This window comes from Nostoc sp. (assembly GCF_036917135.1).
Lineage (GTDB): Bacteria > Cyanobacteriota > Cyanobacteriia > Cyanobacteriales > Nostocaceae > Nostoc.
The window spans coordinates 1-57,671 of sequence record NZ_JBALEA010000063.1 but is presented as its reverse complement, the minus strand read 5'-3'; the positions used below and the strand labels follow the sequence as shown (position 1 = coordinate 57,671).

Here is a 57,671-nt window from a genome sequence, read left to right as displayed (position 1 = left end):
GTAGCTATCATCTAGATACTGAGAATCGGTGGGTTGTTGATCGGTTTTGTTCACACCGATAATTATGGGTGTTTTACTGCGACTGAGCAATTCGGCAATATAGCGATCGCCTGCACCACAAGCTACTGCTCCATCTACCACAAACAGTAATACATCTACTGATTCAATGGCAATTTTCGCATTTCGCACCAATACTTCGCCCAATTGATGATGGGGCTTATGAATTCCTGGCGTATCTACAAAAATTAACTGTGCTTCTGGTGTAGTTAAAATGCCACGCAAACGGTTACGTGTCGTTTGCGCTACAGGGGAAGTTATGGCAATTTTTTGTCCTACCAATTGATTCATCAAAGTAGATTTACCGACATTTGGGCGACCGATAATGCCGATAAAACCTGACTTGAACTCAGGAGGAGCCTGGGGGATTGTTACTTCTCCTGAAAAAGAGAAGGTGTAATTATCAATACTAGTCACCTTTGGCTCCACCTTTATATTTTACAGTTGGGATAACTTGGTTTTTTATTAAACACAAAACAAGCATAAAAACACCCTAGCATTTTCGGGCATTGCTTTTGCTTAGGTTTAATCTACTACTGGCTCTACACTTATATTTTACAGCTGGGATCACTTGGTTTTGTTTTTAGACATCAAACGAACGTGAAATTACTTTGGTATTTACAGGGAAGGCTTTTGCTGAAGTTTAACCGACATTCTGTATTTCAAGTTGAATTACAAAGAAACTACAGTAAATAAAAAAAACCAAATTTTCTTGTGGGATGGGTGTCCGCACCCGTCCCATATTCAGGGCGGGCAAGATGCCCACCCCACAAGATGGAGAATTTATCTCTTGTCAGTCCCTAAAGTTCTGACTACGAATTTGTTCACCCCTAACTAATCAGACAGACCATTTGTGACCGAAAACGACTCATGATACAGAGCAACTAAATTTATTTATGGGGATCAAAAATTATTGAATTTTGAATTTTGAATTCGGAGCGTTCGCGGAGCGTCTCGTAGAGAAGCGACGTGACTATTTGGCTTAACTGCGGTAAGCGATGACGGTATAAAATGGGTCTCCTCCAGCTGCACCCAACCACTGTAAGAAATTCGGTAATGTTGACTTATTAGCTATAACTTCTGCGGTTGTAAATCCTGGGACTGAGGCGAAGTACTCTTTGACTAATTCCACTCGAACTGCTTCTGAAGCCTCCCGCCAAGCCTGAATCGCCTTTTCAAAAAACATTCGGTTAGAAAAGCTGATAATTGCCACACCGCCGGGTTTCAGAATGCGGTAAATTTCGGAAAATACTGCTTCTGGATATTGCACATACTGCACAGATACGCAATTGAGAACAGCATCAAAATCTTCATCTGGTAAGGGTAGCTGCGGATTTTCGTTAAGATTTTGGACAAAGTAATGATTTAAGCGGGGATTACGTGCTAATTCCTCAGCGTTGAGTCCGTGTCCCTCCACATGGGAAAATTCTATATCTTCTGGCAGATGAGACACCCAGCTGCTCATCATATCAAAAATACGGCTGTTGGGTTTCAGGCGATCGCGATATAAATCTGTTAGCTGTTGAATAAATCCTTCATCGACATGGGTGACGAAGCGCGGATAGGCATAGAACAGCTTATCGTCTGTGTCGTCTAATTTCAGGCGTTGATTCGGTCTTAACTGCATAAATATCTGTTTTGGAGAACTTTTTCGGAAAATTGCGGCAATTTCAGGTATTTTTCAACAATCACTATGTAACATATTCTAATAACATCAGAACACATAAACGAGTCTAAATAGCAGCATTTAATTTTATCAATTCAATGTTCTATAAACTACACTTCTTGCAGCATATTTGCCGACAAATCCGCCTAGTCGGATTATTACCTTATTTGAGTTTGTTAGCTTGGATACTGCCCTTATTATTATTTACTTCTGGACACGATAGCCTGATGGCACATGATGAAGCCCTTTATGCTTGGCGGGCGCGTCTGATGTTTGATTCTGGTAATTGGATAACTCCTTGGGAAAGAGCGCATCATAAAACCCCTGGCCCTTATTGGTTAATTGCCAGTTTTTACAAGCTGTTTGGTATGAGTGATATGAGTGCGCGTATTCCTAGTATGATTGCGGGCATTTTTAGCTTATGGCTTGTGTATGAAATCGGCAAAATTATGCTATGCAAAAAGTTAGCAAGGCTTGCTGCTGGAATTTTAAGTGTGGAGTTTCTCTGGTTGCAATACTCTCGCTTAAGTACACCTGATGTACCGATGATTCTCTTGGTACTTTTAGCGATTTGGTCTTTAATCAAAACGGAATTACATCCTAAATATCGCTATTTTTGGAGTTTTTTAGCTGGTTTAAGTTTAGGTTTGGGCTTCTTAGTCAGAAGCTTTATGATTTTTTTGCCAATTGTAGCTTTATTGCCTTATTTAATTGGCGAACATCGCCGTCATCATCATCTTAGTAACCCAATTTTATATTTAGGCTTTTTTGTCGGTTTAACACCTACCTGTATTTGGCTGTGGTTAAGCTGGCTGCACTACGGAAATAATAGTTTTGAGGAGTTGCTCAAGTTTGTTGTGCAGCTAGGTTCTGAGGATCAGAATAATAATGGGCTGTTGTTCTATGTATGGAATATTCCTTTAAAATCATTACCTTGGGCTTTTTTCGGACTTTTAGGTTTAGTTTTGACTCTCCATCGTCCTATTCATCGTTACCATTTGATATTAGTTGGTTTTCCACTTGTCCTATTTGTAGAACTTAGTCTTTTTACCACTCGTTTCCCTCACTATAGTCTTTGCCTTTATCCGTTTATAGCTTTGTTTGCATCTGTGGGTTTAAACTGGTTAGGCAATATTTATAATACAGGAATTCCCCCCAAATTCCCTCTTCAAAAGAGTAAAAAAAATATATTAACCCTTTTCGCCAAGAAGAATCTTCCTCGAAATCTCAGTTATGTCTTTGGTGGTTTAGGTGTTCTACTCGTTGTAGCGAGTATTGCTATTATTCGTTGGGGTGGTTCTGACATTCGCAAGTATGCAAGTATTGGCTTGGCTATGGGTTTGGGTTGGTTCATTTTACCTGTGGTGTGGATTAGTCGTTACCACTTTGGCAAAAAGTTTCTCACCGCACGTTATTGGATTGCAGGTTGGTTAATTCCCTGTTGGCTGGCTTTGGCGACGACAGGTAGCATCGGTCTTTTAGGTGACTATAACCCTGTTTTGAAAACTTTTTTACAAGAAAGTGCGATCGCTCCTATTCTCCAATCTCATCCGATCTACTATGTGCAAATAGACCAAAAAACCGAAGTACTACTTGATTTCTATCTTTCTATTCACCCTCAACAGGTAGTCTCTATTTCCTATGTACCCACTTTGAGCTATGCTTTGATCTATACTAACCAGTCCCCTAATTTATCTCGCCCTCACCGCCTTGTTGGTACAGTCGAAGAGTACCAGTTGATTCAAGTTCTTCCCTAAGACAGTTGCAAAGCAACTGTTGCTAAAAAATATTAATCTAGATATAATAGTACGTACACTAAGTAATTTGTGATATGGTTTCTACATCTAATCACTCCCCAGCTTTAGAGTCGTGGCAGCAGAATCTGGCACCATACAATTTGGGCTACAGAATCAAACTAGTCTCACAACTACTCGGACGCAAGTTTACTGAGAGGCTAGAACCCTTTGGACTGACACCATTTCACTGGTTGGTGTTGTGCTGTCTTTGGCAAGAAGATGGTTTACCTACTTCTAGTATTGGGGACAAACTCAAACAAGTGGGAGGGACTTTAACAGGCGTACTAGATCGGATGGAAGAACGTGGCTTGGTGCGTCGAGAACGCGACACCCACGATCGCCGCATTTGGCGCATCTGGCTAACGGATGCAGGTAAGGAATTAGAAGTTGTATTACCGCCAATCGCCGCAGCCGTGCGTGATGAAGCGATGGACGGTATTTGCTTTGCCGATCGGGAAGTGTTTTCCCAAATTTTGAATCGGGCGATCGCTAACCTCTCCTAAAGATGATCCCATAATCACCCGTTTGGGTGAGGCAGTATGAAGATTTGTTTTGAGATAATATTACGCATACTAAGGAAATAAGATTTTTTTCCGGGAATATTACGCATTCTAAATAAACGATTATCAATCAAATCATTGAACGAAAAAGGAAGTTAACAATCATGGGTGCCAATACTTTGAACGGACGCAACGGACACAAAACCCCAGTTTTAGAAAAAGAAGTGATTCCTGATTCAGAGACTCTAGAAGTTCTTACCACAGAGACATCCACAACAGCCGAAGCACCTGTTGTCACTCCTGAGATTGAGAAAGAAGTTCCACCGAAGCGGAAAAAACCGACTGGTTTAATTTTGGCAGCATTAGGCGTGGGTGCGATCGCCGCAGGTACTTTTGGTTTTCACTATTGGCAATATGCCTCCACCCACCAGGAAACAGACAACGCCACCGTTGCGGGAAACATTCACCAAATTAGTACCCGCATTCCCGGAACTATAAGTGAAGTGCTGGTGAATGATAACCAACTGGTGCAACCTGGACAATTATTGGTGAAGTTAGATCCACGAGACTATGAAAGTCAGGTACAACAAGCACAAGCGTCCCTACAAAACGCTCAAGGACAGGCGCAAGCAGCCCTTGCAAATATTGCTTTAAGTTCACAAACCACTACTGGTAAGACAACTCAAGCGCAAGGAGATGTCAGTGGTGCAGTAGCAGCAATTTCCACAGCCCAAGCAGCAGTACAAGAAGCCCAATCTGGGATACCAGCCGCCCATGCGGAAGTTCAGTTAGCCCAAGCGGGGATTCCCGCGGCCCAAGCGCAGGTAGCGCAAGCAAATGCGAATTTGGAAAAAGCTAAAACAGATTACAATCGTTACAACGAATTGTATAAAACAGGTGCAATTCCTCGTCAGCAATTAGATACAGCCAAAGCAACTTATGATGTGGCGACAGCACAAAAAAACGCCGCTATTCAGGGAGTAGAACAAGCCCAAGCCAAATTAGCCTCCGCCAAAGTTGGTGTCGCTAAAGCCCAGTCTCAATTAGCACAGGCGCAAGAAAATGTCACCAACGCCCAAGCTAAATTGGCAGCATCTAAGGGAGGATTGCAACAAGCTACCGCAGGTGGACAAGATACAACAGTAAAACGTAGTCAATACGAAGCGGCAAAAGCAGCGATCGCGCAATCAGAAGCATCCCTCAAAAATGCACAGTTGCAACTATCTTATGTTAATGTTACCGCCCCCAGTGCCGGACGCATCGGTAGAAAAAATGTGGAAATTGGCAACCGAGTCACAGCCGGAACACCATTAATGGCGATCGTGGATAACAACTATTGGGTAATTGCCAACTTCAAAGAAACTCAATTAGAAAAGATGCGTCCCGGAGAGCCAGTAGAAATCAAGCTGGATACCTTTCCTCATCATACCTTTATTGGTCGTGTTGACAGTATTTCGCCAGCTTCCGGCGCTCAGTTTGCCCTATTGCCACCGGATAATGCTACAGGTAACTTTACTAAAGTTGTCCAACGCATCCCAGTAAAAATAGTATTCGATCAAAAGAGCATTCAAGGGTACGAATCGCGGATTACTCCGGGGATGTCTGCGGAAGTTGCAGTGGAAGTAAAGTAATAAGCTAAAACACATCTAACTTGCATATTAAAATTTCCTCAATATCTTGTGGGGTGGGCATCTTGCCCGCCTTGAATATGCAACTTGAATGCCGATTAGCTTACCATGTTCGGTAAATTACTTCTCATTCCCGAAAAATCCCTCCCCACTCTTCGGGCTACGGTGTACACACAAATATTCTAAAGTTGTCCCCCAGGCTTTTGATCCCCCCAACCCCCCTTAAAAAGGGGGGCAAAACTTCTTAAAGTCCCCCAATTTATCGGGGGATTTAGGGGGATCTTCCCAAATTGGCTGCAAACAGATGAAAAACCTCTTTCTAGCTGTGATCTGTTTCTACATCTATAGAGAGGCGTATAGAGATGAAGTGAGATGATATTTATCAAAACAGATTGGTATAAAGCAAGCCATAGATGAAAAAACCGCTACTACCCGCATTAAGATCAAAAAACTACCGTCTGTTTTTTGCTGGACAAGGTATTTCCCTAATTGGGACGTGGATGACACAACTTGCCACGATTTGGCTAGTTTATGACTTGACAAATTCCCCATTAATGCTAGGAATTGTGGGATTTTCGAGTCAAATTCCGAGCTTTTTTTTAGCTCCCTTTGGCGGAGTCTTTGTAGATCGTTTTTCTCGGTATCATACCTTAATTGCAACGCAAGTCTTGGCGATGATTCAATCGTTAGCATTAGCAGCACTCGCGCTAACTGGTGTGATTCAGATATGGCACATCATCGTGTTGAGTTTGTTGCAAGGATTTATTAACGCCTTAGATGCGCCAGCCCGCCAAGCATTTGTGCCAGAATTGGTTGAGCGTAGAGAAGATTTAGCCAATGCGATCGCGATCAATTCCACGATGTTCAACGGTGGGCGATTAATTGGTCCTGCGATCGGGGGTTTATTAATTGCTGGCGTTGGAACTGGCTATTGTTTTTTAATTGATGGTTTGAGCTACATTGCTGTCATCGCCGCTTTATTAGCGATGGAAGTTAAACCTTGGAAAAATTCGGTAACTGTCGGTAATCCCTTGCAAAAAGTCAAAGAGGGATTTGTATATGCCTTTAGCTTCCCACCTATTCGATCCATCTTATTACTATCAGCTTTAGTCAGTCTTATGGGACTGCAAAATACTATTCTTGTACCAGTTATTGCCGAACAAGTTCTCAAAGGTGGTGCAGAAACTCTGGGGTTTTTGATGGCTGCATCTGGAGTTGGAGCCTTAACGGGTGGTATTTACCTAGCTACGCGCCAAACAATTTTAGGGATTGGTAAATTGATTGCCTTGGCTCCAGCCATTTTAGGAATTGGTCTAATTGCCTTTTCTTTGTCTAGATTTTTACCGCTTTCTTTATTCACAATGTTATTTGTTGGCTTGGGAACAATTCTTCAAATTGCTGCTAGCAACACATTTTTACAAACAATTGTTGAAGAAGATAAACGTGGGCGGTTGATGAGCTTATACACAATGTCATTTTTGGGGATGATTCCCATTGGTAATTTATTAGGAGGTTTATTAGCAAGTTATATTGGTGCGACGAACACTTTAATAATTGATGGGATAGTTTGTATTTTAGGGTCGCTCATTTTTAGTAGACAGTTACCTGCTTTAAGGAAAATAATGCGTCCAATTTATGAGCAAAAGGGTATTGTTACGACTTAGGAAGTTTAAGATAGATAACGGCAGTTAAATTTAGACTTATGTTATACCAGTTTGCAGTTGAGTCCAATACAGACCTAACCCCCAACCCCTTCCCTTGTAGGGAAGGGGAATAAAATTCAAAGCCTTTCTCCTTTTAGGAGAGAGGAATGGAAGTGAGGTCAAAACTGTACTGCACCCAAGTGAAAACGTCTATAATGAGCTTTTTTCGACTACTTATATTGTAATTTCGCCGCGCTGAAAGCAAGAGAAGATTTAATAATAGATTTTTTGCTACTTAACTTTGAAACAGGAAAAACACTATGACTAATACAGGTGTAGTTCATCAGCAAGGGCAAAATCCTGCTATACCACCAGAACGTGTACCGCTAAAAATCTGGATTGGTGTATTAGCCAGTATGCTTGGTGCATTTATGGCAGTATTAGATATTCAAATAACTAATGCTTCGCTGCAAGATATTCAAGCAAGTTTAGGAGCAACTCTAGAAGAAGGTTCTTGGATTTCTACGGCGTATCTCGTAGCAGAAATTGTGGTAATTCCTCTAACAGGATGGTTATCACGGGTGTTTTCTCTGCGACGTTATTTGTTAGTGAATACTGCACTATTTATTTTCTTTTCTATCTGCTGTGGTTGGTCGTGGGATCTCAATTCCATGATTTTCTTTCGGGTATTACAAGGTTTTAGCGGAGGAGTATTAATTCCCACTGCTATGACAGTTGTATTAACAACTTTACCTCAATCTAAACAATCAGTTGGACTGGCTGCATTTGGGTTTAGTGCAGTTTTTGCACCTTCAATTGGCCCGACATTAGGAGGTTGGTTAACAGAAAATTTTGGTTGGGAATACAACTTTTATATAAATTTAATTCCAGGGGCATTAATGTTGGCTGGTGTTTGGTACGGAATTAAGCAAGAAAAACCCCAAATTAATTTATTGAAACAAGGTGATTGGTGGGGAATTATTGCGATGGCTATTGGGTTAGGTTCCCTGCAAGTTGTTTTAGAAGAAGGTAGCCGTAAAGATTGGTTTGGTTCAGCGTTGATTGTGCGCTTAAGTGTCATTGCGGCAATTTTTTTGGCGATATTTTTCTATATTGAATTAACTCGTAAACAACCATTTATTAATTTACGGCTGGTGTTTCGGCGCAACTTTGGTTTAGCGAGTATTGTCAATGTATCGCTGGGAGTAGGATTGTATGGTTCAATTTATATTTTACCTCTGTATCTTGCCCAAATTCAACAATACAATGCGTTGCAAATTGGTGAAGTATTAATTTGGGCTGGTATTCCCCAACTGTTTATTATTCCCCTCATACCAAAATTGATGCAACGCATTGATGTGCGGTTAATGGTAGCTGTGGGTGTGACTTTGTTTTCCATCAGTGCATTTATGAACTCTGGAATGACTAATCAAACTGGATTAGAGCAGTTACGCTGGTCGCAATTTGTGCGGGCAATGGGACAACCTTTAATTATGGTGCCGCTTAGTTCTATTGCCACTGCTGGATTGAGTCAAAAAGAAGCAGGTTCGGCAAGTGGTTTATTTAATATGATGCGGAATCTGGGCGGTTCTCTCGGAATTGCATCTTTAGCAACTATATTAAGTAACAGAGAGCAATTTCACTCGAATAGATTGGGTGATGGAGTATCTTTATATAACCCAGAAATTCAACAACGAATTGACCAGATGACACAGTATTTTATCAGTCGGGGAGCCGATTTGAGTACAGCCCAAAATCAAGCGATCGCATCTATATCTAACGTCGTCCGTCGGGAAGCATTTGTAATGGCTTTTAACGATTGTTTCTACTTTATTGGCATTGCATTATTACTCAGTGGAATTGCAATTTTATTCTTAAAAAAGGTGAAGCCAACTGCTGGCGCTGTCGCTCATTAGATTTGTGAGGTGGGTTGTAAAGTACAAGAAAGAAAAACGAACCGCATTCGCGCAGCGTCTCGTCAGAGAAGGACGCAAAGGACACAAAGAAAGAAAGAAAGAAAGAAAGAAAGAAAGAAAGAAGTTAAAAGGGTTTGGGGCAGCCTCACAAAGAAATGGTAGAAGTCGAAGAAGTCCTGCTTAATTACCAGGTAGATTATTTGGATCTACACCTAGAGAACGTAAATACTGCGCTAATTGTTCAGCCCTTTGCCGTTCTTGTTCAGCCCGCGATCGCTCCTGTTGTGCCTGTTCTCCATCTGTCAAATACCGGTTTCCTTGCTCATCGTACCAACATAAAAATTCCTGTTGTATACCAGCAATTACAGCTTGGTGTCGCCCAATACCTAACCCCACCTCTGGCATCAAATAGGGTTCACCTATTTGTAGTTGGTAGTTTCCATCGATCAACTTATACACTTCAAAGGGTTGATGTTGGTCGCGTCGCCAAAACTCAGGGTTATAAATTACGTAGTACAATACACTGAGTTTTCTGTATATATCTATCTTCTCGTCGTATTCACCTCCTGGGGTGTGGGATACCATTTCTAACGTGAATATTGGAACTATCCCATTTTCTTCCCAAACAGCGTAACTTTTGCGTGATTTACCACCCTTTTTCCGTTCTACTCCCACACTTAAAAAAGCATCTGGCACTACAGGTACTCTGGGATTTACTCCTGTGGTGTGATACACTCCCATATCTACTCCGAAGTACCAATCCATACGATTTGCCCAAATGGAGTTGAGCAAAAAAAGTAAAATGTTGGGCAAAAAGTTTTGGTCTTCGTTATCCACAGGTGTATCGTCTGAACAAGGAAGTTCGTCAGTAGTTGGTAACGCATTTTTGAGATCAGGTGAGAGCATAACCGTTGTCTCGCTGGCCTTTGATGCCTTTATTATAAATGGGTGACGAAAAGTTTAACGTTTGGGTGGAGCTTCACCAAACTTAATTAAAAGCGCGATCGCAATACTAACAAGCAAAATTAACGTCATACTCAAGGCTGAACCAAATCCCCAATTTTGGGTTGCTCCAAGAAACTGGTTATAAATTAACCGCGCCGCCGTCATACTAGAAGCACCACCAAGTAATTCTGGATCGACAAAATCCCCCAAACCTGTGATGAATACAAGCATGGAAGCAGCTGCAATTCCCGGAAAAATTTGTGGTACAGTTACTTTGTAAAAAGTTTCTACAGGATTTGCACCTAAATCAGCTGCTGCTTCTAATAACCGCTTGTCTAGCTTTTCCAGAGAAGCATATAAAATCAAAACCATGTAGGGTAATAAGCTGTAACTCATGCCAATAAATACAGCTTGACTCTGATTAAGTAATTCCAAAGTAGGTAAGCCTAAATTGCTGAGTAAACTGTTAAATAAACCAGTCGGACGAAGAATTGTAATCCAAGCATAAGAGCGAAGTAACGAGGAAGTCCACAAAGGTAAGACAAAGCCTAACACCAGCAAATTTCGCCAACGCTGCGGTGCTATCTGAGCAATCCAATAGGCCACAGGGAAGCCCAAAATTAAACAAATGATGGTGGTACCAAAGGCAAAAAATAGCGATCGCCCAATTACTTGTACATAAAGGGGGTCAAATATTCGGATATAGTTTTTGAATCCGTTGGGATTGACCAAATCTCCCGGTCGAATGTCTGCAACTAAACTTAACTCGAAAATTATCAAAGTTGGCAGCACCAACAAAAGTAATAACCAAATCCCAGATGGTGCAAGTAATACCAAGGGTTGGAGCCAATTTACTCGTGGGCGATGCAATTCTTCTATTTTAGAAATATCATTTTTTTCCAAATTAATCACTCCTAACTCCTAACTCCTAACTCCTAACTCCTAACTCCCAAATTATTTTAACTGCTAGTTAATTGAGTCCAATAACGATCGTAAACATCTTCAAAATCTCCTACAGGAGTAACACGCTCACAATTTTTTAAAAGGGACTCTGGCGGAAACAAATTAACGTTGTTTTGGATTCTTTTTGGTAATTGCTCAAATCCGGCGCTATTGGGGGTAGAAATATTTAGGCGTTGACTGATTTGGGCTGCTATTTCTGGTTGCAAAATCATGTTAATCCAAGCATAGGCTCCAGCCTGGTTGGGGGCTGTTTTGGGAATTACAATAGTGTCTGTCCATAATGAAGAACCACTGCGAGGAATCACATATTTGAGTTTAGGGTTTTCTTGAGAGATTTTCACTGCATCTGCTGAATAACACATTGCCAGTATTAAATCTCCTGCCAGAATTTGATTTTGCCAAGCGTCGGTGTCAAAACGTGCGATCGCAGGTTTTAGCACCTTCAACTTTTCATAAGCTTGTTTGATTTCTTGTTCATTTTTTGAGTTGTAAGAATAACCTAACATTCGTAAAGTTGCACCCATCACTTCTCGAACATCATTAAGCAAAGTCATTCGCTGATTAAGTTGGTCTTTATTTTGCCAAAGATAATCCCAGTCTTGTGGTGCATCTTTAACTTTTTCGGAATTGTAAAGTAAACCTGTCGTCCCCCAGTTAAAAGGTATACTGTAGCGGTTATTGCGGTCATAACTAGGATTCTGAAACCTGGGAAATAAATTTTCTAGTCCGATTAAGCGCTCATGATTTATTTCTGCTAACAAATCTTTGTCTACCATCTTCTGCACCATATAATCAGATGGGTTGATGATGCTGTAAGTGCCACCGCCTCCAGCTTGCAATTTAGCCAGCATGACATCATTGGAATCATAGACATCCGCTAGCACTTTCATGCCAGTTTGGGTGCTAAAAGTTTTCAGTAATTGGTTGTCAGTATATTGTGTCCAGGTAAAGACATAAAGTTGTTCACGTTGACCATTCGTATTAGAATTAGCACGTACTTCAGCCAGCCTCCAGCCACAACCAGCTAAAGATAAGCTAGAAAGTGCTGCCACCCCTTTTAAAAATTCGCGTCTGTTAGTCATTAATTTAATAGTCAATCATCTTCTGTGTTGTTGCCGATTGATTCTAGATATGGCTTTAATTGGGCTGTTCATAGCTAGTTTAAACATTAACTTAAGTGTATCTACCTGTGCAACTGTTAATAATTTACAGCTATCAACTAGTTTAAGGCACGATTTTTAATCTATATAATCAAGCTTGAGCTATAAAAATTAACAAAGCGATCGCTCGTAAAATTATCAAGGAAACCCAGTCTTGGGCTAACCCCATAAGCCAATACGCCCTTGGCATTGTGAAAATTTATCTGTTAAGACAGGCAGCGAGAGAGAAAAAGCTTAACCCAAGCGTAATCAAAAAATGAATATATCTGGGAACAATAAATCTGTAAATCGTCAGGGTTTGGCTTTTAATTGCCGGAGGGAAGGAATTATAAAATGTCTAATTGGCAAAACTTTCGCTCTCTGTTGCAGCGAGTTCGATATTATCTGATTTTCTTGGCTGCCATTTGGTTGAGTTTAGGGATTCCGGGTTGCAGTTTCTTGTCACCCAATTCTCAAACAGCTTCATCTCCTCAAACTACCGAGATCAAGACGACTGCACAACGCTTTGACGGTGTGACGATTAATGTCATTACCCAAAAAGGGGTACTCGATGTTGCACTTAATCGGCACATCGGTAACTTTGAATCTCTGACTGGTGCAAAGATCAATATGGTGGCTTTTCCCTTTGGAGACCTCTACCAAAAACTGCAAGAGGACTGGTCGAGCCGCACTCCTAAGTACGATATGGCAGTAATTCTTTCTAAGTGGTTGATTGACTTTATCGATACTCACAATCTAGAAGATTTAACCAATCGTGTTCAGTCAGACTCGGCCTTGCAATGGCAAGATATTGCTCCCATCTTTCGGGATGTGAGTGCAAAGTATAAAGACCGCATTTACACCATACCCTTAGACGGTGATTTTCACATGGTGTACTATCGCAGCGATCTTTTAAAAAACGCTGGATTAACGCCGCCGACAACCTGGGACGATTATCTGGCGATCGCTAAACAGTTTCAGGGCAAAGACTTAAATAATGATGGCGTACCAGACTACGGCTCTTGTATGGCAAAGGGTCCTCGCTTTGGCGCTTACTTGCTATTTTCCTCAATTGCTAGTTCTTTGCTGCAATCTCAGGGAACGGCACAAGGAGTATTTTTTGACTTGGAAACCATGAAACCCCTGGTTCAAAATCCAGCTTTTGCTAAGGCGCTGGATATCTATAAAAAAACGATGGAGTATGGGCCACCCAAGGAAGCAAATTTGGGCATATTTGAAGAAAGACAAATGTTTATCAGTGGTAGATGTGCCTTGACCCTCGAATGGGGAGATATTGGCACATTAGCCATCGATCCTGTCAAGTCTAAAGTAATTGACAAAGTAGGCGCTGTTGTGACTCCGGGCAGCACTGAAGTACTCGATCGTCAAACAGGGAAATTGGTTGCTTGTGATAAGTTTACCTGTCCATACTCCCTGGCTGGGGTTAATCATGCGCCTTCTACTGCCTTCGTGGGTTGGTCAGGTGTTGTTCATGCACAGGCAGCGCCAAGGGTCAAAGATGCCTCATACTCGTTCATTTCCTATATGAGTCAGCCTGCTCAGGCAAATGTTGATGTCACCATTGGTGCGACTGGTGCCAACCCTTACCGAAGTTCTCAATTTCAAAATACTGATGTCTGGGTGAAGGCAGGGATGTCGCCCGATGCTGCTAACAACTATTTAAGTGCCATCGGTGTCAGCCTAAATAGTCCAAACATGGTTTTGGATCTGAGGATTCCCCATAACCAGCAATATCAACTGGAAGTCCTTGATGGTGTTCTCACCAATTTCTTAACAGGTAAACTGACGAAAGAGCAAGCAATGCAGCAGATTGAACAGAGATGGGAGCAGATTACCAATAAAGTGGGACGTAAGTCTCAACGCGCCGCTTACCGCGCCAGCCTTGGGCTAACCCAATGAGGGAGAAATCAATTCAAAATTCAAAATTAAAGAATTTATTTCTGCCTCCTCTTTCCCAATGCCCAATGCCCAATAACCAATTGTTAATTTTACAGATGAAGTGGGCATCTTAGAAATAATTGGGCATGACTGATAATACACTTATTAATCTCAGTAGTTTGGGGCAGTAAAAGGAGCCACACAGTGCGAAATTGGAACCTCAGCACAAAAATTATTGCTTCCTATTCAGTGCTAATCGCAGTGATGGCTGCAACACTAGCATCGGGGATGTATTGGCAGTTGTACTCTAGTCAACGGCAGGCAATTCGTAATCGTCTTTTGGCAATTGTCAGTTTGGCAGTTCCCCAAATCGATAGCGATTATCACGGATTGGTTCTCCAACGCAGCGATCGCACCTCGGCATTTTACAAAATTAATCAAGATAGGCTTGTAGCTATTCAAGCAACTAGTAAAGATATCAAACGTATTTATACGGTACGCCAGCAACCAAATAAAAAATTTGTTTATGTCTTAAACTACGACCCTGCTGATCAAGACAAAACTGTATTGACTGGCATAGATTACATCAAGTCCTTAGATAATTTGGATGCAGCCGTTGCCCGCAATGCACCCTTTGTTGAGCAGGAATTTCAGCAAACTACAAATGGCGAAATCCTTCTTTATGGCTATGCCCCAATTGCCAATCTTCAGGGACGGGTGAATGGATTTTTGGTGGTTGAACTGGATGCAAGTTCTGTGGTGCGCCAAGAATATTCCGTGGCCGCATTTGCTCTGGTAACTTTTTCGGCTGTGTTGTTACTGACGGTACTTTTAGTGCGTTGGCTGTCGCGATCGCTTGTAGTGCTACCTATTTTACAACTCAATAACGCCGCCAAGCAATTAGAAACGGGGAATTGGAATGCAACCCTACCAAGCGATCGCACCGATGAACTTGGAGAACTTTCGGCATCTTTCAATAGTATGGCCAAACAGTTGCAAACCTCCTTTGCTACCTTAGAACAAAAGGTAGAAGAACGGACACTAGAACTAGCAGAAGCCAAAGAAAAAGCCGATACTGCAAACCAAGCCAAGAGCGAGTTTCTGGCTAACATGAGCCATGAACTGCGGACTCCACTTAATGGCATCCTGGGCTATGCCCAAATTCTCCAAGGTGGTGAACCCTTAACAGAACGAGGTAAAAAAGGTATGGATATCATCTATCAGTGTGGCAATCATTTGCTCAATCTGATCAATGATATTCTTGACATCGCCAAAATCGAAGCCCGCAAGTTGGAACTTTACCCTGATGATGCCCATTTCCCGGCACTTCTGGAAGGCATTGCAGAGATGATGCGCGTTCGGGCTAATCAAAAAGGAATTCCCTTTAACTATCAACCTGATTCTGATTTACCCGTGGGAATTACAGTCGATGAAAAACGCCTACGCCAGGTGTTGATTAACTTATTGGGGAATGCCATTAAGTTTACTGAGGAAGGCGGGGTGACGTTTCGCGTTAAAACTGACAAACTGATAACTGGAATCTATCGAATTCGTTTTGAGATCGAAGATACAGGAGTCGGGATATCGCCATCTGGACTCACGAAAATCTTCCAACCCTTTGAACAAGTGGGTGACGTGAAGAAACAAGGAGAAGGTACTGGACTAGGATTAGCAATTAGTCAGCAAATCGTTTCGATGATGGGTAGCACCCTAAATGTGGAAAGCCAACTGGGACAAGGTAGCACCTTCTGGTTTGAGGTCGAACTTCCCGAAGCCAAAGAATGGGCGGCAACTCTGCGAACAACTAAGAAAGGTAAGATTGTCGGATTTGAAGGCAGCCAACGCCAGGTGCTGGCAGTTGATGACCGTTGGGAGAATCGGTCAGTTTTAGTTAGTTTACTAGAACCTTTGGGTTTTGCAGTTATTGCCGTCAGCAATGGTCGAGAAGGATTGGAAAAGGCGAAGGAGATTCATCCCGATCTGATTATTACAGACTTGATGATGCCAGAGATGGATGGTTATGAGATGCTGCGACAGTTGCGACAGATTCCTGAGTTGCAGAATGTTCCAGCGATCGCCTCTTCAGCTAGTGTATTTGAAAGTAACCAAAATGAGAGTATCACAGCTGGAGCCGATGCGTTTTTATCCAAGCCTGTAGAAGCCTCAGCGCTACTGAAGTTGTTGGAAAAATACCTAAATCTGAAATGGATTTATGAGCAAAACTCTATGGCTGTAGAGCCGATGAGTGCCAACTCCGAGGCAATATCTTCATCCACCCCAGATGAGATCGTTCCCCCGACTGAGGAGGTTTTGTCGCAGTTGCACACATTGGCCTTGCAGGGACGCTTGATGGCCATGGAGCAACAGCTAAAAAGTTTGGAAAAAATAGATGAGCAGTACCAACCATTTGTGAAAGCAGTACGTGAGTATGCAGATAATTTCCAGACTGAAAAAATCCGAACATTCATTGAGCAGTATCTTCCCGAACAAAGGGACTAGGGACTGTTTTCAAACTCGGAGATCCCCCCTAACCCCCCTTTTTAAGGGGGGAAAAGAAATTCTAAGAGCAAGCCTTTTTTAAGGGGGGTTGGGGGGATCTCCAAAGACTCAGGTGCTTCAAGAAGGGTTTGAAAACCCAATGCCCAATACAACTCTTGGAGAGGCTGCGCCAACGGCTTCTCTACGAGACGCTACGCGTAGCTTGCTTCCCCGTTTGCGTAGCGTCCCGTAGGGAAGGGGTACGCTCAGTACAAGTCCCCAATCCCCAATCCCCAATCCCCAATTCCCAATCCCCAATCCCCAATCCCCAATCCCCAATCCCCAATCCCCAATCCCCAATTCCCAATCCCCAATCCCCAATCCCCAATCCCCAATCCCCAATTCCCAATCCCCATTTTTGCCATGACAGCATTCTCTGGAAATCCCATTACATATAATCAGTTTGACAATGGCATTATTCTCATTGTCGATGATGTACCAAATAACTTGAAGGTGCTTTCAGATACCTTAGCCAATGCTGGTTTTGAAGTTGCGATCGCCACCAGTGGTGAGGGCGCTTTACAGCAACTAGAACATACTCCTGTATCTTTGATTTTACTAGATGTGATGATGCCAGGTATGGATGGCTTTGAAACCTGTCAGCAGATCAAAGCCAATCCGAAAACCGGAAATATTCCGATTATCTTTGTCACCGCCCTTTCTGAATCGGTAAATAAAGTCAGAGGCTTTGAACTTGGAGCCATTGACTACATCACCAAACCGTTTCAACAAGGTGAAGTTTTAGCACGGGTGCGAACTCACTTAAAGCTTAACCAATTAAGCCAGTCTCTTGAAGCCAGAAATATAGAACTGCAACAACTCACCCAGCAACTAGAACAACGAGTTAATGAACGAACACAGGAATTATTTGGATCGATTGAAACCCTGAAGCAAACTCAACAATTGATGCGCTTAGTATTTGATACTATTCCCCACTGGGTAGGCTGGAAAGATATCAATTCAGTTTATTTGGGCTGTAATCAAAGTTTAGCTGATGTACTAAACTTAAATTCGCCTGATGAGATTGTGGGTAAAACCGACTATGATTTACTGTTCAGCAAAGAAGAATCCGATTTGTTTGTGATGTACGATCGCCACGTCATGGAGTCTGGTGAACCAGAATTTCATATCATTGATCAATTGCAACGGCCAGATGGTCAACAAGTTTGGTTGGATACAAGCAAGATGCCTCTACGCGATGCTAAAGGGAATGTATTCGGCATTTTATTCGTGACAGAAGACATTACCGAACGTCGCCAAGCTGAAGACCAACTCAAACAACAAAAACAAAATCTAGAAAAAGCACTAGCAGAACTTCAAGGCACTCAAGTGCAATTAGTGCAAAGTGAAAAAATGTCGGCGCTGGGAAACCTTGTCGCGGGGGTGGCACATGAAATTAATAACCCTGTCGGCTTCCTGGGCGGCAATATTCAACCCGCTTTGGATTATATCAAAGATATATTTGGCTTAATGGATTTGTATCAACAGGAATATTGTACTCCCAGTAGAATAATTCAAGACGAAATTGAAGCAATTGACCTCGATTACATCCGCGAAGACTTACCTAAGTTAGTGGGTTCTATGCGAGAAGGTGTGAAGCGGATTCGGGATATTAGTACTTCCTTACGAACCTTCTCTCGCGCTGATAGCGATCGCCCCGTTGCTTGTAATATTCATGATGGCATCGACAGCACTATTTTGATTCTCAAACATCGCCTCAAAGCTTCGGAAAATCGCCCAGAAATCCAAGTTATCAAAGAGTATGGTCAGATCCCATTATTAGAATGTTTTGCTGGGCAGTTAAATCAGGTATTTATGAATATTTTGGCAAATGCTATTGATGCTTTGGAAGAGTCAAATATTGGACGCAGTTTTGAAGAGATTAAAGCTAATCCCAATTGCATCACAATTAGTACTAAAATTACCGATGATCAGCAAAAATTAATTATTAAGATTAAAGATAATGGTAAAGGGATGAATGAAGAAGTAAAACAAAAGGTTTTTGGTCATTTATTTACTACCAAAGCCGTTGGTAAAGGTACTGGTTTAGGGTTAGCGATCGCACGTCAAATCGTCGAAGAAACCCACGGCGGAAAATTGAGTTTTAACTCTACCCTGGGTGAATATACTGAATTTTTCATTGAAATTACGGTATAATTTCCGGCTTTTTTTGATAAACAGCTTCAGATATTTGGGAATACTAAATCTGAAAGTCTTCAGGATTTAGCTGTATGGTAAGTATAAAAGTCAGTATTCCCGGATATCAAGTCAGCGAACAACTCTACAATGGTTCCAGAACCCTAGTTTATCGAGGGTATCGAGAGGCTGACTCATTACCTGTAGTAATTAAGCTGCTAAAAAATCCTTATCCCAGCTTCTCTGAACTCTTGTCGTTTCGTAATCAGTACACCATTGCTAAAAATCTCAACTCACCTCTGATTGTCCAAACCTACAGCCTGGAACCTTACCAAAACGGCTATGCGTTAGTGATGGAAGACTTTGGGGGGATTTCTCTCAAAAATTATTTCGCCTCTAACCAGACGCGATATATTGTGTCTCTACAACAGTTTTTAGAAATAGCGATCGCACTCTGCAATACCTTAGATATACTCTACCAGGAGCGGATTATTCATAAAGATATCAAACCCGCCAATATTTTAATTAATCCCCAAACCAAACAAGTTAAATTAATCGACTTTAGTATTGCATCTTTACTGCCACGGGAAACGCAGACATTAATCAATCCCAATGTGTTGGAAGGGACACTCGCTTACATTTCCCCAGAACAAACAGGAAGAATGAATCGAGGGATTGACTACCGGACTGATTTTTATTCAACCGGTGTGACATTCTACGAGTTACTTACAGGAGAGTTACCATTTGCGTCAAACGATCCGATGGAGTTGGTGCATTGTCATATTGCGAAACTTCCACCACTTTTAGGGAACAGGTTCACCCTGAGCGGAGCCGAAGGGGAAGAGATTCCCCAAGTACTTTGTGATATCGTGATGAAATTGATGGCAAAAAATGCTGAATCCAGATATCAGAGTGCTTTGGGATTGAAGTTTGATTTAGAAAATTGTTTACATCAGCTACAAGTTTCTGGTATAATCAAGGGTTTTGAGATTGGGAAACGGGATGTTTGCGATCGCTTCATCATCCCTGACAAACTATATGGACGAGAAACCGAAGTTCAAACATTACTTGATGCATTTGAGCGAGTCAGCTTTGGTGCAACAGAAATGATGCTGGTAGCTGGTTTTTCAGGAATTGGGAAAACTGCGGTTGTCAACGAAGTTCATAAACCGATTGTTCGCCAACGTGGTTATTTTATCAAAGGCAAATATGACCAATTTCAACGGAATATTCCCTTTAGTGCCTTTGTGCAAGCATTCCAAGATTTAATGGGGCAGTTGTTAACCGAGAGTGATGCACAGATTCAGCAATGGAGAAACCAAATATTAGATGCGGTTGGAGACAATGGACAGGTAATTATTGAAGTCATCCCCGAATTATCAAGAATTATTGGTGAACAACCACCCGCCATAGAATTATCAGGAACGGCGGCACAAAATAGATTTAATTTATTATTTCAAAAATTTACCCAAGTTTTTAGCAGTGCTGAACATCCATTAGTGATGTTTTTAGATGATTTGCAATGGGCGGATTCAGCCTCACTGAAATTAATGCAGCTATTAATGGCTGATACAAATCATCTTTTATTAATTGGTGCGTATCGTGATAACGAGGTAAACCCAGGACATCCCTTGATGTTGACTTTGAGTGAAATCCCAAAAACACTCTTCACGATTAATACGATTACTTTAGCACCACTCAATCAAGAAAAAGTTAATCAATTAGTTGCTGATACACTTAAATGTACAGAAAGTTTGGCATGGACTCTTTCTGAATTAGTCTCTCAAAAAACCCAAGGTAATCCGTTTTTTGCAACCCAGTTTCTCAAATCATTATATCAAGATAGGCTAATTGAATTTAATTTTGAGTCAGATTTTTGGCAATGTGACATTGTACAAGTGATAACTTTTGCGGTTACAGATGATGTTGTGGCTTTTATGGGTTTGCAACTGCAAAAACTGCCACAATCAACTCAACATATATTACAGCTAGCTGCTTGTATTGGCAACTCTTTTGATTTAGAAATTTTAGCAATTGTTTCAGAACAGTCGGAGGTAGAAACGGCTGCGAATTTGTGGAAAGCGCTGCAAGAAGGGTTAATTTTACCAATTAGTGATGTTTATAAGTTTTATCAAGGAGAAGAACGCGAACAATTGGCGCTGTCAAAGGAGAATACCAGTAAAAAATTAGCCAAATATAGATTTTTACATGACAGAGTACAGCAAGCAGCTTATTCCCTAATTGCCGATGAACAGAAAACAGTAACTCATCTCAAAATTGGACAGTTACTCCTGCAAAATACCTCTGAGATAGAGCTGGAAAAAAAACTGTTTGATATTGCCCCGCATTTGAATTTAGGAATTGAGTTAATTAGTCAAGCAAGCGATCGCCAAGCATTAGCTCAACTAAATTTACAAGCTGGAGTGAAGGCGAGAAATTCTACAGCTTACGCCGCAGCCAGGGTTTATTTGCAAACAGGGATTAAGCTACTTGAGGCAAACTGCTGGCAAAGTCAGTATGATTTGACTCTCAATCTCTATGTGGCGATGGCTGAAGCTAGCTATTTGAATGGTGACTTTGCAGACATGAAGCAGCAAGCCGCAGTGATATTGCAGCAGGCACAGACAATTTTCGACAAAGTGAAAATCTACGAAATTCAAATCGCGGCACAAACGGCTCAGAGCCAAATATTAGAGGCGATCGCAGTGGGAAGAGAGGTGTTGAGTCAATTAGGGGTAGATTTACCGAGTGTGCCAGATCAAGCCCAAATAGCGAAAGCGCTACAAGACCTTAACCACCAACTCCAAGACAGAGAGATTACAGGGCTGATTGACCTACCGATGATGAGCGATCGCGCCGCCATCGCCGCAATGCAACTGTTAGGAATGTTGTTTGTACCAGTGTTCGTGGGAATTCCAGGTTTAGTACCCCTGTTGAGCGCGACGATGGTGAAGTTATCGCTCCAGTTTGGCAATGCCCCTGCCTCGACGGTCGGCTATGTGATTCATGGAGTGGTACTGTGTGCCTTTTTGGGCGAAGTCGAAACAGGCTACAGCTTTGGTCGGTTAGCGCTCTCGTTGCTGGAAAGGTTTAATGCTCAGGATATGAAGTCCAGCACTCTCAGCCGATTTGGGGCTTTTATCCAACATCACCAGGAAGCACTCTTGGCAACGCTACCAATGCTGAAAGAGGGCTACATGACTGGTATGGAAACCGGTGATTTTCTCAACGCTGGCTACAGCATGACAGGTTATGCCTGTACTGCACTTGTGGCCGGTGTCAACCTGGACACGTTATCATCCGAATTGGCTACTTATAGTGCTGCCCTGGCTCAGGTGAAACAAAATTCGGCACGTATTTATTTGGACATAAAGCGGCAAACAGTGCAGCATTTAAGAGAAACTGTGAGCCAACCTGATTGCTTAAGGGGCATCGCCTACGATGAAACGGTAATGCTGCCGAAGCACCGGCAGGATAACGATCTCAGCGCCCTCGCATTTGCCTACAGTTACAAACTGTTCCTTGCCTACTTTTATGGTAATTATCAGGCGGCGCTGGACTACATCACCCAACTCAAATCCTATTTGATGACAGTATCGGGATTGGTTTATATTCCCATTTTTCATTTTTATACTGCGCTGACGCATTTGGCACTCTTCCCCACACAGCCAGAGACAGAGCAAACTCAAATTCTTCTTCAGGTGCAAACCCATCAAACCACTTTGCAACAGTGGGCGCACAATGCCCCGATGAACCACTTGCATAAATGGTATCTAGTGGAGGCTGAACGTTATCGAGTTTTGGGTGAAAAAGTCGCAGCCAGTGAGTGTTATGACCAAGCCATAAATCTTGCTAAAGAACATCATTTCATCAACGAAGAAGCCTTGGCCAATGAACTCGCGTCTAAATTCTACCTCGACTGGGGCAAACAGCGCATAGCTGGGGAATACATGACGAACGCATATTATTGTTATGCCCGTTGGGGTGCTAAAGCCAAGGTTGCCGACTTGGAAAAACGCTATTCCCAAGTGCTTGCTCCCATCCTAGAGCAAACCCGTTCTCTGGTCTCTCTTCTATCAACTAGCGAAACTATCTTTGCCTTGGGGAGTGTCACATCCACCTTTTCTGTCACTTCTAGCAGTAGCAGTGTTTCGGATACCCTAGATTTAAAAACTATTCTCAAAGCTTCCCAAGCTATCTCAGGCGAAATCGAACTGGAAAAATTGCTTTCATCGTTGCTGAAGATCGTCATCGAAAATGCGGGGGCTAATAAATGCTTGTTAATGCTGTTGCGAGACGATCGCCTGTTGATCAAAGGGTCAATTACCCAAGGCTCGGAGCCAGTCGTGTTGCAGCGCCTTCCCGTTGAGGACAGCCAGGATATTCCCTTGAAGCTGATTTATAAAGTTAAGCATGATAGGCAGACTACTGTGCTGCTTGATGCAAGTGCCGATCCGACCTTAGCCAATGACCCCTATATCATACGTCAGCAGCCTAAAAGTATCTTGTGTAGCCCGATTTTGCATCAAGGGAAATTGATGGGTATTTTATATCTAGAAAATAATTTAGCGACAGGGGCATTTTCTAGCGATCGCGTCGAACTACTTAATTTACTCTGCGCTCAGGCCGCAATTTCTTTAGAAAATGCCCGACTTTATGAGCGATCCCTAGAAAATGCCCAACAGTTAGAGCGATCGCTTAATGAGTTAAGTGCTAGTAATTCTCGGTTTGAGAAACTTGTAGACAACGTTCCTGGTGTCGTTAATCAATACTACATGAGTGCCGATGGGGTGATCTCGTTGAGGTACATTAGTGCCGATTGTTATAGCTTGCTGGAAATTACCCCAGAGCAAGCGATGTCCAATGTAGAGTTTCTCGAAAATATCGTGCATCCAGACGATATGGCAAGTTATCTACAGTCCACAACTGATGCCATGCAAACTGGATCTCCCTGGCACTGGGAAGGGCGAATTGTCACCCCATCAGGAATTATTAAGTGGATTCACGGACGATCACGAATAGAACAGTTTGCTGATGGCTCAGTGGTTTGGGATGGATTACTTTTGGATATCTGCGAGCAGCAAGCTGCGCTACGCGATCGCAAATTAGCTGAACTTGCCTTGCAGCAAAAATCGCAAGATTTACAACAAGCGCTAACTGATTTGCAAAATGCCCAATTACAAATGGTGCAAAGTGAGAAAATGTCTGCACTAGGCAATTTGGTTGCTGGTGTAGCTCACGAAATGAATAATCCCCTCGGTTTTATTGCTGCTAGTCTAAAACTTGCTAAACCTAGCATCGCTGATCTTGTTGAACATCTCGGACTATATCAAGAAAGTTTCCCCAACAAAAGTGAGGAAATCAAAGAACACGCCGAAGAAATCGACTTGGAATATAGCTTAAAAGATTTGCCCAAGATGATTGATTCTATGTCTATGGCGTGCGACAGGCTCAAAAATATCAGCACCAGTTTACGTACTTTCTCCCGTGCCGATCAAGATTACAAAGTGCCATTTAACATTCACGAAGGCATTGATAGCACAATTTTAATTTTGAAACATCGTCTCAAGGCTAATGAACAACGTCCCGCCATTGAGGTTGTCACTAACTACGGTAATTTACCTCAACTTGAATGCTTCCCAGGGCAATTAAATCAGGTATTCATGAATCTTTTAGCAAACGCTATTGATGCCTTAGATGAATCTAATCAGGGACGCAGCTTTGAAGAAATTCAAGCCAATCCTAACTGCATTAGAATTACAACCTCAGTAGCTGAAAATCTAGTTAAAATTGCCATTGCTGATAATGCTAAGGGAATGAGTGAATCAGTCAAATTAAAAATATTTGACCATTTATTTACTACAAAAGCTGTTGGTAAAGGAACGGGATTAGGGTTAGCGATCGCTCGTCAAATTGTTGAATCAACTCACGGCGGAAAATTGAGTTTTAACTCTGTTCTGGGTAAGGGGACAGAATTTATCATTGAAGTTCCGGTATGATTTTTCGCTCTTTTTGGTAAATAACTTCAGATATCTGGGAATACTAAATCTGGAAATACTCAGGATTTAGCAGCATGGTTAGCACTTTAGTCAGTATTCCCGGATATCACATCAGTGAAGAACTCTACAATGGTTCCAGAACCCTGGTTTATCGAGGCTATCGAGAGGCTGACTCATTGCCTGTAGTGATTAAACTGCTGAAAAATCCTTATCCCAGCTTCTCTGAACTCTTGTCGTTTCGTAACCAGTACACCATTGCCAAAAATCTCAACTCACCGCTAATTGTCCAAACTTATAGCCTGGAACCTTACCAAAATGGCTATGGGTTGGTGATGGAAGACTTTGGGGGAATTTCCTTGAAGGAATGGGGAATCAGAGGAAGGCAACAATCTCTACAAGAGTTTTTAGAAATAGCGATCGCACTGTGCAATACCTTAGATATACTCTACCGCGAACGTATCATACACAAAGATATCAAACCCGCCAATATTCTCATTAATCCAGAAACCAAACAAGTTAAATTAATCGACTTTAGTATTGCATCTTTGCTACCACGGGAAACCCAAACGCTAATCAATCCCAATGTATTAGAAGGGACACTCGCTTATATTTCGCCAGAACAAACAGGCAGAATGAATCGGGGAATTGACTACCGAACTGATTTTTATTCTTTAGGTGTTACTTTTTACGAGTTACTTACAAGAAAGTTACCTTTTGCGTCAAATGACTCAATGGAGTTGGTACACTCTCATATTGCTAAACTTCCACCGCTTTTAGGGGACAGGAAAGAAATTCCCCAGGTGATTTCAGATATTGTGATGAAATTGATGGCGAAAAATGCCGAATCCAGATATCAGAGTGCCTTGGGATTGAAATTTGATTTAGAAAATTGTTTACATCAGCTACAAGAAACTGGTACAATTAAGGATTTTGAGATTTCACAAAGGGATGTGTGCGATCGCTTCATTATCCCCGAAAAACTTTATGGAAGAGAATCAGAAGTATCAACCCTACTCCAAGCATTTGAAAGAGTTAGTCTTGGTGCAACAGAAATGATGCTGGTAGCTGGTTTTTCGGGAATTGGAAAAACTGCGGTTGTCAACGAAGTTCACAAACCAATTGTCAAACAACGTGGTTATTTTATCAAGGGGAAATATGATCAATTTCAACGCAACATTCCCTTCAGTGCATTTGTGCAAGCCTTCCGAGATCTAATTGGACAATTGTTAAGTGAAAGCGATGTCGAAATCCAGCAATGGAGAAACCAAATATTATCAGCAGTTGGAGAAAATGGACAAGTAATTATTCAGGTTATCCCCGAATTAGAAATAATTATTGGTGAACAAGCATCCGCCATAGAATTATCAGGAGATGCCACACAACATCGATTTAATTTATTGTTTAAAAAATTTATCCAAATTTTTACTAGTGCTGAACATCCATTAGTGATATTTTTAGATGATTTGCAATGGGCAGATTCAGCATCACTGAAGTTAATGCAACTGTTGATGGCTGATACAAAGCATCTTTTGTTAATTGGTGCGTACCGTGATAACGAAGTCAATCTAGGACATCCATTGATGTTGACTTTGAGTGAAATTCAAAAAAAGCAACCAACGACTAACACCATTACTTTAGCACCACTGAGTCAAGGGCAAGTAAATCAGTTAGTTGCTGACACACTGAGATGTCCAGAAAGTTTGGCATGGACTCTTTCCCAATTAGTCTCTCAAAAAACTCAAGGTAATCCGTTTTTTGCTACACAGTTTCTCAAAGTATTGCATCAAGAACATCTGATTCAATTTGATTTTGAGTCAGGCTGTTGGCAATGTGATGTTGTACAAGTGACGATTCAAGCGGTTACAGATGATGTTGTTGCTTTTATGGCATTTCAATTACAAAAACTGCCAGAATCAACTCAAAACATATTGCAGTTAGCTGCTTGTATCGGCAACCAGTTTGATTTAGCAACTTTGGCAATTGTTTCAAAACAATCGGAGATTGAGGCGGCTGGTGATTTGTGGAAAGCATTACAAGAAGGGTTAATTTTACCACTCAGTGATGTTTATAAGTTTTATGTTGGGCAAGAAACTCTTGTATGTACACCGGAAAATCAAGAGACTGTTACATACAAATTTTTACACGATCGCGTCCAGCAAGCTGCCTATTCTCTGATTCCCGATGACCAAAAACAGATAACCCATTACCAAATCGGACAACTGCTTTTACAACAGATTTCCCCAGAAGCAAGAGAAGGGCGCATTTTTGAAGTAGTGAATCAATTAAATCATGGAACTTCTTTAATTACCCAACAAACCGAGCGAGATGAATTAGCTGGGCTTAACCTCACCGCCTGTCGTAAAGCCAAAAGTGCTACCGCCTATCAAGCAGGGCGTGAATATGCCAGCACTGGATTATCAATACTGGGAGAAAATGCTTGGGAGCAGTACTATGAAATAACTCGGTCATTCCATGACGATGCGGCGGAATTGTCAATGCTGTGCGGTGACTTTGAGGCGATGGAACAGTTCATTGAGACGGTCATTGCCCATGCAGACTCTTTACTGGAAAAGCTCAATGTTTACCGCATTAAAATTCAAGCAAAGACCTCCCAGAATAAACTGACCGAATCCATTGCGATCGGTATCCAGATCCTGCAACAGTTGGGTGTCACCTTTCCACAAACACCTACACCAACCGATATTCAAAAGTCAATCCAAGAGATTAGCGAACTGATTGGAGATAGGGAAATTGCAGATTTTATTCATCTCCCAATGATGACAGATACAAACAAACTTGCAATTATCCAGATGGCTAGCAGTATCATACCAGCAGCTTACCTCTCTGGCTCTCCCCTGTTCGCATTACTGACTTCCTTATCAGTCAAATTGTCTTTGCAGTACGGAAACATAGCTACTTCAGCTTACAACTATATTTGCTATAGCATCATTGTCTGTAATCTATTGCAAGATATAGATTTAGCCGTAGAGTTTAGTCAGTTGGCATTGAATCTTGTCTTAAAACTCGATGCTAAAGCAACTAAGCCTGAAGTATTACTGATGCGGGCAGGGTATATCCGACACCGCAAAGCTGACATCAAAGAAACTTTATCACTCTTCAGGGAGAGCTATGGAACTTCCCTAGAAGTCGGAAACCTGCTAATTGCTGGACATAGTGGCCATTTTTTCTGTTTGCATTCCTTTTGGTGCGGTCAGCCCCTTACCACTTTGGAGCAGGATACGCACACCTACTACAATGGTTTGGTGCAAGTTAACCAATTGACAACAGCCAATTACTGCCGGCTCTATTGGCAATCTGTTTTAAATTTACTGGGAGTTGGGTCACATCCCACTATTTTATCTGGGTCAGCCCTCCAAGAGGTAGAATTTCTGCCCCTCCTGTTGTCTGCAAATGACCTATTTGGGTTGTATTTATTCTATTTGTATAAGCTGACCCTTTGCTTTTTATTTGGGGAAGTTGAACAAGCTAACAACCATGCAGTTGAGGGCAGAAACTATTTAATGACTGCTGCGGGAATAGTCGGCGAACCAGCATTTTATTTCTATGATTCTTTGATTGCTCTAGCACAATTGAGTCAACCGTCAGCTGAGGTATCACAAGCATTAGAGCGGGTGGCACAAAACCAAACCCAGTTACAGCACTGGGCGCACTATGCCCCCATGAATCACCAGCATAAGGTTGATTTGGTAGAAGCCGAAAAATGTCGAGTGTTAGGACAAAAAGCCGAAGCCATTGAGTTTTTCGACAAGGCTATATCTGGAGCCAAAGCCAACGAATATATTCAAGAAGAAGCCCTCGCTAACGAACTCGCTGCCAAATTCTACCTCGACTGGGGCAGACAGCGCATAGCTGGAGACTACATGATTGAAGCCTACTATGGCTATGGTCGTTGGGGTGCAAAAGCCAAAATAGAAGACCTAGAAAAACGCTATCCCCAATTACTCCAATCCATTCTGCAACAGCAACGATTTAATCTCAACTCCCTAGAAACTATTAGCTTTCGTGGCACTTCCTCATCTACTCGCACTTCTAGCACTGGTAGCAGCAGTATTTCCGATTCACTAGATTTTACCTCTGTCCTCAAAGCTACTCAAGCTATTTCCAGTTCTCTGGAATTAGATCAACTCATAGCCAGCCTCACCCGCATTATCCTAGAAAACTCCGGCGCGAAAAAAGCTGTACTACTGCTTCCCCAAGATGATACTTGGAAAGTTCGAGCAATTACCTTTATTGCTGATGATCAAATACAAACCATTCTTGAAACACAATTACTTGAGAATTGTCAAGATATTCCTGTAAAAGTGATCAATTACGTGAAAAATACTCAACAAACAGTTGTGATAGACAATTGTCAAACAGATATTATTGGATTAATTGGGGAATATATGCACTCCTCACAACCAAGAAGTGTATTGTGTACACCAATTATTAATCAAGGGCGTTTGGTGGGGATTCTTTATCTAGAAAATCAACTGACTCAAGGGATATTTACTAGCGATCGCCTTTCTGTGATAAATTTCCTTTGCACTCAAGCCGCGATTTCTTTGGAAAATGCCCAATTATATAATCATCTCCAGGAGCGAGGAAAGTTTCTCAGTAGCATTTACGAAGGTGTTGGCTGTCTCGTCTTTGTGACTGATATCCGTGATAATGGTAAGTATGAGTACACAGGATGGAGTAAATCGTGTGAATTAGCGGTTGGTATATCTGCTTCGGAAGTCCTGGGTAAAAGTCCGCAAGAAATAATGCCTCCTGATGAAGGTGCAGCAGTGGAGCAAAAATATCTGAGTTGTTTCCAAACCGGAATACCCATCACCTATGAAGAATGTCTCACATTTAATGACCAGAAAACTTGGTGGTTAACCACACTCAGTCCATTAAAAGATGAGACGGGCAAAGTTTATCGCGTAGTTGGGACAACTATTAATATTAGCGATCTCTACGAGGAGCTTCGCTTACGCAAACAAGCTGAATCAGCAGTAACAGAAAAATCTCAAGCACTGGGAACAGCCTTAGAAGATTTACAACAAGCCCAATTACAAATCGTTCAGAGTGAGAAAATGTCTGCACTGGGTAATTTAGTTGCTGGGGTAGCCCATGAAATGAATAATCCTTTGGGCTTTATTGCGGCGAGTCTCAAACAAGCTAAACCCACTATTGCTGATGTTGTGGAACACTTGAAGCTATATCAAGAAAGTTTAAAAAATCCGAGCGATCGTATTCTCAATCATGCTGAAGAAATCGACTTGGATTATAGCTTGGAAGACTTACCCAAGGTAATTGATTCAATGGTGATGGCGTGCGATCGCCTCAAAAATATCAGCACTAGTCTAAGAACTTTCTCCCGTGCAGATAAAGATTACAAAGTGCCATTTAATATTCACGAAGGTATTGACAGTACAATTTTAATTCTTAAACATCGCCTCAAAGCAAACGAACAACGTCCAGCAATTGAAGTAATAACTGAGTATAGTAATTTGCCCAAAGTTGAATGTTTTCCTGGGCAATTAAATCAGGTATTTATGAACATCTTAGCCAATGCCATTGATGCCTTAGATGAGTCGAGTAATGGGCAAAGTTTTGGAGAAATTAAAGAAAATCCTCATAAGATTATAATTCAAACTTCATTGAAAGATAATCAGGTTCAAATAAAAATTGCAGATAATGCTAATGGGATGAATGAAGAAGTTAAACAAAAGATATTCGACCATTTGTTTACTACCAAAGCTGTCGGCAAAGGGACGGGTTTAGGATTAGCGATCGCCCATCAAATTGTGGTTGATAAACACAGTGGTTCAATTCAAGTGGATTCCCTACCAGGTGAGGGCACTGAATTTGTAATTTTCCTACCAATTAAGGCAAATTATAATAATTCGTAATTAAAAATTATTATTGAGTAATCGCTAAACAATCACTTTCTCCCCACCAAGCGTAGATAGGCGTGTCGCGGTCTGGTAAAGCGCCAATGGTATTAGGTTGCAACACATTGATGCTAATGCCATTTGTTAATTCCACAACATAATTAACGTGTGTACCTAAATACATAACGTTTACAAGCCGCCCTTCAAAACAATTAGCTGGCAAGTTCGGTGGATAAAGTGAAAGCTGTATTTTTTCTGGGCGCACACTGACGACTACCGCTTGTGATAATTCAGTTGGTGTATCTTCAGCGCGGCTAATGACAATTGAAAGCCCCGTTTTTGTCGAAATTTGGACATGAGAAGAGTCTACCCCGACGATTTCACCACTGAATAAATTAGTATCGCCAATAAAATCAGCAACAAAAGATGTTTGGGGACGTTCGTAAATTTGACTGGGAGTGCCAACTTGTTCAATTTTGCCTTGATTCATCACGGCAATGCGATCGCTCAAACATAATGCTTCTTCTTGGTCGTGCGTCACCATCACAAAGGTCAATCCCAAATCTTTGTGTAAATTTGATAACTCAACCTGCATTTCCTTACGTAGTTTTAAATCTAACGCCCCTAGAGGTTCATCCAGTAATACGACGGTGGGACGGTTGACTAAAGCCCTGGCTAAGGCGACCCGTTGCTGTTGACCACCAGAAAGTTGATTGGGAAAACGCGATCGCAAACTTTCCATTTTCACGAGTTTTAAAGCTTCTTCGACTCTACTTTCAATTTCCGATTTGCGTATTTTTTTTAACCTCAGTCCAAAGGCGATGTTATCCCAGACATTCAGGTGGTTAAATAAAGCGTAACTTTGAAATACAGTATTGACGGGTCGGCGGTAAGGCGGCACATTAGTCATAGACTGACCCTGAATCAACACCTTGCCAGCATCAGCAATTTCAAACCCAGCAATTAAGCGCAGTGTTGTTGTTTTACCACAACCGGAGGGGCCTAAAATACTAAAAAATTCTCCTTGTCTGACATCCAAATCGATTCCATGTACTGCTGGTTCTTGATTAAAAAACTTGAACACATTACGCAGTTCAACATCAAGTGGCTGAAAATTTGTTATCCCCCTCTGATTCTGCATGGAAATTTGAGCCATAATCCTCAGTATAATGCCGTGATCTTCAGTTATTTTGTCAATTAATATAGTCTATTGGGCAAACTAGATTTGACACTTTGGTTTATTGTATCCGCCAAAAACAATTGTTCAAGAATATACTCGCCCGATTCTTTCATCCCCAGTATTGGCGTAAAATTAATGTAAATATCTATACTTGTATTAGTACTTAGGTATTCTTAGATTCAGCTAATAAGCATTAAAATAGGCTAGCTAGAATTGCGTTTATTCATTTTGAATTTTTAATTGATACTTATGTCTTTATTCCCATCACTTGGCGCCAAAAAAGATACACGTACCGTTGGACGTGGTTTCCAATCAATATTTTTAATCGTATTTACCCTATTGATGACCTCTGGTATTGGGGCGCGTTTGGCATATTTGCAAATTGTTGAAGGGCCAAAACTCCGGGAACGAGCCGAAGCGAACCGAATTCGGATGATTCTTAAACAACCAGAACGGGGCAATATTTTTGACCGAAATGGCAAACTTTTAGCCACTACTCGCTATCCTAGCTCTGTATATTTGTGGCCGATGGCACATACTAAGCCTTCCTGGTCTGTAGTCGGCCCCCGTTTAGCGCAAATTCTCAACATTCCACAAGATGAGATGGAAAAGAAATTAGACCAAGCAGGTGCTAATTCTTCTTCACTGATCCGCATTGCTCGCGATCTCAATGAAGCAGAAATCACCGCATTAAAGGAATATAAAAATGAACTCCCAGAAGTGGAAATCAATACAGATTCGGTACGTTATTATCCCCACGGCAAGGAATTGGCGCACGTATTAGGTTATACAAGGGAGTTGACCGCCGACCAGTTAAAAGACAAGAAGGAGCAAGGCTACCGACTAGGAGATGTAATCGGTCAGATGGGGGTAGAAAAAGCTTATGAAAAAGTGCTGCGGGGCGAATGGGGCGGTCAGCAGGTGGAAGTAGATGGTGCGGGTAGACCAATCCGGGTTTTGGGAGAGAAACAGGCAAAATCTGGTAACGATTTGCACCTGACTTTAGATTTAGATGTGCAAAAGGCAGCCGAAAAAGCTTTGGGAAATCATCGAGGTGCGATCGCCGCAATTGATCCGAAGAATGGTGCGGTTTTAGCAATGGTATCTTACCCCACCTTTGACCCAAATATCTTCTCCAAACAAAAACTTTCCCAGAAAGATTGGGAAAATCTGCAAGGTAAGGATCATCCCTTGGTCAATCGTGTTTTGAGTGCCTTTCCCCCCGCCAGTACCTTTAAAATTGTTACTACAACAGCCGGACTGGAATCAGGTAAATTCTCTCCTGACTCAATATTACAGACCTTTGGTTCCCTGACTGTTGGTGGGGTGACATTTGGTGAGTGGAACCACGCCGGATTTGGACCATTGGGATTTCCCAGAGCGATCGCGATGAGTAGTGATACTTTCTTCTATCAAGTTGGCAGAAAAGTCGGTGGTCCAACTTTAATCGAATGGAGCCGCAAATACGGGTTTGGTCAAAAAACTGGCATTGAATTTCAGGGCGAAGAATCAAAAGGCTTGGTTCCAGATGAAACATGGAAGCTGAAAGTTTTGAAGACACCTTGGAGTGTAGGCGACACCATTAATATGTCAATTGGTCAAGGTGCTTTGCAAGTGACACCCCTACAATCGGCAATTATGTTTTCTGTCCCTGCTAATGGCGGGTATCGAGTTCAGCCGCATTTGCTCAAAGACAACGAAGAAGCAAAAAGTTGGCGCTCATCGTTAAATATGAAGCAGGAAACCATCAAAGTTCTCCGTGACGGACTGCGGAAGGTGGTGAGTGAGGGTACAGGTAAGAGCTTGAACGTGCCGACAATTCCCCCAGCTTCTGGAAAGAGTGGCACTGCTGAAGCCGGTGTTGGTCGTCCAAATCATACTTGGTTTGGTGCTTATGCCCCCAGTAATCAGCCGGAAATTGTGGTTGTGGCCTTTGGTGAAAATACTGGCGAGCATGGTGGTACTGTTTGCGGCCCGATGGTTTTACAAGTACTGGAAGCTTATTTTCAGCACAAGTATCCAGGTAAGTATCAAAAACCTCAGCCTGACCCATCAGAAGCTAAAACCCAGAGTTCAGGACATGGCACTGGAGATTAGCGCTCTGTCCCCAAGGGGTGAATAAGTTCGTAGTAAGGACTTTAGTCCTGGATTTTTAAGCACTGAAGTGCTTACTACAAACTGATCATATTTAATAAGACAGGTCAATTATGATTGACGACTATATTCGAGCCATAATGACTAAAAACCAGATTCCTGGACTTTCTGTTGCAGTGGTGCAGTCAGGTGAACCTGTTTTAGTTAAGGGCTATGGACTAGCGAATATTGAACACTCTGTTACAGCTACTGAACACACAGTTTATGAAATTGCATCTGTCGGTAAAACTTTCACCGCTACAGCCATAATGATGCTGGTAGAGCAAGGGATAATTTCGCTAGAAGATGCGATCACAGACTATCTCGATGATCTACCCCTAACGTGGCAAAATGTCACAATCGGGCATATTCTGTCTCATCAGTCTGGAATTCCTAGTTATACCGATGCCCCAAACTACTGGGAAATTACCCATCTTAATTTATCGAAATCTGAAATTTTGGCTCTAGTTACTCACCTACCCCTGAAGTTCCAACCGGGTGAGTTTAGCGCCTATGACAACACAGGCTACTATCTACTGGGTTTGATCCTAGAGAAGGTAACTGGACAATCTTATGGAGATTTGTTGCGCGATCGCATTTTTGCTCCTTTGGGAATGAACACAACCGTAATGAATGATCCCAAAGACATAGTGCTACTCCGATCTTCTGGCTATCGGTTGTCAAACAGCAAACTCGTTAACAAACCTTACTACAGTCCTTCTGTTACCTATTCTGCTGGAGGTCAACTTTCCAGTGTAGAAGATATGGTGAAGTGGGAACAGGCCCTTTGTGGTGCAACTCTACTAAAGCAATCAACCCTTGATTTGATGTGGACTCCTCATTTTCCCAATCAGGGCGATGATTGGGAAAAGTTGAGATATGTTGCAGGTTTAGGTTGGTGGGTATTTAATTATGGCGATCGCCGCGTAGTTGGTCATAATGGTTCAATACTAGGATTCGCAAGTAACATTACCCGCTTTATTGATGACAAAATTACCGTAATTTTACTTTGCAATCTCGATAAAATTTCTCGACCAGATGCGATCGCTAAGAAAATTGCTGAATACTACTGTCCAGTTCTTACGGAACTAGTGCTTCAGCCTCCATTAGGGGAGTAGGGGGCAAAGGTGAAAATAACTAATCAGAAATGAGTCTTAGAGTCTTACCCGAATGGCACATTTGGCTATTTTGAATACTTTAGTCTGTAGAACTTTTGTATTCAAAATTCTACGCTTTTTCTTCATGCAGCCCAGTAAACTAGACCAAATGTTAGGAATAGAATTACAGCGTCGTCGCACAGAGAAAGGTTGGTCACAGGAGTATCTTGCAGAAGTGACAGGTCTGCACAGGACTTATATCAGCCAGCTTGAGCGAGGGCTAAAAAGTCCATCTGTTAGAGTTCTTAGCCATATTACCAATGCTTTAGGTATGACAATGAGTGAGTTTTTACAAGCTGTAGAGGAATCCCTCAGTGTTGACGGACAACGAGATTGAAAGATTAACCCAAGCCATTATTGCTACCATTGCATCTCCAGTCATCGGCTCGATAGAAGATTATACGTGGGAAGCAATTTTTCATTATGTTAAGCATATTCCTTTATCAGATCCCGCTTTGGGACGTAGCAAGCTTCTCTATGATGCTGTTGACTTGGTGACTAAAACTGGTTGGTCGCTCAAATCCCTGCAACTCAATAGCCTCAACTTTACAAATCCATTTTTCTTTGTAATTCAGAGAGCAGATGTCATCAAGAAGTCTGTCCAACTGGGTTTTCCTGGTCTGACTGAGCAATCTTTGCCTAATGAGCTTGGATCAGCCATTATCCAACATTGGAACGAAAAAATTATTTTGAATCAGGCAGTACAGGGCGTTATTAATAGTTATGAAGGCATATTACTGAAAACTATCAAAGGCTATGAGTATATTTACTGCGAGTTTCCACTCTATCCTCTTGACCCAAATACCTTTTCTTGGGCTTGGACGGTAGATAGAACTACTGGGGGATTAGGTGCTGGACTACAGGGAAGCGTTGCAGGCAAAACAGAATTGGTTTGGTACAAAAATCAGAAACAACTTTTTCGAGCTAGAACTATTCCTACACAGGCTGTTCGGATTACAGTTGCAAGAACTCGTCTGACGCTTGATCGATATGTGGAGACAGTTCTCTCTGCTTTGCAAGATCAAATCAATACCCAATTTTCTGAGGATAGGTCTGAAGAATAGATGAAGCGATCGCTTTACCTAGCAGGGGAGGTACAGATTCACCAATTTGAGAAGCCATCTCAGTATATGTTCCCAAAAAGTGAAAATCATCTGGGTAAGAGTGTAATCTTGCAGCTTCGCGTATTGTAATTGTTCGATCTTGAGTTGGATGAAAAAATCTACCCGATCCTGGATGGAAGACCCATCTGGTGATAGTTCTCGCTGGCTTATCCCAGCAAAGTCTCCCGTATGCGCCGCTATAGTGTTTCTTGGGAGCTAATTCAGGAGGTAAGTCTCTAGCATCTTGTCCTTCAGAAAGAGCGCGAGCTCTCGAAAATTGAATTGGACTCAAAGCGCGAGCAACATGATTAACAATTTTTATGCTTTCATGACGCATCATTGCTTGATATATACTTTGTGGAGGAGAAGGATAAACTTCAGCCTCATAGTCTTGTCCTGCATCGAGTGGTGGTAAGTCTCCAATGGCATCTCTAACTGTGACAAGTGGAGAAATATTTGCTTCTAACAAATTAAGCTGATTACAAGATTTCGTACTTCTATAGTCGCTCCTAATATCACCAAAATGTGTTGGTTCAGGAAAATGAAGGGAGCGATCTAGACTAGCTATAAAAAAAGCTCTGGTTCTCGTTTGTGGTATTCCATAATGTGCAGCATTTAATGATGAAGAGACAACTTTATAGCCCAATGATTCAAGTTTTTCTGTTATTTCTTCTTTAATTACGCCATTATAAGCTTTCAATATTTCAGGCACGTTCTCCATTACTACATAAAGGGGTCTAAACTCCTCTACGAATTCCAAAAACGTTCGATATAGCAGGTTACGCGAATCATTGAGGTAGCGATAACCAGCAGGAATATTTCTGGAAAATCCTTGACACGGGGGACCGCCAATCAACAGTATTGGTGCTTCTCGCCGCAAGCCCAACGCTAATCGTAAGTCATCAGGACTGACCTGACGTATGTCCTGATGAATGATTTTGGTTTTTGGGTAATTGTGCTTGTAGGTCGCCAAGGCTTTTGCATTTACATCGATTGCACATAGAGATTCAAAGCCCGCCATGTGAAACCCTTTTGTGAAGCCACCAGCACCAGCAAATAAGTCAATAATCTTGTATGTCATTTATGAATACTATAGTATTCGTAAACTATCGTCAAGCAACTCCTTGATAAAAAGATACTAATCTCTAGATCAACTTTTATTAAGGTATTTTAGCGGGTTTCAAATTTCTGGCTTTGTAGAACATTTCCAAACTATTGCGATCGCCAACGAAACGCCAGTGCCAAGGCTCATAACTCACACCTTGAACATTATCTTTAGGAAAAGACATTTCAAAGCCAAAACGCGCGGCATTTGCTTGCATCCACTGATAAGCCTTGGTATGGTCAAAGTTAGTTTGGAGATTAGTTGCTGGTACTGATCCGTCCCCAATATCCACAGCGTAACCTGTGTGATGTTCGCTATGACCAGGAGGAGCGCTGAGGGCAGCTCGTTCTGCTGGCGTTTGATTTCGCTGGGCACCGACAGCAAAAAACAACTGCTCCTGGTCTTTGACTGAGCGGAAGCCAGAAATTGGGACTACAATTACACCTGCCCTCCGCGCGGTGGCTACCATCTCCTCAAACTTTTGGGCAGCAGCTTTTCGCATTCTAATGCCCCTATTTGCGGAAATGCTTACTAGTTCTGACTCAGGCGCTTCTGAGTATGGAAAATGCCCTAACACAGTATCGTTAGAATTATTAGATGCTGCGGGAATCGTAGGAGCCGAAGTCGCTGGTAAAGGTTGAGAATTGGCGGTTTTTTTGGGTGCAGTGATGAAAAACAAAAAACCGCTAATTAAAGCCAGCAGGATAAATCCCACTACTCCCCCAATCAGCACCATTTGGGGTTGCAACCAAATTTTCGGTCTGGCATTGGGGGTATCGCGTACAGCCACTGGAATATCATCACCAGAGTCATTCGATGAGTTTTGCGGTTTTCCAGAAAACCCTGCCTTATTCAAGGGTAAACTCCTGTTTTTGTGGGATAGACATAACAGATTTTGCACTGGACAAAAGTAGACGTAACAGGTAGCATTTTACATCTGTGGTTTTTAGGCGCAATCTTGACAAACCTTTTAGAACTATACGTCAAGCTGGGAGGATTAGTCCTGGTAGGTTTTATTCTGGGACGCAAACTACCTGTGACAGTTCCTACACGTTTGGGACAGTTTCTTTTTTGGGTGGGAGTACCCATAAGCATAGTATCGTTTTTACGTCAATCTAGCTTGTCTGGGCAAATTTGGCTTGCACCTGCCTTCGCTTACCTTGCCATTTTACTCGGAGCATTTTTAGCTTGGTTAGGGATTAAAGCCCAAGCCTATTTTAAAAATACCGTCCCTCAACAATCAACTCAGGCTAGCTTGATATTAGCAGCAATGTTGGGTAATACAGGTTATCTTGGTTATCCCATTGCCTTAGCAATGGTAGGCAAGGAATACTTTGCTTGGGCGCTATTTTACGATTTGCTAGGTTCATTCCCCGGAACTTATGGCTTGGGTGTGTTATTAGCAGCGCGTTTTGGCGGCGGTGTCCAGAATTATTGGCAGACTGCTAAGGCCATCTTAATTAATCCTGCCCTGTGGGGTTTCGGATTTGGCTTGCTGTTTCGGGAGGTGACAATTCCCACAGTTGCGGAATTTTGCCTGGATAAATTTGCTTGGAGTAGTGTAGCTTTATCTTTGATGTTAATTGGGATGAGACTGGCGCTGCTCAAATCTTGGGGTAGTTTACCACAAGCAGGCATGAGCTTGGGAATCAAAATGCTGCTAGTTCCCTTGATATTGGGGAGTACTTTACCACTGTTTGGATTAACTGGGGCGATCGCAAAAGTCATTGTCCTACAAATGGCTATGCCTCCAGCTTTCGCCACACTGGTAATTGCTGAGACATTTAATCTCGATCGCGATCTGGCAGTTACAGCCTTAGCTGCTGGGGCGATAGTATTGCTGGTGACTCTCCCAGTTTGGCTGTGGCTATTTTGATTGGCGATTTATGTGGTTTTGTGCGATCGCATTTGTAAATCCGGTCAGTATTAATTGAGTTATGGGAGTATCTTTAAGCGACTCTGGAAATGATTTCAGAGTCAGAGCAACTAATATATATTATTGCCAGTAATTATAAGTCAAGTGTTGTATCACTCATGCAAACTTCAGGTACACCAGCAGCACCTACATCTTTAACTCTCAAGTTATTTACCCCAGCCAGAACTGATTCACCACTCAATTTACCCTACTTTAGTTTTACAGACACAGTAAGTAATAAATGTCATCTCCAATGGGTAGCCCCTGCTTCTAGTGGTTCCGGTAGAGAAATCACAAGTTATTTAATTGAAAGTAGTGTTAATGGTTCTAGCGGATGGACAACAGTTATAAACACCGGAAACACTAACTTAGCAGCATATAATCTCACAAAAGCTGCGGGGACAATATATTTTCGGGTTAGTGCTATAAATGTTTCAGGAGTTGGAACACCTTCCAATGTTTTAACCGTGGCAAGTTCTACTTCAACTTGTGAAGGTACTATGGTGCGTCAAAATGGCGTCTGGACATTCTTTACAGATCCGAGAGCAATTTGTTATCGGGATAATACTTATATAGGTTGGGTTGATAATAGAGGAGTTGTTGGGGTTACAAAAGTAAATAACACAACTAAAGAATCTACCCACTTTGATTTAGAAGATGTCTCAACCTATGTTACCCAACTTGGTGGGGCTGAAATTGACGACCATGATAATGCGGCAGTATTCATCAGGTCTGATGGCAGAATTACTTGTTATTATAGTGTTCATAATGACCCATCTGGTATTAGGTCAAGAACCACTATTTACCCAGAAGATATTACACAGTGGTCTCCAGCAATTGTAGATAGCCCTGCTAACACCAATTCAAGCCCAAATATTAATTTACCAACTTGCTATAGCAATCCCAGGTTATTAGAAGATACTGGAATTTTGCTTAATCATTTCCGCACTGGTACACCACCTAAAGCCCCACACGCTATTCTGTTTGCAAATACTCAAAATCCCCCAAATTCTACGGCATCTGATAGTGATGCATTACCTTTAATTGAAAGTACCCTTGACCCTTGGAAAAATCAACGTCCCTATGTAAAATCTGTAGCCAATGGTAAAAACCGTGTAGACTTTTTCTTCACTGATGGTCATCCAGGTGACTCAGGTACAAGAAAGAATGGAAATGGCACGAGTTTATATCATTTCTATGTACAGTGGGATAAAGCAGCTAACAAAGCACGTTATTATACTTCTGCTGGTGTAGAAATGGTTAACCCCTCAGCTACAGGTGAGCAATTCCCTAGCTTGCCTATACGACCTAAACACCGTGGGGGTAGTGACCCTACTATGGTTTGGAATGGCGTGAATGTTAGGTCATGGGGCTGGGATATTGTAATCGGTTTTGATGGCAACCCATCTGTATTATTTACAACTTATGATAATGGGTCTGGTAGCTTTGGTTACACCAATCAACGCTATATGTTCTCTAGATGGAATGGAACAGCATGGATAACTCCAGTTGATATTACCGGAGCTAATGTTGTTCCCTCTATTCAACCTAAAGTTACTAAAGAAGCAGAGGAGCAGGGGAGCAGAGGAGCAGGGGAGAAAAAGAAAATTCCCCTCAATAATATATGGTACAAGTCCCTGGTTTTAGCTATGGAGAAAATAAAAATATTTATTTCGAGATCAAAATTACGAGAAATAATCCGTCCTTATTTAAATTATTTCAAGCCCTTGGCTTTAGCTATGGGGTTTCTCCCCTACTCCTCTGCTTCCTTGACCTTTACTCAACCCACAGTTAGAGGAGTTGCTGTATCATTTCCAGGCATGGGTACTAAGGGAGTAAATGGGTTTCCTCTTGATGAACCTTGTTACACAGGTGGTTGCTGCTTTGATGGTAATAACCCGAATATTGTGTATTTGGTTAATACTGTAGTTCAGAATCCAACTAATAATTCTGATTTATCATCTACAGACCTTACTGGAATCAGAGAGTTACAGGAGTGGCGTACAACAGATAATGGCTTAACTTGGTCAAAAGTCAGAGATATCACTACAAATTCCTTACCTAATATTATTAATGGTCGTCCTTACAGCCCTAAAAATCATGATGGTAAGATTGCTGTTGTGTGGTGGCGGGGTGCTTACTCTGGATGGGTACGATGCTTTAATACTAATATTTGGTGTGCCCCTGCTTCAGATATAGCAGTTCTCGGTTAATGGTAGCAAAACGTTTTAGATCCCCCTAAATCCACGCCACTTGCTCATGGGGGAAACCCCCACGCAATGGCAAAACTGGCGCTAGTCGATGAGCAGTGATGCTGATTGCCCGTGGTTCTCATTTGGAAGCAATTACGACTTACGCATTAACAGAAAAGCCCAAATAGCAGATATGCTTTTCAGGGCTTAAAAGCCAAATTTTTCAACTATTTTTTTGCGATGCCTGCGGCGGGCTACGCTTACGCGGCTAACAAAGGATCGCTTGCAAAAGCCTAAAAAAACCTATTTACGTCAATACACAAGATGATTCCTTTGTACAGTGCGTAAGTCCTAGCAATTAAAAAAATTGGCTAACAATTTTCGGCTCGCCTTAGTATTGCTGTTAAATAAGTTTCGTTTAAAGAAAGCAGCAAAACCAATACCTAAGAGTAAACCACCAATAAGATTAGGTTCAGGAACTGATTTAGATCCTTGAGGATTAGTAACGCTTATGCTACCTCCAGGCTGGAGAGTATATTCTACTGGAGACGAAAAATCGTTTAATTGATCGAAAGGTACGTACCCTGCTATCGGTTGGCTGCTAATACTGAATGTCAGAGGCGAAGAAGATACCAGTCCAGAAAAGCTCAATTGATCGCCAGGAACTTGGTAAATAGAATCGAGCACAATACTTTTGCCGTTAATATCGACGAGGTTTCTAACACGAAATGCTGAAAATGATGTTTTCGCTCCTGGGGAGGTGCTACTAGAAGTTGTTAGAGTAGGGAAAGCTTGTTCTTGTATACCAGTTGGTGTAGCGACAAGTGATGCAGCCTCAAGTAAGTTCAAAACCGCAGTCCCATCTGGGTTATCCTCAATGTTTATATTTAAAGTATAGGTATCTCCAGGTAATACAAGACCGCCAACTGAAGATATACTTACTTGGCTGGTGTTGTTGTTGGCAATTTGACTAGTCGGAAACTCTGGAGAATTGAAAGAGATAAGATTGAGCGGGTTACCAGAACTATTACCAAGCACGGCTCTGTTACCAACTATAGGATAATTTGACCCATTAGGTACTTGAAAACGGAAAATTGCGCTTTGAGCAGGAGCGCTGAAAAACATTGCTCCACTAATCTACCAGCGAAGAAACAACTAAGGGAAAGTACTGAGAAGTTTTCATCGATTTTTCAGGTTATGTGATGCTGATAGTACCATGTTGAGTGGGAATTAAGTACGGAGTGGTGCATTGGTGTAAACTTCACGTCAAAGCTTGAACTTAAGTTCAGGGGGGACTGAGGAAGCCAACTTAAGTTGACACCAATGAGTATTGCTGTGTCACATTGATATAATTGCATCCAAATGATACCGTATTTTTGTCTAGATATAGAATTTTATCGCCTTGCCAACGGTAGATTATTTCTAAAAGGAGTTTGCTGCAATGTCCACAACACCAACTACTCGATTAATTTTAGAGACTTTACTTCCCCATCTCAAAATAGCAGCAGCCTATGCCCATTTTCTACAACCAAAAATTGCTGCACTTCCTGCCAAAGAACAAGCAAAAAACTTTTTTGGTGCTGCCCTGACTGATGCTGATGTGGCTATTCAAAATCTGATAGAAGTAGTATTACTGGGCACTTTCCCAGAGATTCGTTTTTATGGTGAAGAATATGAAAGTTCTCATAACACCAAGTATTTTCGCGCTACTGAACTCGGTTCAGAAGGTGATTATTTAGTCACACTCGACCCGATTGATGGCACAAAGTTTTACATGGATGGACATTCTAATTACCAAATTATTCTCAGTATTCTAAATTCGGATGATTTTGAAGCAGTACTGGCAATTTCACCTGGACAAAATATTTATTTTTACGCGCTTCGAGGTGAAGGTGCTTTTAAAGGGACGCTAGAGATGAACTTAGAAGCCTGTGCCCCGTTACACATCACATCCGCCAAACCTGCTATTTTGTTGGGCTGGGGAATGAATTCCATCGCACATTTACTAAAAGATCAATATAAAGTAATTGATATAGCAACTGATTACTCTAGTGATATTCAAATTCCCAATCTCAATGGTATTCTCAGTGGCGACTTAAGCGGAGCAGTCATCAAATCGGGCAAATTTATTGATAGTGCTGGACTCGCTTTTATTGCGAAAGAGGCTGGTTGGATTGTAACGACTCTGGACGGTTCAACTTTACCGCCACTGCATACTTGTCAAAACTATAGCCTACCTGGATTGATCATCGCTGCCTCAAAATCTGTTCATCAACACCTGCTGTCAGCGATGCAAAGTTTTAGCAGTGCTGAGTGAGTAAGAAGTAAGGGACTGACAAATAAAAAAATACTCAACTACTTATTGTGGGGTGGGCGTCTCGCCCATATACAAGGGCGCTCATGTTGCCCACCCCACAAGATTAGGTAATTTATTTGTTGTAAGTCCCTAATGTGGAATTTGACAAAATAAAAATCTGTATTGTTGGCGCGGGTGCGATTGGTGGATATTTAGGGGCAAAACTGGCACTAGCAGGTGAAGCAGTAACAGTGATTGCGCGTGGTTCTCATTTGGAAGCAATTCAAAAAAATGGGCTGAAGTTGCTCATGGCAGACGGTTCTAGCCAAATTGCTATTCCGACTTTGGCAACTAACGATATTCAGTCAGCAGGGACACAGGATGTAGTAATTTTAACTGTTAAGGCTCACAGTGTGCCTGCGATCGCACCTCTTCTCCCTGCACTCTACAATGCTCAGACAATGGTCGTAACAGCCCAAAATGGTGTTCCTTGGTGGTACTTCCGTCAGCATGGCGGTGAGCATGAAGGTACGCAGAAGATGGGATGATTGAAGCTAGTATTGGTGCCCAACGCGCCATCGGTTGTGTGGTTTACCCGGCAACTGAGATAATTGAACCAGGTGTGATTAAGCATATTGAAGGCGATCGCTTTACTCTGGGTGAAATCGACGGCACTAAAACAGAACGCATCCAATTATTATCACAGATTTTAAAACAGGCAGGATTCAAAGCGCCAATTCGCAATCAAATTCGCACGAAAATTTGGATCAAGTTGTGGGGAAATGTGGCATTTAATCCCATTAGTGCCTTAACTGGTGCGACTCTAGAGGATATTTGTCACTATCCCCTCACCCGTGAACTAGCGTGGCAAATGATGAGTGAAACTTAAGCGATCGCAGAAAATTTGGGTATTAAATTTGGCATTAGTTTAGAACAGCGAATTAATGGGGCAGAAAATGTTGGTGCCCACAAAACCTCAATGCTACAAGATATTGAAGGCGGACGCGCTACGGAGATAGACGCGATCGTTGGCGCGGTGGCAGAATTGGGAAAACTCACTCAAATTGCCACACCTTATATTGATGCTATTTATGCCAGCGTTAAGCTGCTGGAGGCGACTAAAATAAGAATTTGACGAACCACAGAGGCGCAGAGAACACAGAGAGAGGAGAAATAGAGAGGATTTTTGTGTCAGCTTTGGGATATTTTTTTATTTGTCAGTCCCTTAAGGTGCGGAATGGAAGTTATCAGGACTTACGCCAAATATCTCTCAAACTCTGATTTCTCCGTGTCGCGCCAGTCGCTACAACGGGGGGAACCCCCGCAACGCGCTGGCTTCTCTGCGCCTCTGCGGTTCGCTATTCCGTAACTTGTGCGTAAGTCCTAGTTATAGCGCAATACGGTTCAGTTAAGGCTAAGACCCTTTTTTAACGAACCGCAAAGGACGCAAAGGACGCAAAGTAAGAGAAGGAAGATAAGGAAGAGAAGCTTAACTGAACTGTATTGAGTTATAGCGATTATCAAGTTTATGAAGAAAAAAAAAGTATGGCTATTAACGATACTGCTTCTAACAGTAGTAGGAATCAGCATCATCACCGGACATAGTAATTCTCTAAAAGCTGCCTCACCTTTAGGGAAAGACACGCTGACGATGATTACTTCCCCAGATTATCCCCCTTATGAGTTTTATGATACGAAAGGAGGCGATGTCTACGACGGGCTACGCCTACGCCAAATCGTTGGCTTTGATATAGATATTGCCAAAACCCTTGCTGAAAAATTAGGGTTTAAACTCAAAATAATGGAATCCGATTTTAATGGCTTAATTCCTGCACTCCAAGCAAATCGGGCTGACTTTGTAATGGCTGGGATGACTCCGACTCCAGAACGTCAGAGAAATATTGACTTTTCAATTATTTATTACGAAGCCAAAGATACTATTGTCGCTCCTAAAGGTAGCAACTTAAAGCAGCCCCAAGACTTATTAGGAAAAAAAGTTGGCGTACAATTAGGAACCATCCAAGAACAAAATGCCCAGAAAATTGCTAAAAAAGTTGCGGGTATTCAGTTAAAGCAACTCAACAGAGTGCCGGAAGTAGTTCAAGAAATCAAATCTGGGCGAATTGATGCCGCAATTGTCGAGGATACTGTTGCTAAGGGATTCGCCCAAGCTAACCCAGATTTAGAATTTAATATTATTCCCTCAGAGGAGGCAAGTGGATCAGCGATCGCTTTTCCTAAAGGTTCTTCTTTTGTAGAACCGTTTAACAAAGTCCTTCAACAAATGAAGAACAATGGCACATTGAATAAACTTGTCGCCAAGTGGTTTTCACAAAATATTACCACCAATTCTGCATCTTCAACTCCCGCCAAAGGCGGGTTAAATCTCGATTTCACCAGAATTCTTCCTGACATTCCCTTTATTCTGCGGGGAATCCCTTTAACTTTGTTGTTTACCCTATTATCTGTAACCTTGGGGTTAATTTGGGGAACAATATTGTCTCTATTAAAAATTCTCGGCATCAAGCCCCTTACCTGGGTTGCTAACGCCTACACCTCTGTTTTTCGAGGCACACCTTTGTTATTACAATTGGCGTTGGTTTACTACGCAACGCCACAGCTTACAGGCTATGACATTTCGGCATTGGAGGCTGGGGTGCTAACTTTTACCCTGAATTCTGGCGCTTATATGTCGGAAACCATCAGGGGTGGAATTCAGGCGGTGGATAAAGGACAAAGTGAAGCGGCGATGTCTATGGGTGTTCCCTATTGGTTGATGATGTGGGATGTGATTTTGCCCCAAGCGTTGAAGAACATTCTCCCCGCATTGGTAAATGAAACTATTGGATTGCTTAAAGATTCGGCGCTGGTGTCAACAATTGGGGTAGTGGAAATATTACGCAGTGCCCAAATTGTTGGTGCAAATAAGTATATTTATTTTGAACCACTGCTATTTGCAGGGTTAATCTACTATGTTTTGGTAATGGGTATGACCTTGGGTGCATCCGTTTTAGAAAGGAGGTTACGGGAAAGTGAGTAATGTAGTAATTCGCACGGAATTTTTATCTAAATCCTTTGGCAAACTCGACGTACTCAAAGATATTTCCACTGAGTTTTATCAGGGCGAAGTGGTTGCCATCTTAGGCCCTTCTGGTTCAGGTAAGTCTACCTTTTTACGATGCATAAACTTGTTAGAACAACCCACCAGAGGCAGAGTCTACTTTCACGATCAAGAAATCACCAATCCCAAGGCAAACATCGCTAAAGTACGCCAGCATTTGGTAATGGTATTTCAACATTTTAATTTGTTTCCCCACATGAATGTGCTGCAAAATGTCACCTACGCCCCCATAAAGGTGAAAGGAATTAACAAGCAAAAAGCCGAAGAACATGGCTTAGAATTGCTTGCTAAGGTAGGTTTAGAATCAAAAGTGTCTGTGTACCCATCTAAACTATCTGGGGGACAGAAACAGCGAGTAGCGATCGCTCGGGCATTAGCAATGGAACCAGAGATGATTTTGTTTGATGAACCCACCTCTGCGTTAGATCCCGAAATGGTCAAAGATGTGCTGCAAGTGATGAAAGCTTTAGCGCTATCGGGAATGACAATGGCGATCGTCACCCATGAAATGGGGTTTGCAAGAGAAGTTGCTAATCGGATTATGTTCCTCGACCAGGGAAGTTTAGCAGAAGATGCTACTCCTGACGAGTTTTTCCAAAATCCTCAGTGCGATCGCGCCAAGCAGTTTTTGGAAAAAATGCTTTAGAACATCAGAAATTCGCCACTTTTCTTGTATTCCTGAAACTTTTCCAAAACAGGGCGATCGTTTGGCATTAACGTAGGTAAATCAGCAAAATCAAAAAATTCCAGCGCCAGCGATTCTCCATCTAAGCAAGCGAGACTGCCCTCCCATTCAACGGCTCGTAAAATCAAAATGAAATTTTGCACGCGATCGCCATTAGGATAGGTTACAGTTTCAAAGGCTGGGTTGGAAGAAAACCCCACAGCTGCAAAACGCTTAACCGTTAAACCAGTTTCCTCAAAAACCTCTCGTGCTGAACATTCTTCCGCAGATTCACCTACCTCTGGATAGCCGCCAGGTAGCCCCCAAACTTTGAAATCACTTCGCTTTTGCAACAAAACGCGCCCCAAGTTATCCTCGATAATGACACCTGTGCCAAATAATAGAAGTAGGCGCTCACCTACAACTTGTCGTAACTTGCCGAGATAAGAGTCTGACCAATTTGCCATAATCGTTAGAGAATGTTTCTAAACAAAATCTAAAGGTAGCAAATAGCGATCGCCTGAAAACAGGATAATACAGATGAAGTTGCGATCGCACTTCTAAATTTAAATAAAATTAGTTTTATAAAATCAATGTTTCGAGCTTTGCCTGTACTTCTTCTATTAAATCTTGTGAAACACTTTCAACAAATTTTACCTTTCTAGCTTTCCAATCAAGTGTTTTAATTTGGTCGGCTAACACAGATCCTTTTGTTTGCATTCCCTTAATAAGTGGAACTTCAAAACTAAGCCCTTTTGCCTTGCTGGTTATAGGACACGCTAAAACTAAAGAAGCCATTCGATTATATTGAATTGGAGATATAACAAGAACAGGGCGGTAGCCCATTTGCTCCCGCCCTTGCTGTTGTAGTTCATTGTTCATTGTCCTAGCAATGTCATCAAATGACATTCCTGATGTGTAGAGGGCAAATGCACGCTGAATCGAATCAACTGTAAATTGCTGTGATGCTCCAAATTCTAATTTGATAATATCTCCTCTTTTGGGAAAGTATGGATTAACTACCAATGCTCATTCCCCACAGCGTTTCCAGTTTCAAATTCAGGATGGAATTTATCAGGAGTCATACCTTCAAGCAACTCATCAAGGGTATACTTTTTTCTTTTTTGTGGTGTAATTATAATATTGTCACCTTGCACACTCAGCTCTATACCTGTTCCTTCGGTTATATGTGCTTGTTCAGCTACCGCTTTTGGAATCCGAATAGCTAAACTATTTCCCCATTTAGCAACAACTGCCGTCATAGCTATCTCCAAATATTTTGTTAGCAATCTACACGCCCAAACTTCAGATTTTCGGAGTGGAAACTTGGTCTGATGTATATACTTTGAATATACAGATTTGATTAGCCGGTGTCAACACCCTCTTGTAAGGGGAATGTATAAAGAAAATCTAAAGGTAGCAAATAGCGATCGCCTGAAAACAGGATAATACAGGTGAAGTGTTCAACCTCTAACTATGGCATCTACACCCAAAATTCTCGCCTTTGCAGGCAGCACCCGGATTGATTCTTACAACAAAAAATTGGTAAAAGTTGCGGCGGCTGGCGCTCAGGCAGCAGGGGCAGAAGTGACTTATCTAGACCTCCGTGATTTGCCTTTACCTCTGTTTGACGAAGATTTGGAAGCTCAAGAAGGTCTACCAGCCAACGCCCGCACTCTCAAGGATTTGCTGATTTCTCATCAAGGATTGCTGATTGCTTCGCCGGAATATAACAGTTCCCTCACAGCAGTTCTAAAGAACGCCATTGACTGGGCATCGCGTCCAGCCCCAAATGAAGCATCATTGGCTGCTTTTGCAGGTAAGGTTGCTACCATTATGAGCGCTTCCCCAGGCGCTCTTGGTGGTTTGCGGGGGTTGGTTCACTTGCGGTCTATATTGGGAAACATCAAAGTTTTGGTACTTCCCGAGCAAATCGCAGTACCCAAAGCTTACGAAGCCTTTAATGGTGATGGCACATTAAAAGATCCTAAACAACAAGAATCTATTGAAAAGTTAGGTGAGGGCTTAACAAAGATATTGGTGAAGCTTAATTAAACTGGTTAGTAATTTAACTTCTTTATATTGGGGAACAGTACAGTGAATGCAATCAAAGTTTGGGTTTAATTCCTCCACAGTCATCGAGAGAAATTCTTCATGCGATCGCAAAACCTTTCGGTCTACTGACTTTCTCATAGGAATACACGGGATGTGGGAAACTCAGACACTTTAGTGCTGAGAGGGAAACGGCTCGTGCGGTTTTAACCGCAGTCAGCATTAATTGCACCGGATGAGTTATAATGGTGTTATGACTCAACCAATCTCTGTTAAATGTAAGCTTATAGTACTCCCTAACTTTCGGGGCGAAATTGACCGCACGATGGAAGGTTTTGCCAATGCTTGTAATCAGATACTGGAAGTAGCCAAACGTGAAAATTGTTGGAATACCACTAAACTTCACCACTTGGTTTACAAGCCAGTGCGTGAAGCGACCGGATTGAAAGCTAACCATGTTTGTCAAGCTATCCGTCGAGTTATCGGTAATGCCAAGGCAGTTAAGCAAATCCACAAATTTAGACCCACATCTGTTGGCTTGGATATTCGCACCTTTGTTTATAAGGGAGAAACCCAATCCGTAGGAGTGACCTTGATGTGTGGGCGAGTTGAATTTAAGCTGTCTATTGGTGGTTATCAGATTGCATTGCTTAGGGGTCAGTCCCCAACTAGTGCAACACTGAATAAAACCAAACGCGGAGATTACAATATCCACTTCGTTGTTGACATTCCAACTCAGCCTACTGGCAAGACTCCCAGAGTAATTGGAGTCGATCTCGGAAGGCGTGATATCGCCACCACTTCTACGGGTGAATCGTGGAGTGGTAAACAGATTCAAAACGTTCGTGACCGTTATTCTTGTGTCAGGGCTAATGTTCAATCCAAACGCACTCGGTTGTTTAGGCGACTTTTGAGAAGGCTTTCTGGAAGAGAACAGAGGTTTCAAGAATGGTTGAATCACAATATTTCTAAGCAGCTTGTTCAAGAGTCCAAGCGAATGAATGCTAGTTTGGCTTTTGAAGACTTGACTAATATAAGAGGATCTCTCAATACCAAGCCTAGAAGCAAAATAGAACGTCGTAGAACTAATAATTGGGCGTTCTATCAACTGCGTTTGTTTGTTGGATACAAAGCAAATATTGCTGGAGTGAGAGTGATGTTTGTCCCCCCTGCTTACACTAGTCAAACCTGTTCCCGATGCGGACATATTCACCCAATTAAGGGTAAATCGTATCGCAACGGGAAAGTTTTTAAGTGTGGGCATTGTGGATTTGAGCATGATGCTGATATAAACGCGGCTAAGAATATTGCTGCTTTGGGGGCTTCTGTAAGCTGTCCTGAAAGTCCGGGGATGACGTGCCAGTTGCTCTTGACTAATGTCAATGTGAATGGGATGCTCGATCTGGGCTAAAGCTCAGTGGCTTCAGCCCTGAGTTGCTTACTCTCCTAGTCTTTGCTGATTTTTGAAGATGCCTATTAAGGCTATCTGTCTTCATGCCTATCTTCTACATATTCCTCAACAATAATATGTGCATTGGTGCCACCAAAACCAAAGGAGCTGACACCGGCACGTCGGGGAAGTGCCTTGTCAGCAGAATCCTTTAAAGCGTCCCAGGAGCAGCTTTCCTGGGTAATATAGAAAGGACTATCGCTGAAATCGATATACGGATTGAGGTTTTGAAAATGAAGATGTGCAGGTATTTTTTTGTGTCGCATTGATAAAATAACTTTTAACAGCCCTGCCATGCCTGCCGCCGCTTCCAAATGACCGATATTGGTTTTGACCGATCCCAGTCCACAGCGATGGTAAGACGAAGGGTTCACACCGTGACCAAAACGTTCGTACAAGGTCGCAAATGCCTTTTTTAATCCACTGATTTCGATCGGATCTCCCAGACTTGTTCCTGTGCCATGAGTTTCAATATATGTTACCGTTGTTGGGTCGATACTTGCACCTTCATAGGCACGGATCAGCAATTTTGCCTGAGCAGCAGGGTTTGGCGCTGTTAAGGAGGTTCCATGTCCACCATGATTCACACTGCTGCCCTTAATCAGCGCATAGATTTCATCCCCTTCAGCTTTGGCCCGGCTCAGTGGTTTTAACAATAGTGCGGCAACACCTTCTCCACGCACATAGCCATTTGCCCTTTGATCGAAGGTTTTGCAGCGCCCATCGTGGCTCAACATACCTGTCTTGCTGCCGGTAATATGGAGTGTGGGTGTTAATAAAGCATTCACTCCACCGACAATAGCGCTTGTGCATTCGCCTCGGGATAAAGCGTTCACCGCCCGATGGAGGGCAACCAAAGAGCTGGAACAAGCCGTGTCAATCGACTCGCTTGGTCCGGTAAAATTGAAAATATACGACACCCGATTGGCTAAGATCGAAGAAAATGTTCCGGTAGAGCTTTGCGCCTCTACCCCAGGAACAGTTTCATTAATCAGCTCACGATAATCGGTGTTGGCAACACCGACAAAAACACCGATATCTCCACCGGATAAATCCGAGGCTTTGTAACCGGCGTACTCTATTGTTTTCCATACAGTCTGAAGAAAAATTCGTTGCTGCGGATCCATCAGGTCGGCTTCCCGAGGCGCAATACTGAAAAACAGCGCGTCGAATTTATCAATATCTGGCATAAAGCCGCCCCATCGGATAGTGGTGTCACCTCGTGCGCTTTGCCAGTCCCATCGGTCTTTAGGGATTTCTGTAATCAAATCCTCACCCGCCGCTAAGTGCTGCCAAAAAGTATCCAGGTCTGGGGACTGTGGCATCACGGCGCTCATGCCAATAATCGCTATCGGCTCTGCGCCCCCATTGTTATCGTGGTGGTTTTTTTTTTCCAATAGGTTTAAGTAAGATGGAATTTCACCTTTGGCTTGTTCCGGCGTACCTGGCTCTGCTCTGCTCTGGGCAGCAGTCGCTGGCATCCGCTTACGGTAATATGCGGATAAGGTGTCACTATAGTGTTGTTGCAGGTGTGCAAGCAAATCACCGGCGTTGAGACACTCAAAAAACACTACGGGCAAAATATCCAGTTGGAAAGTGTCGTTAAGTTCGTTGGCCAAAGTGACAAAGGAAATGGAATCGAAGCCGAAACTGCTCATTTCGCGCTCCCACTCGATCTCCTCCGGGCTTAACTTGAGAATGGCAGCCATTATCGGCCTGAGGTCAGCTTGCAAATACGCTAGTAAATCTATGCTCGGTTTTTCACTCGGCTTTTCAGCCCGCTCGACAACAGGGTTATTTTTCTGTATGCCCAATATATGGCTAAATTTATCCTGATCTCCGCACAACACCAGGAATTGGTTTTTGGAACCCGCCAAGGCTTTTTCTAAGGCCTGCAAACCATCGTTGGTCTCTAGCGCGTGCATGCCAATCGAGCGTGCTAGAAACTTCTCGGTAGAGGTATCAACCTGCATTGTGCCATCCCGCCACAACGGCCAGTTGATAGCAACGGTTAAGCCGGAACGTTTTTGCATTGCCCGATGCGCTTCGCGTCGTTCAGCAAAATGATCCAAAAAACTATTGGCATAAGCATAGTCAGACTGACCCATATTACCGATCGCTCCCGCCAGAGATGAAAACAAGACAAAAAAGTCCAGATATTCGTTGCGGGTAGCTTGATCCAGGTAAATGCATCCATGAACTTTGGCCGCCAGAACCTCGTCGATTTCGTGTGCGCTTTTATTTATCAGTGAAGCATCACGTGTGAGGCCAGCTGCATGGAATACGCCATGCAAAACCGGAAAGCGAGAGCGCAACTGCGCCATCACCTTTTCCACATCTTCGCGTCGGGAGATATCCCCCTGCAAATAGAGGGCTTCGGCTCCCCAGCTTTTCCAACTGTCTAATTTCGCCTGTTGCTGGTCCGTCCACTGGGATCTTCCTACCAGAATCACCTTGGACTGATACTCCCGTGCCAGATATTCCCCCAGCAGTAGGCCAAGACCGCCGCCACCACCGGTAATTAGGTAAACACCTTGTTTTCTAAGTAAATTAGCCTCGATCGCTCCCTGCCCTTGAGCGGACACAGAATCATCATCTGGGTGCCAACGCTTTACCCAGCGTTGCCTATTTGCACAATAGCGAATTTCGGACTCCGGTTCATTTGCACTTCGTACCTCGTCCCATAAAATTTCGGCCACATTGTCTGGTGCGAAGGTGGTGGGTAAAGCCAGGGTTTTCCAATGCCAATCAGATCGTTCGTGGGTTAGTGATTGAGCAAAACCACGAATTGCCCCATAGTGTGCTTGGGGTGAGTCTTTGTCTTGGCGATAGAGATATAACAGCTTCAGCGGCCGATGGTGCCAGCAGGATATAAAGGCTTGGCTCAGGTAAAAAACCGAATAAATACTCCACGCGAGCGATCGCGGATCAAGGTCGGCGTTTTCGTGCCATTGTTCTTCTGACCATGCGTGAATAATGCGATCGGGTATTTCGTGATGGCGTTGCAGCTCGACGGCCAGTTTTTGGTAGTCACCGGCTTGTTCGGGGTTGATTTCGTAACGCCCTTTTGCCAAAACCTGAAACCGATAACCTGGTCTGACCTGAATACACTTCACACCCACTGAACTCAATTTTTTCTCCAGCAGATGGGACAGCACATTTTCTGTTTCAAAAACTAGCCAACTGCGATCAGTGGAAATATCTGCTGCTAAACTTTCGTTTTTACATGCCTCCCACTGCGGATAATAATATTTGACCGGGTGCTGGGCGACTGGACTAGAAGGTAATTTTTCTTTGCTCTCACCCAAAGCGCGGACACAAAAATCTTTGCCGCGTGCGATCGCCTCGCCGCTACCATCAAACAGATTTATTTCATAACGTTTTACCGTCGAAGCCTCTGCCCCCGACTGAGGCGCTGTCAGGCGAGTATAAACATAGAGCGATTTCGGCCAGATATTTTCGCCATACTCCCATGTACCCAAAGTATAGGGGAGATGAGGAACGCCAGATGCCGACTCTTCCTTAGCCATTAATAGGATAACCGATTCCAGCGCGGCATTTACCAGTGAAGGGTGCAGCAGGTAGTCTTTAAAATCAGCTTCGCGCAACGCAGGCAGGCGCAACTGACACAGGGCTTCGGTTTGGTTATACCAGGCTTTTTGGATGACCTGAAAACTCAACCCGGTACGAAAGCCATGAGTCTGTATTTTTTGGAAAAACTCTGCGCCCTCTAGTGTGTGTGGGCAACGTTCTTGAATCCTCTGACGATCAAATGAGGATAACTCCAGACGCTCTGGGGTAGCAGAATCAGGGTAAAGCAACTGTCCTTGAGCATGAAGCACTTTGTTTTTCTGCTCGTCCCAGGTTGAAATTTCAAAATCAACTCGTTGCCCATGATTCTGTAAACGAGTATAGACCACTACCTCTGTCTGATTTACCATGAGTGGACGAAGCCAAACCACATTTTTTAACACTGGCTGTGGGGCATCAGGACGAAAGCTTCTTGCCACCTTTGTGACCATTTCCAAATAAACTGCACCGGGTAAGATTTTTTGCGCTGCGACACAATGATCGCGCAGAAAAAATTCCTCGCCACTCAACACTGTTTTAAAACAGATGTCATCTTCACTAGACAATCGTTCTACCGCCAAAACAGAAGCGGCTGGCGTTACCGTCGGAAACCAATAGGACTCTCGGGCAAAGGGGTAGCCTGGCAGCGAAATTCGCTGGGGCAAAACTGAAGCCTTTGGCGAATTGCCATATAATAAACTCCAGTCAATATCTGTTCCGCTAACCCATAATTGGGCGAGTTTAGAAAGTTTTTTCCCACGCACTATGGCTTCGATAAAAGCTTTACCTTCGTCGCCCTCGATTAATAAGTCCAGTTTGGCAGACTCGGCGTTCACCTGGCCTTGATAGCAGGCATCAAGAGATTTTTCGCCACCCTGATAGCCCAGTAGTTTTTCGAGCCATTCGTCCTCGCTGGCAACCACCATAGCGAGACGTTGCTCTAATTGAATTCGCCCTGTTTGCAGGGTATAGGCAATATCGGCAAGGTTGCTCGATTGTAAAGCATTGCTGGGATTTTTTCGCTGATTTTTTTCTTTGAGGTAGCGGATCATCAAAGCAACATAGTCTTGCAGCCGATCTTTATTTTTGGCGGAAAGTACGATTAATACTGGTGCTGCACTTTCGTTAACCACACCAACCGGCGGCTCTTCCACCACCAGATGGCTATTTGTGCCGCTAAAACCAAAGGAGCTGATGGCCGCCTGTCTTGGCAAACCATTTTCACTATTCCAGGGGCGAAGGTGGGTATTGACGTAAAACGGACTGTCCTGAAAGTTAATGTGTTCATTTTCATTTTTCACATGCAGGGTGGCGGGTATACAAGCATGACGCATACTCAGTAATACTTTAATCAAGCCGGCTATGCCTGCGGCGGCGGAAGTATGACCGAGATTGCTTTTTACCGAGCCGATCGCACAATAATTTTTCTTTTGGGTATACTGGCTGAAACTTTCAGTCAGTGCTGCTACTTCGATGGGATCGCCTAATTTTGTGCCGGTACCATGAGCTTCCACGTAGCTGATTCTCTCGGGATTGATCCCGTATCGCCTATAGATATCGACTTGCAATTCATGTTGCGATTTGGCGCTAGGGGCGGTAATTCCGTTAGTTTTGCCGTTCTGGTTGATCCCTGTGCCTTTGATCACGCCGTAGATAGAATCGCGATCTTGCAGGGCTTTATCCAAACGTTTCAGCACAACAACGCCAACGCCTTCTGCCAAAACGGTCCCGTCGGCATCCTGAGAAAATGTCCGGCATTTGCCGGTGGGTGAGAGCATCCCTGCCTGGGATGCTTCTATATACTGTTTTTCTCCCAGGTAAAGCGTCACCCCGCCGGATAACATCATATCCACTTCGCCGTCCTGAAGACTTTTACAAGCCCAGTGAAGCGCCACTAGTGAAGAGGAACAGGCGGTGTCCAGGGTGATTGAGGGACCTTTGAGATTGAGCATATAGGCAATGCGTGCCGCCAAAATCGACGAAGTATTTCCTAGTAAGGCATAGGCTCGATGTTGGGAAATTTTAGCGCGATCGAGCAGTATATCGTATTCGTGATTCATCACACCCACATAGATGCCGCATTTCATGCCATCGAGGGTTTTACCTGCATATCCGGCATCTTCCAACGCGTTCCAACTGGTTTGCAGAAAAAGCCGTTGCTGCGGGTCCATCAACTCTGCCTCGGCTGGAGAAATATTAAAAAACTTGGGATCGAATTTATCCACGTCGTCCAGGAATCCACCCCATTTGCAATAGCTGCGGTTGGGTTGTCGGCGATCGGGATCATAGTACTGCGCGATATCCCAACGTGTGTGCGGCACTTCGGAGGTACTATCGATACCCTGCTCTAAGTTTTGCCAAAAGGTTTGCAGATCAGGCGCACCGGGGAAACGTCCAGACATCCCAATCACTGCGATATCGGAATTTGCGACATTGCCAGGAGAAAGAGAACTGACTGAACTAACTGAAATGGGATGGGATGCTACAGGAACGGATGCAGCAGCTTTGGGTGAAGTTGGAAGTTGAGAGGAAATATAATTGCTCAATTCATGAATACTGGAATGATCAAACAAGACTGGAATCTGTAAAGTCAGTCCTAAGCGTCGATTGATCGCGTCTAGTAGTATCAAACCGCGCAACGAATCGACACCATAATCAATAAACCGCGCTTGTGTGTCAACCTCATCAGGGATCATTTCCAGTACCTGGGCTGCCAGTTCGACGATGCTCTGTTCGACATCGGAATTCGTGACATTGCCAGGAGAAACAGAACTGACTGAAATGGGATGGGATGCTACAGGAACGGATGCAGCAGCTTTGGGTGAAGTTGGAAGCTGAGAGGAAATATAATTGCTCAATTCATGAATACTGGAATGATCGAACAAGACTGGAATTTGTAAAGTCAGTCCTAAGCGTCGATTGATCGCGTCCAGTAGTATCAAACCGCGCAACGAATCGACACCATAATCAATAAACCGCGCTTGTGTGTCAACCTCATCAGGGATCATTTCCAGTACCTGGGCTGC

At 42.7% G+C, this 57,671-nt stretch carries 37 protein-coding genes and 1 pseudogene (1 of these 38 running past the window's edge); 23 read left to right on the top strand and 15 right to left on the bottom strand.

Features of this window, described 5'->3' with window-relative positions; translation table 11 throughout:
* Both era and V7K50_RS19015 read right to left on the bottom strand, forming a co-directional pair.
* Positions 1–474, bottom strand: the 5' portion of a protein-coding gene (era, locus tag V7K50_RS19020; RefSeq protein WP_334962669.1) for a GTPase Era. Its footprint begins 483 nt before the window's first position; 474 of the gene's 957 nt are visible here — the first part of the coding sequence; the start codon lies at positions 472–474; the stop codon falls past the left edge of the window.
* A 565-nt stretch (positions 475–1,039) separates the two neighbouring features.
* On the bottom strand, positions 1,040–1,684 hold the full coding sequence (locus V7K50_RS19015) for a class I SAM-dependent methyltransferase (protein WP_334962667.1): 645 nt from the start codon (positions 1,682–1,684) through the stop codon (positions 1,040–1,042).
* A gap of 137 nt (positions 1,685–1,821) precedes the next feature.
* Here V7K50_RS19015 and V7K50_RS19010 point away from each other — a divergent pair, with 137 nt between their 5' ends.
* From V7K50_RS19010 to V7K50_RS18990, 5 genes are all read left to right on the top strand, one after another.
* Complete coding sequence (locus tag V7K50_RS19010) at positions 1,822–3,480, top strand: ArnT family glycosyltransferase (RefSeq protein WP_334962665.1); 1,659 nt, start codon at positions 1,822–1,824, stop codon at positions 3,478–3,480.
* 74 nt (positions 3,481–3,554) lie between these two features.
* Entirely contained in the window at positions 3,555–4,022 is a 468-nt protein-coding gene (locus V7K50_RS19005) for a MarR family winged helix-turn-helix transcriptional regulator (protein ID WP_334962663.1), read from the top strand.
* A gap of 161 nt (positions 4,023–4,183) precedes the next feature.
* On the top strand, positions 4,184–5,650 hold the full coding sequence (locus V7K50_RS19000; protein WP_334962661.1) for an HlyD family secretion protein: 1,467 nt from the start codon (positions 4,184–4,186) through the stop codon (positions 5,648–5,650).
* A 410-nt stretch (positions 5,651–6,060) separates the two neighbouring features.
* Positions 6,061–7,311: an MFS transporter gene (locus V7K50_RS18995; protein WP_334962659.1), complete on the top strand. Its 1,251-nt coding sequence runs from the start codon at positions 6,061–6,063 to the stop codon at positions 7,309–7,311.
* Positions 7,312–7,610: 299 nt separating this feature from the next.
* Positions 7,611–9,206: a DHA2 family efflux MFS transporter permease subunit gene (locus V7K50_RS18990; RefSeq protein WP_334962657.1), complete on the top strand. Its 1,596-nt coding sequence runs from the start codon at positions 7,611–7,613 to the stop codon at positions 9,204–9,206.
* A 180-nt stretch (positions 9,207–9,386) separates the two neighbouring features.
* On the opposite strand, the gene V7K50_RS18985 is transcribed toward V7K50_RS18990, so the two are convergent.
* The 3 genes from V7K50_RS18985 to V7K50_RS18975 are packed head-to-tail and all read right to left on the bottom strand — an operon-like array spanning position 9,387 to position 12,196.
* On the bottom strand, positions 9,387–10,112 hold the full coding sequence (locus tag V7K50_RS18985) for a Uma2 family endonuclease (RefSeq protein ID WP_334962655.1): 726 nt from the start codon (positions 10,110–10,112) through the stop codon (positions 9,387–9,389).
* Positions 10,113–10,166: 54 nt separating this feature from the next.
* The gene (locus tag V7K50_RS18980) at positions 10,167–11,060 is read right to left on the bottom strand and encodes an ABC transporter permease (protein WP_334962811.1); all 894 of its coding nucleotides are present in this window, start codon (positions 11,058–11,060) and stop codon (positions 10,167–10,169) included.
* Positions 11,061–11,110: 50 nt separating this feature from the next.
* A complete protein-coding gene (locus tag V7K50_RS18975; RefSeq protein WP_334962653.1) occupies positions 11,111–12,196 on the bottom strand; it encodes an ABC transporter substrate-binding protein in 1,086 nt (361 codons plus the stop codon).
* A 411-nt stretch (positions 12,197–12,607) separates the two neighbouring features.
* Here V7K50_RS18975 and V7K50_RS18970 point away from each other — a divergent pair, with 411 nt between their 5' ends.
* Together V7K50_RS18970 and V7K50_RS18965 are read left to right on the top strand one after the other, a co-directional pair.
* Positions 12,608–14,173 carry an ABC transporter substrate-binding protein gene (locus V7K50_RS18970; protein ID WP_334962651.1) on the top strand — a complete coding sequence of 522 codons (1,566 nt, stop codon included), beginning with the start codon at positions 12,608–12,610 and terminating at the stop codon, positions 14,171–14,173.
* A gap of 183 nt (positions 14,174–14,356) precedes the next feature.
* Entirely contained in the window at positions 14,357–16,651 is a 2,295-nt protein-coding gene (locus V7K50_RS18965; protein ID WP_334962649.1) for an ATP-binding protein, read from the top strand.
* Positions 16,652–16,768: 117 nt separating this feature from the next.
* On the opposite strand, the gene V7K50_RS18960 is transcribed toward V7K50_RS18965, so the two are convergent.
* Positions 16,769–17,032, bottom strand: a complete 264-nt coding sequence (locus V7K50_RS18960; RefSeq protein ID WP_334962648.1) for a hypothetical protein — start codon at positions 17,030–17,032, stop codon at positions 16,769–16,771.
* A 21-nt stretch (positions 17,033–17,053) separates the two neighbouring features.
* Between V7K50_RS18960 and V7K50_RS18955 the strand changes: the two genes are divergently transcribed.
* From V7K50_RS18955 to V7K50_RS18945, 3 genes are all read left to right on the top strand, one after another.
* Complete coding sequence (locus V7K50_RS18955) at positions 17,054–18,847, top strand: hybrid sensor histidine kinase/response regulator (RefSeq protein WP_334962646.1); 1,794 nt, start codon at positions 17,054–17,056, stop codon at positions 18,845–18,847.
* Between the two features lie 74 nt (positions 18,848–18,921).
* Positions 18,922–24,825 (top strand): AAA family ATPase, encoded by a 5,904-nt coding sequence (locus V7K50_RS18950; protein ID WP_334962644.1) that lies wholly within the window; start codon positions 18,922–18,924, stop codon positions 24,823–24,825.
* Positions 24,826–24,899: 74 nt separating this feature from the next.
* Positions 24,900–30,725, top strand: coding sequence for an AAA family ATPase (locus tag V7K50_RS18945; protein WP_334962642.1), 5,826 nt, complete (start codon positions 24,900–24,902; stop codon positions 30,723–30,725).
* Between the two features lie 10 nt (positions 30,726–30,735).
* On the opposite strand, the gene V7K50_RS18940 is transcribed toward V7K50_RS18945, so the two are convergent.
* Positions 30,736–31,863 (bottom strand): ABC transporter ATP-binding protein, encoded by a 1,128-nt coding sequence (locus V7K50_RS18940; RefSeq protein WP_334962640.1) that lies wholly within the window; start codon positions 31,861–31,863, stop codon positions 30,736–30,738.
* A 273-nt stretch (positions 31,864–32,136) separates the two neighbouring features.
* Between V7K50_RS18940 and mrdA the strand changes: the two genes are divergently transcribed.
* From mrdA to V7K50_RS18920, 4 genes are all read left to right on the top strand, one after another.
* Complete coding sequence (gene mrdA, locus V7K50_RS18935; protein WP_334962638.1) at positions 32,137–33,984, top strand: penicillin-binding protein 2; 1,848 nt, start codon at positions 32,137–32,139, stop codon at positions 33,982–33,984.
* 110 nt (positions 33,985–34,094) lie between these two features.
* A complete protein-coding gene (locus V7K50_RS18930) occupies positions 34,095–35,138 on the top strand; it encodes a serine hydrolase domain-containing protein (RefSeq protein ID WP_334962636.1) in 1,044 nt (347 codons plus the stop codon).
* Between the two features lie 148 nt (positions 35,139–35,286).
* Positions 35,287–35,514, top strand: coding sequence for a helix-turn-helix domain-containing protein (locus V7K50_RS18925; RefSeq protein ID WP_442944626.1), 228 nt, complete (start codon positions 35,287–35,289; stop codon positions 35,512–35,514).
* Positions 35,492–36,241 carry a hypothetical protein gene (locus V7K50_RS18920; protein WP_334962632.1) on the top strand — a complete coding sequence of 250 codons (750 nt, stop codon included), beginning with the start codon at positions 35,492–35,494 and terminating at the stop codon, positions 36,239–36,241. Before V7K50_RS18925 ends, V7K50_RS18920 begins: the two co-directional genes overlap by 23 nt.
* Here V7K50_RS18920 and V7K50_RS18915 read toward each other — a convergent pair.
* On the bottom strand, positions 36,204–37,361 hold the full coding sequence (locus V7K50_RS18915) for a DNA cytosine methyltransferase (RefSeq protein WP_334962630.1): 1,158 nt from the start codon (positions 37,359–37,361) through the stop codon (positions 36,204–36,206). The genes V7K50_RS18920 and V7K50_RS18915 overlap by 38 nt on opposite strands.
* Positions 37,362–37,440: 79 nt before the next feature.
* Positions 37,441–38,241, bottom strand: coding sequence for a M15 family metallopeptidase (locus tag V7K50_RS18910; RefSeq protein WP_334962628.1), 801 nt, complete (start codon positions 38,239–38,241; stop codon positions 37,441–37,443).
* 102 nt (positions 38,242–38,343) lie between these two features.
* Between V7K50_RS18910 and V7K50_RS18905 the strand changes: the two genes are divergently transcribed.
* Together V7K50_RS18905 and V7K50_RS18900 are read left to right on the top strand one after the other, a co-directional pair.
* Positions 38,344–39,261 (top strand): AEC family transporter, encoded by a 918-nt coding sequence (locus tag V7K50_RS18905; protein WP_334962809.1) that lies wholly within the window; start codon positions 38,344–38,346, stop codon positions 39,259–39,261.
* 158 nt (positions 39,262–39,419) lie between these two features.
* Complete coding sequence (locus V7K50_RS18900) at positions 39,420–41,513, top strand: BNR-4 repeat-containing protein (protein WP_334962627.1); 2,094 nt, start codon at positions 39,420–39,422, stop codon at positions 41,511–41,513.
* 330 nt (positions 41,514–41,843) lie between these two features.
* On the opposite strand, the gene V7K50_RS18895 is transcribed toward V7K50_RS18900, so the two are convergent.
* A complete protein-coding gene (locus V7K50_RS18895) occupies positions 41,844–42,617 on the bottom strand; it encodes a PEP-CTERM sorting domain-containing protein (RefSeq protein ID WP_334962625.1) in 774 nt (257 codons plus the stop codon).
* Between the two features lie 316 nt (positions 42,618–42,933).
* Here V7K50_RS18895 and V7K50_RS18890 point away from each other — a divergent pair, with 316 nt between their 5' ends.
* The 5 genes and pseudogenes from V7K50_RS18890 (at position 42,934) to V7K50_RS18870 (ending at position 47,555) form a co-directional block, all read left to right on the top strand.
* Entirely contained in the window at positions 42,934–43,809 is an 876-nt protein-coding gene (locus V7K50_RS18890; RefSeq protein WP_334962623.1) for an inositol monophosphatase family protein, read from the top strand.
* Positions 43,810–43,943: 134 nt separating this feature from the next.
* Positions 43,944–44,336, top strand: a complete 393-nt coding sequence (locus V7K50_RS18885) for a 2-dehydropantoate 2-reductase N-terminal domain-containing protein (RefSeq protein WP_334962619.1) — start codon at positions 43,944–43,946, stop codon at positions 44,334–44,336.
* A pseudogene (locus V7K50_RS18880) lies at positions 44,333–44,923 on the top strand (2-dehydropantoate 2-reductase). Before V7K50_RS18885 ends, V7K50_RS18880 begins: the two are co-directional and overlap by 4 nt.
* Before the next feature lie 393 nt (positions 44,924–45,316).
* On the top strand, positions 45,317–46,828 hold the full coding sequence (locus tag V7K50_RS18875) for an ABC transporter permease subunit (RefSeq protein WP_334962618.1): 1,512 nt from the start codon (positions 45,317–45,319) through the stop codon (positions 46,826–46,828).
* Positions 46,821–47,555, top strand: a complete 735-nt coding sequence (locus tag V7K50_RS18870) for an amino acid ABC transporter ATP-binding protein (RefSeq protein WP_334962616.1) — start codon at positions 46,821–46,823, stop codon at positions 47,553–47,555. The genes V7K50_RS18875 and V7K50_RS18870 overlap by 8 nt, the downstream gene beginning before the upstream one ends.
* On the opposite strand, the gene V7K50_RS18865 is transcribed toward V7K50_RS18870, so the two are convergent.
* From V7K50_RS18865 to V7K50_RS18855, 3 genes are all read right to left on the bottom strand, one after another.
* Positions 47,552–48,040: an NUDIX hydrolase gene (locus V7K50_RS18865; RefSeq protein WP_334962614.1), complete on the bottom strand. Its 489-nt coding sequence runs from the start codon at positions 48,038–48,040 to the stop codon at positions 47,552–47,554. The two genes, V7K50_RS18870 and V7K50_RS18865, sit on opposite strands and share 4 nt — an antisense overlap.
* A 115-nt stretch (positions 48,041–48,155) precedes the next feature.
* Positions 48,156–48,599: a type II toxin-antitoxin system PemK/MazF family toxin gene (locus V7K50_RS18860; protein ID WP_334962612.1), complete on the bottom strand. Its 444-nt coding sequence runs from the start codon at positions 48,597–48,599 to the stop codon at positions 48,156–48,158.
* Positions 48,593–48,835, bottom strand: a complete 243-nt coding sequence (locus tag V7K50_RS18855; RefSeq protein WP_334962610.1) for an AbrB/MazE/SpoVT family DNA-binding domain-containing protein — start codon at positions 48,833–48,835, stop codon at positions 48,593–48,595. Before V7K50_RS18855 ends, V7K50_RS18860 begins: the two co-directional genes overlap by 7 nt.
* A gap of 214 nt (positions 48,836–49,049) precedes the next feature.
* Between V7K50_RS18855 and V7K50_RS18850 the strand changes: the two genes are divergently transcribed.
* The gene (locus tag V7K50_RS18850) at positions 49,050–49,628 is read left to right on the top strand and encodes an NADPH-dependent FMN reductase (protein ID WP_334962609.1); all 579 of its coding nucleotides are present in this window, start codon (positions 49,050–49,052) and stop codon (positions 49,626–49,628) included.
* A 97-nt stretch (positions 49,629–49,725) separates the two neighbouring features.
* Here V7K50_RS18850 and V7K50_RS18845 read toward each other — a convergent pair whose 3' ends face one another.
* The gene (locus V7K50_RS18845) at positions 49,726–49,848 is read right to left on the bottom strand and encodes a hypothetical protein (RefSeq protein WP_334962607.1); all 123 of its coding nucleotides are present in this window, start codon (positions 49,846–49,848) and stop codon (positions 49,726–49,728) included.
* Positions 49,849–49,878: 30 nt separating this feature from the next.
* Between V7K50_RS18845 and V7K50_RS18840 the strand changes: the two genes are divergently transcribed.
* Positions 49,879–51,036, top strand: coding sequence for an RNA-guided endonuclease InsQ/TnpB family protein (locus V7K50_RS18840; protein ID WP_334962605.1), 1,158 nt, complete (start codon positions 49,879–49,881; stop codon positions 51,034–51,036).
* A gap of 71 nt (positions 51,037–51,107) precedes the next feature.
* Here V7K50_RS18840 and V7K50_RS18835 read toward each other — a convergent pair whose 3' ends face one another.
* Entirely contained in the window at positions 51,108–57,659 is a 6,552-nt protein-coding gene (locus V7K50_RS18835) for an SDR family NAD(P)-dependent oxidoreductase (RefSeq protein WP_334962807.1), read from the bottom strand.
* Positions 57,660–57,671 lie beyond the last annotated feature (12 nt).

Bases quoted from the DNA above. Each gene is read 5' to 3' on its own strand.
- V7K50_RS18995 (WP_334962659.1), top strand. From the start codon at position 6,061: ATGAAAAAACCGCTACTACCCGCATTAAGATCAAAAAACTACCGTCTG.
- V7K50_RS18940 (WP_334962640.1), bottom strand. From the start codon at position 31,863: ATGGCTCAAATTTCCATGCAGAATCAGAGGGGGATAACAAATTTTCAG.
- V7K50_RS18985 (WP_334962655.1), bottom strand. From the start codon at position 10,112: ATGCTCTCACCTGATCTCAAAAATGCGTTACCAACTACTGACGAACTT.
- V7K50_RS19015 (WP_334962667.1), bottom strand. From the start codon at position 1,684: ATGCAGTTAAGACCGAATCAACGCCTGAAATTAGACGACACAGACGAT.
- V7K50_RS18850 (WP_334962609.1), top strand. From the start codon at position 49,050: ATGGCATCTACACCCAAAATTCTCGCCTTTGCAGGCAGCACCCGGATT.
- V7K50_RS18990 (WP_334962657.1), top strand. From the start codon at position 7,611: ATGACTAATACAGGTGTAGTTCATCAGCAAGGGCAAAATCCTGCTATA.
- V7K50_RS18865 (WP_334962614.1), bottom strand. From the start codon at position 48,040: ATGGCAAATTGGTCAGACTCTTATCTCGGCAAGTTACGACAAGTTGTA.
- V7K50_RS18970 (WP_334962651.1), top strand. From the start codon at position 12,608: ATGTCTAATTGGCAAAACTTTCGCTCTCTGTTGCAGCGAGTTCGATAT.
- V7K50_RS18855 (WP_334962610.1), bottom strand. From the start codon at position 48,835: ATGACGGCAGTTGTTGCTAAATGGGGAAATAGTTTAGCTATTCGGATT.
- V7K50_RS19010 (WP_334962665.1), top strand. From the start codon at position 1,822: ATGTTCTATAAACTACACTTCTTGCAGCATATTTGCCGACAAATCCGC.
- V7K50_RS18900 (WP_334962627.1), top strand. From the start codon at position 39,420: ATGCAAACTTCAGGTACACCAGCAGCACCTACATCTTTAACTCTCAAG.
- V7K50_RS18950 (WP_334962644.1), top strand. From the start codon at position 18,922: ATGGTAAGTATAAAAGTCAGTATTCCCGGATATCAAGTCAGCGAACAA.
- V7K50_RS18930 (WP_334962636.1), top strand. From the start codon at position 34,095: ATGATTGACGACTATATTCGAGCCATAATGACTAAAAACCAGATTCCT.
- V7K50_RS18840 (WP_334962605.1), top strand. From the start codon at position 49,879: ATGACTCAACCAATCTCTGTTAAATGTAAGCTTATAGTACTCCCTAAC.
- V7K50_RS18875 (WP_334962618.1), top strand. From the start codon at position 45,317: ATGAAGAAAAAAAAAGTATGGCTATTAACGATACTGCTTCTAACAGTA.
- V7K50_RS18945 (WP_334962642.1), top strand. From the start codon at position 24,900: ATGGTTAGCACTTTAGTCAGTATTCCCGGATATCACATCAGTGAAGAA.
- V7K50_RS18915 (WP_334962630.1), bottom strand. From the start codon at position 37,361: ATGACATACAAGATTATTGACTTATTTGCTGGTGCTGGTGGCTTCACA.
- V7K50_RS18890 (WP_334962623.1), top strand. From the start codon at position 42,934: ATGTCCACAACACCAACTACTCGATTAATTTTAGAGACTTTACTTCCC.
- V7K50_RS19000 (WP_334962661.1), top strand. From the start codon at position 4,184: ATGGGTGCCAATACTTTGAACGGACGCAACGGACACAAAACCCCAGTT.
- V7K50_RS18955 (WP_334962646.1), top strand. From the start codon at position 17,054: ATGACAGCATTCTCTGGAAATCCCATTACATATAATCAGTTTGACAAT.
- V7K50_RS18925 (WP_442944626.1), top strand. From the start codon at position 35,287: ATGTTAGGAATAGAATTACAGCGTCGTCGCACAGAGAAAGGTTGGTCA.
- V7K50_RS18895 (WP_334962625.1), bottom strand. From the start codon at position 42,617: ATGTTTTTCAGCGCTCCTGCTCAAAGCGCAATTTTCCGTTTTCAAGTA.
- mrdA (WP_334962638.1), top strand. From the start codon at position 32,137: ATGTCTTTATTCCCATCACTTGGCGCCAAAAAAGATACACGTACCGTT.
- V7K50_RS18975 (WP_334962653.1), bottom strand. From the start codon at position 12,196: ATGACTAACAGACGCGAATTTTTAAAAGGGGTGGCAGCACTTTCTAGC.
- V7K50_RS19005 (WP_334962663.1), top strand. From the start codon at position 3,555: ATGGTTTCTACATCTAATCACTCCCCAGCTTTAGAGTCGTGGCAGCAG.
- V7K50_RS18845 (WP_334962607.1), bottom strand. From the start codon at position 49,848: ATGCTGACTGCGGTTAAAACCGCACGAGCCGTTTCCCTCTCAGCACTA.